This window comes from Streptomyces sp. NPDC037421, from assembly GCF_055602105.1.
The window spans coordinates 1-55849 of record NZ_JBVJWV010000013.1; the positions used below are offsets into that span (position 1 = coordinate 1).

The window sequence follows — 55849 nt, forward strand, 5'->3', positions numbered from 1 at the left end:
CCACCCCCTTTTTCCCCCCCCACCTCCCACACCCCTGGCGACGCGGAAACCCCAGCCCCGCCGGCGTTTGAGGCGCGGGCGCGGTAGCGCCGTGTCTGTAGCCGCGCCCGGCGATGGAGGGCGAGAACGGTTGAAGGGCGGGGAGGGGAACCTGCCCCGCGCAGCGGCACAGCACCCGCGGGCGACCCACCGCCCCGGCCAAGGGCACCGGCCCCGCACCGCGCGAGCGGCGCGACAAGAAAGGGCGGCGGCGCGACAAGAAAGGGCGCGGCGCGTCAAGAAGGCGTGGGCGCGTTCTCCGGGTGGTGGCAGGCCGCCTGGTGGCCCGGCTTGATGGTGAGCAGCGGCGGTTCCTGCTTCGCGCAGAGTTCCGTCGCCTTCCAGCACCGCGTGTGGAAGCGGCAGCCGGCCGGCGGGGAGATCGGCGAGGGGACGTCGCCCTTGAGCAGGATGCGGCCGCTCTTCACCCCGCGCCGCCTCGGGTCCGGGACGGGGACGGCGGACAGCAGGGCGTTCGTGTACGGGTGCATCGGGGACTCGTACAGCGACTTGCGGTCCGCCAGCTCCACGATCTTGCCGAGGTACATCACCGCGATGCGGTCCGAGACGTGCCGGATGACCGACAGGTCGTGCGCGATGATCACGTACGTCAGGCCGAGCTCCTGCTGGAGGTCGTCCAGGAGGTTCACCACCTGCGCCTGGATCGACACGTCCAGCGCCGACACCGGCTCGTCCGCGACGACCAGCTTCGGCTTCAGCGCCAGGGCGCGCGCGATGCCGATGCGCTGGCGCTGGCCGCCGGAGAACTCGTGCGGGTAGCGGTTGTAGTGCTCCGGGTTCAGGCCGACGAGCGAGAGGAGGCGCTGGACCTCCTTCTTGACGCCGCCCTCGGGCGTGACGCCCTGGAGCTTGAAGGGGGCCGAGACGATGGCGCCGACCGTGTGCCGCGGGTTCAGCGAGCCGTACGGGTCCTGGAAGATCATCTGCACGTCGCGGCGCAGCGGGCGCATGCCGGCCACGCCGAGGTGGGTGATGTCCTTGCCCTCGAACTCGATGCGCCCGCTGGTCGGCTCCAGCAGCCGCGTGATGAGGCGGCCCATCGTCGACTTGCCGCAGCCGGACTCGCCGACGACGCCGAGGGTCTCACCCCGCCGCACGTCGAAGTCGATCCCGTCGACCGCCTTGACGGCGGCGGTCTGGCGGCTCAGCAGCCCCTTGCTGATGGGGAAGTGCTTGACCAGGCCGGTGACCTTCAGCAGCGGTTCCGCCTCGGCGACGGCCGTCGCCGAGTCCTGGGCGGCGGTGTCCTTCTTCATGTCCGTCACAGCTTCGGCGCAATCTCTTCGGTCCAGATCCGGGTCCGCTCCTCCTGCGACATGTGGCAGGCGGACCAGTGCCGGCTGTCGTCCTGGGTCAGCTCGGGCCGCTGGGTGCGGGTGATGCCCCCCTTGGGCACGTCGGCGTAGGGGCACCGGGGGTTGAACGCGCAGCCGCTCGGGATGTTGATGAGGCTGGGCGGCGAGCCCTTGACCGGGATCAGCCGCTCGGTCTGGTCGCGGTCGATGCGCGGCATGGAGCCGAGCAGTCCCCAGGTGTAGGGGTGGCGGGGCTCGTAGAAGACCTTCTCGGCGGTGCCGCGCTCGACGCACCGGCCGCCGTACATCACGAGGATCTCGTCGGCCATCTCGGCGACCACGCCGAGGTCGTGCGTGATCATGATGACCGCGGAGCCGAACTCCTTCTGCAGGTCGCGGATCAGGTCGAGGATCTGCGCCTGGACGGTGACGTCCAGGGCGGTGGTCGGCTCGTCCGCGATGAGCAGTTCGGGGTTGTTGACCAGCGCCATCGCGATCATCGCGCGCTGGCGCATGCCGCCGGAGAACTCGTGCGGGTACGCGTCCACGCGCCGGTGGGGCTCCGGGATGCCGACGCGGTCGAGCATCTCGACGGCGCGGGCGCGGGCCTTCTTCTTGTCGACGTCGTGGTGGGTCCGGTACGCCTCGACGATCTGCTTGCCGACCGAGTAGTACGGGTGCATCGCGGACAGCGGGTCCTGGAAGACCATCGCCATCTTGCGGCCGCGCAGCCGGCGTACGTGGTCGGCGTCGGCGCTGACGAGGTCCTCGCCGTCGAGCACCACCTGGCCCGAGATGTCCGGGCGGCTGCGCGCGTTGCCGGTGCGGTGCAGGCCCATGATGGCCAGCGAGGTCACCGACTTCCCGGAGCCGGACTCGCCCACGATGCCGAGGGTCTTGCCGCGCTCCAGGTCGAAGGTGAGGCCGTCCACGGACTTGACCAGGCCGTCGTCGGTCGGGAAGTGGACCTTGAGGTCGCGCACGGAGAGGAAGGGGGCCGCGTCGGGCGCGCCGCCCTGCTCGGGCACGAAGGCCGGCTGGTCGGAATGGTTCTTGGTCACGTCAGCCTCACGCGCGGGTCGATGACGGCGTACAGCAGGTCCACGATCAGGTTCGCCAGCACCACGAAGAGCGCGGCGAGCAGGGTGACCCCCATGATCACGGGGAGGTCGCCGGCGCTGATGGCGGCCACGGCGGCCGTGCCCAGGCCCTGGAAGTTGAAGGTGGTCTCGGTGAGCACCGCGCCGCCGAGGAGGCCGCCGAGGTCCAGGCCGAACATGGTGACGACCGGGGTGAGCGTGGAGCGCAGGGCGTGCTTGCGGATGACCACGCTCTCCTTGAGGCCCTTGGCGCGGGCGGTGCGGATGTAGTCCTCGCCGAGGACCTCGAGCATGGTCGCCCGGGTGATGCGGGCGTAGGTCGCGGCGAAGAGGAAGGCCAGGGTGACCCAGGGCAGGATCATGCTGTTGAGCCAGGCCAGCGGATCCTCGGTCAGGGGCTGGTAGTTGGAGACGTCCAGCCAGCCGAGGCTGTACACGAAGAGCGCGGGAGCCACCATGCCGGTGAAGAAGATCGGCAGGGAGACGCCGGCGAGCGCGCCGACCATGACGGTGCGGTCGATGGCGGTGCGGCGTTTGAGTGCGGAGATCACGCCCGTGGCCACACCGGCGATCACCCAGATCACGGCCGCCCCGAGGGCGAGCGAGAGGGTGACCGGGATCCGGTCCATCATGGTCTCCCAGACGGGCGCCTCGGTCTTGAAGGAGTAGCCGAAGCAGGGGGCCGCACAGTGGGTGATCTCGGTGCCGCCGTCGTAGTCACGGCCGGCGAAAATGCCCTTGACGAAGAGCAGGTACTGCTCGGAGATGGGCTTGTCGAAGCCCATCTTCACGCGGATGCCCGCCAGGGCGGTCTCGTTGGTCTCCCGGCCTGCGTACATGAGCGCGGGATCGCTGCCGGTCAGCTTCGGGACCGCGAAGAAGATGCCGAAGGTGACCACGGAGACCACCAGCAGCGTGGCGGCGACGTTGAACAGCCGCCGTATGAGGTAGACGAGCACTGCAGTCGGCCGCCCGGGGCTGGTGGCCGCCGCCCCTCGTGGGGGCGGCGGCCAGCGCCTGCGGCCTTCACCTGCCCTTCGGACTAGCGCATGTGCGGTGAAGGCACTTACTTACGTGCTGAGTTGCGGTTGCGTGCCCGGCGCTCGGCCGGGCTGCCCGGCTGCCCGGCTCATCGCCGGGCAGCCTGCTGGTCCTGCTGGTTCTGGCGACTACTGCTTGATGCCCACGGTGGCGAGGTCGATCTTGCCGAAGGACTCGTTGAAGAAGACGTTCGTCAGGCGCGGGTTGTGGTAGACGAGCGCCTTGTCGAAGTTGATCGGCAGGTAGAGCGCCTTGTCCATGACCTTCTTGTTGATCTCCGTGTAGAACGGAGCAGCGGCCTCCGGGGTGGCGGCGGCAGCGGCCTTGTCGAACAGGCCGTTGATCTCGCTGTCGTTGACCTCGGTGTAGTTGTTGTTGCCGTTCGGCAGGATGAACGATCCGTCGACCAGCGGCTGCAGGAAGCCCGCGCCGGAGTTGTAGTCGGCGCCCCAGCCCATGACGATGATGCCGTAGCCCTTCTTCTTCACGTTCTCGGGCGAACCGATCGTGGAGGAGGAGAGCTTGCCGTCGAACTGGTCGATCGTGGCCTTGATGCCGACCTTGGCGAGCGAGGCCTGGAGGGACTCGGCCGTCTTCACCTCGGGGGCGCGGTTGTTGCGCACGGCGATGACGGTCTCGAAGCCGTCGGGCTTGCCACAGGCCTTGAGGGCCTCCTTGGCCTTGGCCTCCTGCGGCTTGCCCTTCGTCAGGCCGAAGGGGTCGAAGCCCTTGTCCGAGCCGGGGACGCCGGCCGGCAGCATGTTCGCGCCGAGGTCACCGCTGGTCGGGCCGCCGCGGGCGGTCTGGAGGGACTTCGGGTCGGCCGCGTAGATGACGGCCTTGCGGCACTCGATGTTGTCGAACGGCGCGACCGTCTGCGGGAAGGCGAAGTAGCGGATGTAGCCCGTGAACGGGTTGTCCGCGTTCTTCTTGAGGTTCTCGTCCTTGAGGATCTTGTTCTTCGCGGCCTGCTGGACACCGGTGCCGTCGACGGCCATGTCGATGTCGCCCGAGAGCAGGCGCTGGTCCATGTCGTCCGGGTTGGTGGTGACCGTGAAGGAGACCTTGTCCGGCAGACCCTTGCGGATCGGGTCCGTCTTCGGGTCCCAGTTCTCGTTGCGGACGAAGGTCGCGCCCTTGCCGGCGGTGAAGCTCTCGACCTTGTAGGGGCCCGTGGAGATCGGCTTGTTGGTGTAGGTGGCGCCCGTGTCCTTGCCCGCCGGGACCGGCGAGGAGGACGGCATGGCCAGCAGGTAGCTGAAGTCCGAGTTCGCGCTCGCCAGGTTGAAGACGATCGTCTTGTCGTCCGGCGTCTCGACGGTCTTCAGACCCATCTTGTTCGGGTCGGTGTCCTTGTACGGGCCGGGGTACTTCTGGCCCTGGTCCAGGAGGTCGATCAGGTAGGTCGGGCCGCCGGACAGCACGTCCTGCGCGAAGACGCGCTCGACGCCGTACTTGATGTCCTTCGAGGTGATCGGCGTACCGTCCTCGAACTTCACCCCGTCCTTGAGCTTCAGGGTGTAGGTCTTGCCGTCGTTGCTGATGACCGGCAGGGCCTCGGCGAGGTCGGGGACGACCTTGGTGCCGTCCTTGCCCGGCTTGGCGTCGTAGGCCAGCAGGCTGCGGACGTAGAGCCGCTGCATGTTCCAGACGAAGCCGTAGTAGGCGCGCGCCGGGTCGAGGTAGTCGACGTCCTGCGGGGACCAGAGCTTGAGCTCGCCGCCCTTGGCGTCCGAGGGGTTGATCACGGCGGTGGCGGCACCGCTGTAGCCCTTGCCGCTGTCGCCGTCGGCCTTGTCGTCCTTCTTGTTCTCGGTGCCACCGCACGCGGCGGTCATCGAGAGCGCGGCGATCACGGCGGTGATCGCGAGAGCCTGCTTTCTGCGGATCACGGTTGTCCAACCTCCATAGGTGGTGAATCGAAGAAGCGGTTCAGCTGCCCTTGGGGTCGAGTGCATCACGCAGCCCGTCCCCGAAGAGGTTGAACGCCAGGACGGTGATGAAGATCGTCATACCGGGAACCACCATGTACATGGGGTCGTCCTGGTAGATGGGGACGGCGTCGGAGAGCATCTTTCCCCAGGAAGCGGTGGGCGGCTTGACGCCGGCGCCCAGGAAGCTGAGGGCCGCTTCGGTCAGGATGTTGGTCGGGATGATCAGCGTGGCGTAGACGAGGATCGGCGCGACCAGGTTCGGCAGCAGCTCCTTGAGGAGGATGTAGCCGCGGCCGGCTCCGAGGCTGCGCGCGGCCTCGACGTACTCGCGCTCCCGCAGGGAGATCGTCTGGCCCCGGACGATGCGGCCGATGTACGGCCAGCCGAAGAAGCCGATGACGAGGATGAGCACGCCCATCCGGACGCCGGAACCCTCGAACCCCCACACGGAGTTGGGGACCACGGAGACCAGGGCGATGGTGAACAGCAGCTGGGGGAAGGCCAGCAGCAGGTCCATCAGGCGACTGATGATCCCGTCCACCCAGCCGCCGAGGAAGCCGGCGAGGGCGCCCAGGAGGCTGCCGAGGACGACCGAGACGAAGGCCGCCAGGAAGGCGACGACCAGCGAGATGCGGGCGCCGTAGACGATCCGGCTGAACACGTCGCGTCCGTTGGTCGGTTCGACGCCCAGCAGGAAGTCGGAGCTGATGCCGCCGAAGGAGCCGAGCGGCGTGCCCAGGTCCGGATCGATCATGTCCTCGTGGAACTCGTTGGGGTCGTGGCCCAGCAGGTTCACGATCAGCGGCGCGAAGACCGCCACCAGGATCAGGAGGATCACGATCACGCCGCCGGTCAGCGCGACCTTGTCGCGCTTGAGCCGCATCCAGGCGATGCGGCCGGGCGAGCGGCCTTCGATGGCCTTGGCAGGGACGTCGGCTACGGACACGGGTGCGGGTGATTCCGCGTCCGTGTCGTGCAGTGGTGCCGTCATCGTGGTGGGGACCCCTCTCGGCCGACGGGTGGGTCGGCCCATGCCCGCCGCTGTGGCGGCGTTGGTGCGGAGTGGCGTTCCAGTGCTCGGGGCACGTGAACGCGTACGAGGTGCGAGGTGCTGGCAGTGCTGGCAATGCGGCCGTGCTGTGGGTGGAGCAGGGTGCGGTGCGTGCGGTGCGGTGCAGCTGAAGTGCGGGAAGTGCGGAAGTGCCGCGTCGGGACGAGCGGCGAAGTCCACGTGCCGAACCGCGTCCTGGAGGACTGACCGGCTCTTGGGTGGGGAGTCTTCATCGGGCGCTCGACCAGCCGCCAGACCCGCAGATGAATGGATGCGCAACCGTGATCTGAGGCCGGGGTTCCCGTTATCCGGACTCCGCTCACGGCTCAGCGGAGCAAGACCGTCCGTTCGGTACGCAAACGGACATCACGGCCAACTCCGTGGAGGAGTGCGCCAATTGGACGCCCACCTGCGGCTATATCCGGACAAGGCGAAGGCCGCCGGGAACCGTGGTTCCCGGCGGCCTGGTGTCCGTCGGACGGGGCTGTCTCAGGGTGCGGGCGCACCCCGGAAATCCCTGTAGGAAGCTCGGGAAAGCGTCCCCGGAACCTCTGGAGGGGGTCAGTAGGCGGCGGCCTGCCCCTCGCGGTCGTAGAAGGGCCGGGTCTGCGCGCGCAGCCACATCGCCACCGGATCGTGCTCGTCCGCGAGCGCGACCGTGCACACCGGAACCCCCTCGGGCACGGCGCCGACCGACTGGCGCATCATCTCCCGTACGGATTCCAGCGCGGGCGCCGAGGCGTCGTACAGGTCGAGCCCCACCGCGAGGTACGCCGACCCGAGCGAGGGCTGCACCCAGGCGCGGCGCAGCGACCGCACGGCCGGCGTGCGGTGGGCGTGCTGGGTCAGCAGCCCGTAGAACTGCGGGAGCTCCAGGGCCGGCTCGGACAGCCGCAGCGGCCCCGCCGGCATCCGGTCCAGGCCGGTGGCGACCCGGCGCAGGTCGGCCCAGGGGATGCCGAGGCCGCCGCCCTGGGCGTGCGGGTTGACCCAGAGCCCCCAGCGGTCGGGGTAGAGGGCGCGGGCGATGTCCCGGCCCGTGACCACCTCGTAGCCGCGGTTCCAGCCGCTCGCGGCCAGCTCCTGCGGGGAGGTCACGCAGGGGGCGTAGCCCAGCCCCTCGACCTCCATGCCGCCGTACTGGGCGTCCGGTGAGCCCGGCTGCCCCTGCCACAGGAGCATCCACAGCCGGCCCTCGGCGAGGGCGTGCAGGAATGACTCATAGCTCTCATAGCGCCCGGGAGTCACCTGGCGCAGCATGTGCTCGACCTGCCCGGCCGCGGCCGTGCCTGACGCACTCACCCGGTACCCCTCTTCGTCTTCGTCCGCCCGTCGTCCACACGTCCCGACCAGCTTAAGCGGCGCTACGGGAGGTAGAAGGGGCGTACGCGCTCACGAATCCACTCCGTGACCGGGTCCTCGGCGGCGTCCAGCAGGATCAACTGCACCGGCCAGGGCGCCGGTACGCGGGCCAGGGCGCGGCCGAGCGCCTCCAGCGGGGCGTTCCGGGACTCGGGATCCCATCCCGTCAGGCGGACACCGATGTAGAGCTGGGGGTCGCCGCCCTCGACGCTGGCGAGGCAGCGGTGCGCGGCCGCGACCGCTGCGGTGGCCCGGAACTCCTCGGCGGCGGCGGCGAGGAAGTCGACCGGGTCGTCCTGCCAGTCGGGCTCGAAGAGCCGGACGCGGCCGCCGGTGGCCGGGCCGTCGAGTTCGGTGCGGCCGGTGCGGCACAGCTCCGCGACGGCGGCCGGGGGCAGCGGGACCCCGACGGCGCCCTCGGGGTTCAGGGCGATGCCGAGCTGCGGGGGCAGGCCGCGGGCGAACTCGACGGCGGGGGCGACCGCGCAGGCCATGGCGGGGCCGGCGGCGAAGCGGAACTGGGCCTCCGAGCTGTAGACGGGGACGTACGCCGCGCCGTCGATCAGCATCGTGGGGAGGTCGAGGGAGGCGCTGTCGGGCCCGCCGCCCTGGGGGAGCGGCACCCAGACCTGGCTGCGGCCGAGCGCCTCCATGATCCGCGGGCCGGCGTCCGCCCGGCCGAGCGCCGCCCCGAGCACCTGCTCCAACTCGTTCGCCGGCCAGCCGTTGCCTTGCGCCTGCATCTGCCCGTGCCTCCGTGTGGTTCCGCCCTGTGTGACCCCGAGGCTATCGGGGCCGGGGCACGCCGGGAGCGCCGGTCCGGCCACTGCCGGGTTGCCGCTGCGCGGGGCGGGGAGGGGACCGCTCCGCGCGGCGGCGGCCGTCAGCCCCCGAAGGCGATCCGGGTCAGCGCGGCGGCGGAGGGGCGGTCCAGGAGGGTGACCGAGGCGCACCCGCGCGGGGGCCGGCCGGCTTCCGCTCCGCGCAGGAGGCGGGACACCGCCCCCCGGTGGCGGGCGAAGGCGTACGCCGAGACCCGCCGGCCCCGGACCGCCTGCCCGGACAGGGCCTCCTCGGGGCTGGTGTCCAGCAGCAGCAGGTGCAGCGCCCGCCCCCGCCGCCGGGCGACGGCGGCCAGCAGGCCCCGCACCCACGGCTGGGTGCCGCAGTCGTGGACCACCACAGAGGCGCCGGAGCGCAGCTCGCGCCACAGCGCCCCGTAGTGCGCGGCGCGGACCAGCGGCCGGTACACCGCGTACGGCAGGCCGGACGGCATCCGGCGCTCCCAGCGCTCGCGGGTGTCCTGCGAGTCGATGCCGACGTCGGCGGCCCGCTTGATGAGGGTGCTCTTGCCGCCGCCGGGCAGCCCGGACACCACCACGATGTCCCCGGCGGCATAGCTCAGCCGGTGCGGCCGCGCGGACTGTCCGCGCAGGTCACGGACCGGGCCGCCGCCCGCCGCGGGCCGGGCGGCGCCCCGTTGCGCCGCGACCGCCCCGACGGCGCCTGTAGTCGTAGCCACTCCGAGTCTCCGCACAGTGATCGTCTCCCCCGAATCGGGCCGCGAGGGCCCCATGCCCACTGAATGTAAAGAGACGGTAATCCGACGGCCCCGGTTGCGGTCGGGCGTTCCACAGCGCGGACGGCCGGCCCCGTCCCGGACCGCACGTTCTTCCGGGCCCCACTGCCCTCTCCCGCCCGTCCCGTGCAATGATGTGCGCCATCTGGACACCAAACTGCATACCGGCCGCTTGAATCCGCGCGGGAGAGTCCCGGCAGGCCGCGAGGCCGTGCCCGGGCGCCGAAGGAGCAAGTACCTCCCTTGAATCTCTCAGGCCCCGTACCGCGTGGATGAGGCAGATCTGAAAAGCGAGCCCCGCCGCGTCCGTCCCCGGACGGCCCGGCGCGTGCTCCACCCAAGGTGCAAGTCGGCGTTCCCCCTCCGGGAACTCTCGGCGAACCTCTCAGGTTCCGATGACAGATGGGGAGGAACCTCCTCGTCATGTCATGCCCTGGGACCCGGGAGCCACACCCATGAGCACTGCCCCCCGTCTGACCGCGCTCGACGCGCTGCACCGCTCGCTCGGTGCGACCATGACCGACTTCGCGGGCTGGGACATGCCGCTGCGCTACGCCAGTGAGCGCGACGAGCACAACGCCGTGCGCACCAACGCCGGCCTGTTCGACCTGTCCCACATGGGCGAGATCACCCTGACCGGCCCGGAGGCCGTGAAGGCGCTGGACTACGCGCTCGTCGGGAACATCTCCACCGTCGGCGTCGGCCGCGCCCGCTACACGCACATCTGCCGCGAGGACGGCGGGATCCTCGACGACCTGATCGTCTACCGCCTCGGCGAGACCGAGTACATGGTCGTCGCCAACGCCTCCAACGCCCAGGTCGTGCTGGACGCGCTCACCGAGCGCGCCGCCGGCTTCGACACCGAGGTCCGCGACGACCGTGACGCGTACGCGCTGATCGCCGTCCAGGGCCCGGAGTCCCCCGGCATCCTGAAGTCGCTCACGGACGCCGACCTGGACGGCCTGAAGTACTACGCGGGCCTGCCGGGCACCGTCGCGGGCGTGCCCGCGCTGATCGCCCGTACCGGCTACACGGGCGAGGACGGCTTCGAGCTGTTCGTCTCCCCCGAGCACGCCGTGGAGCTGTGGCAGGCGCTGACCGAGGCCGGCAAGGACGCCGGTCTGGTGCCGGCCGGCCTGTCCTGCCGCGACACGCTGCGCCTGGAGGCGGGCATGCCGCTGTACGGGCACGAGCTGACCACCGCGCTCACCCCCTTCGACGCCGGGCTGGGCCGGGTCGTGAAGTTCGAGAAGGAGGGCGACTTCGTCGGCCGCGCCGCCCTGGAGGCAGCCGCCGAGGTCGCCGCCACCAAGCCGCCGCGCAAGCTGGTCGGCCTGGTCGCCGAGGGCCGCCGCGTCCCGCGCGCCGGCTTCCCGGTGGTCGCGGGCGGCGAGGTCATCGGCGAGGTGACCTCCGGCGCCCCGTCCCCGACGCTGGGCAAGCCGATCGCGATGGCGTACGTCGACGCGGCGCACGCCGCGCCCGGCACCTCCGGCGTCGGCGTCGACATTCGCGGTACGCATGAGCCGTACGAGGTCGTGGCCCTGCCCTTCTACAAGCGGCAGAAGTAACCCTCGTACCGGGCTCCACCGTCTCAGCACGCAAGACCACAGTTCGTATCCACCTCCCCGCATCCAGGAGAATCAGGTCATGAGCAACCCCCAGCAGCTGCGTTACACCAAGGAGCACGAGTGGCTGTCGGCCGTCGAGGACGGCGTCGCGACGGTCGGCATCACGGAGTTCGCGGCCAACGCGCTCGGTGACGTCGTCTACGCCCAGCTCCCCGCGGTCGGCGACACCGTCACCGAGGGCGAGACCTGTGGCGAGCTGGAGTCGACCAAGTCGGTCAGCGACCTGTACTCCCCCGTCTCCGGCGAGATCACCGAGTTCAACCAGGACGTCGTGGACGACCCCTCGCTGGTGAACTCCGCCCCGTTCGAGGGTGGCTGGCTGTTCAAGGTGCGCCTGTCGGAGGAGCCGAAGGACGCGCTCTCCGCCGACGAGTACGCCGCGCTCACCCACTCCGACAACTGACACCCCAGGGGCCCCTGAATGTCCGTTCTGAACACCCCCCTCCACGAGCTCGACCCTGACGTCGCCGCCGCCGTCGACGCCGAGCTCGCGCGCCAGCAGTCGACCCTGGAAATGATCGCGTCGGAGAACTTCGCTCCGGTCGCCGTCATGGAGGCCCAGGGCTCGGTCCTGACCAACAAGTACGCCGAGGGCTACCCGGGCCGCCGCTACTACGGCGGCTGCGAGCACGTCGACGTGGTCGAGCAGATCGCCATCGACCGCATCAAGGCGCTGTTCGGCGCCGAGGCCGCGAACGTCCAGCCGCACTCGGGTGCGCAGGCCAACGCCGCCGCGATGTTCGCGCTGCTGAAGCCGGGCGACACGATCATGGGCCTGAACCTGGCCCACGGCGGTCACCTGACCCACGGCATGAAGATCAACTTCTCCGGCAAGCTCTACAACGTGGTCCCGTACCACGTCGACGAGACCGGCGAGGTCGACATGGCCGAGGTCGAGCGCCTCGCCAAGGAGTCCAAGCCGCAGCTGATCGTCGCCGGCTGGTCCGCCTACCCGCGCCAGCTGGACTTCGCCGCGTTCCGCCGGATCGCGGACGAGGTCGGCGCGTACCTGATGGTCGACATGGCGCACTTCGCCGGCCTGGTCGCCGCGGGTCTGCACCCGAACCCGGTGCCGCACGCCCACGTCGTCACCACCACCACGCACAAGACCCTCGGCGGTCCGCGCGGCGGTGTCATCCTGTCGACGCAGGAGCTGGCCAAGAAGATCAACTCCGCGGTCTTCCCCGGTCAGCAGGGCGGTCCGCTGGAGCACGTGATCGCCGCCAAGGCGGTCTCCTTCCTGGTCGCGGCCTCGCCCGAGTTCAAGGAGCGCCAGGAGCGCACCCTGGAGGGCGCGAAGATCCTCGCCGCCCGTCTGGTCCAGGACGACGTCAAGGCCGTGGGCGTGGACGTCCTCACCGGCGGCACCGACGTGCACCTGGTCCTGGTCGACCTGCGCAACTCCGAGCTGGACGGCCAGCAGGCCGAGGACCGCCTCCACGAGGTCGGCATCACGGTCAACCGCAACGCCATCCCGAACGACCCGCGGCCCCCGATGGTCACCTCGGGTCTGCGGATCGGTACGCCGGCCCTCGCGACCCGCGGCTTCGACGCCGAGGCCTTCACCGAGGTCGCCGAGATCATCGCGCAGGCGCTGAAGCCGAGCTACGACGCCGCCGACCTCAAGGCGCGCGTCTCGGCCCTGGCCGCGAAGTTCCCGCTGTACCCGTCGCTCTAGGCACGGCTCTGGGGGCCCGGCCTTGTTCTCCACAAGGCCGGGCCCTTTTCATGACCGGAGCCCGGACGCCCGCCCCGGACGCCCGCCCCGGGCGCCGGACCGGTCCCGCACCCGGGCGGCCCGGCCACGCAGGGCGACTCCCCCGTCACGCCCTCCGGCCGTCCCGGCACCGGAACGCGATCCGGCTCACGCCCTGCGGCCCCGTCCGGGAGGCGAACCGTTCATCTCCACGCGTTACGCTCGTCTGCCGGACAAAATCCGCAGATCCCCCGTCTCGATCACCACACCCCTGCCCCCTCCCCACCCCACGAGCAGACAAGGGAGTCCGCCAGTGGCCATCTCCGTCTTCGACCTCTTCTCCATCGGCATCGGCCCGTCCTCCTCCCACACGGTCGGCCCCATGCGCGCGGCGCGCATGTTCGTGACGCGGCTGAAGAAGGACGGCGTCCTCGCCCAGACCGCCTCCGTGCGGGCGGAGCTCTTCGGCTCCCTCGGCGCGACCGGCCACGGGCACGGCACGCCCAAGGCGGTCCTGCTCGGCCTGGAAGGCCACTCCCCCCGCACCGTGGACGTCGAGACCGCCGACGACGAGGTGGAGCGCATCCGCAAGAGCGGCAAGCTGCGTCTGCTGGGCACGGAAATAGGCGGTGCCCACGAGATCGACTTCGACGAGCCCAGCCAGCTGATCCTGCACCGCCGCCGCTCGCTGCCCTACCACGCGAACGGCATGACGCTCTTCGCGTACGACGCCTCCGGCGCCCCGCTGCTGGAGAAGACCTACTACTCGGTGGGCGGCGGCTTCGTCGTGGACGAGGACGCGGTCGGCGAGGACCGGATCAAGCTCGACGACACCGTGCTGAAGTACCCCTTCCGCTCGGGTGACGAGATGCTGCGCCTGGCCAACGAGACCGGCCTGTCGATCTCCTCCCTGATGCTGGAGAACGAGAAGGCCTGGCGCACCGAGGAGGAGATCCGCGAGGGCCTCCTGGAGATCTGGCGCGTCATGCAGTCCTGCGTCTCGCGCGGCATGTCCCGCGAGGGCATCCTCCCGGGCGGCCTGCGCGTCAAGCGCCGCGCCGCGTCCACGGCGCGCCAGCTGCGCACCGAGGGCGACCCGATGATGCACCGCAGCGAGTGGACGACGATCTACGCGATGGCCGTCAACGAGGAGAACGCGGCGGGCGGGCGCGTGGTGACCGCCCCCACGAACGGCGCGGCGGGCGTCCTTCCGGCGGTCCTGCACTACTACGTGAACTTCGTGCCCGGCGCGGACGAGGAAGGCGTGGTCCGCTTCCTGCTGGCCGCGGGCGCGATCGGCATGCTCTTCAAGGAGAACGCCTCGATCTCCGGCGCCGAGGTCGGCTGCCAGGGCGAGGTGGGCTCCGCCTGCTCGATGGCCGCGGGCGCCCTCGCCGAGGTGCTGGGCGGCACCCCCGAGCAGGTGGAGAACGCCGCCGAGATCGGCATGGAGCACAACCTCGGCCTGACCTGCGACCCTGTCGGCGGCCTCGTCCAGATCCCCTGCATCGAGCGCAACGGCATGGCCGCCGTCAAGGCCGTCACCGCCGCGAAGATGGCGATGCGCGGGGACGGCAGCCACAAGGTCTCCCTCGACAAGGTCATCAAGACCATGAAGGAGACCGGCGCCGACATGAAGATCAAGTACAAGGAGACGGCGCGCGGCGGCCTCGCGGTCAACGTCATCGAGTGCTGATCCGCGAAATCAGGAAATGACCTCCGATTCGGGGTTTGGACCGAGTTGATCACGCTTGCGAGGGAAGTGGCCGGTCCGGGCTGGTTTCTCGATGATCACGTGCGCCAGTCTGGTCACGCGACGTCGCGTCACCCCCGGGCGGTAGGCCAACCGCCCTACCCCCTTGCTGTTTTGCGTACTGGAGGCTTCACCATGGCAGGCATCCGCAGCATCCGCGTGATGGCGGCGCTCGCATCGCTCCCCCTCGCCGCCGCGCTCTTCACCGGCACGGCCCAGGCGGACAACGGGGCCGGCGCCGCCGGCACCGCCTCGAACGCCTCCCTCGCCGGGATCCTCGGCAGCGGAGTGGGCGGCAGCAACCTCGGCAACTCCTCCACCGCGCAGCAGGTCGCGTCGGGCTTCGGGGCGTCGAACCAGAACAACGGCGCCCAGGCCAACGGCTCCGGCTTCACCGCGGTCGGCCAGTCCAACAACCACGACTCGCTGATCTACAACCCGCTGCCGTAGCGGCCGGCCGCGCGGCCCCGCCGCAGCGTGCCACCGGGCCCGCCCTCCCCCCGGAGGGCGGGCCCTTCGCGTACCCGTGGCCGAAAAGAGGCCCTGCGGCCCGGCGGCTCGGGACCTTCGGCCCCGGAGCGCGCCCCCGGGCCGGGGATAGCGTGCCGGGAGGGGTGCGGGAAGACCCCGCGCGCGACGAGAGGCAGCCGCCGATGGCCACCACCACCGAACAGAGACTCCTGCCGCTGCGGCTGGAAGCCGCCCCCCTGTCCGTCCCCCTGACCGGCCGGTTCGTCTACCGCACGGACCGCCCGTACGAGGTGGCCGTCGACTTCCGGGGCGCCGGGACGCACCTCGCCCGCTGGGTGTTCTCGCGGGATCTGCTGCTCGACGGGCAGAACAGCGCCACCGGCGAGGGTGACATACAGGTGTGGCCCCGCTGGAGCGGCTCGGAGCCGCGCGTCCTGCTCGGCTTCAGCAACGGCGGGCAGGGCTGCGTGTTCTCCGCCCGCGCCAAGGACGTGCGCGAGCTGTGCCGCCGGATGACGGAGCTGGTGCCGCGCGGGCAGGAGCGGCGCCACTACGACCTGGACGCGCAGCTGAGCGCGCTGCTGGCGCACTGAGGCGGCGCGCGTGGAACCGCGCGCGCCGCGGCGGTGTCCTATGAGATGACAGGCAGTCCCCGTCTCACGGAACCGGGGAGACATCATGCGTCACCCGCACCGCCGCCGGATCGTGGCCCTCGCCACGGGTGCCCTGCTCACCGCCGGGCTCGCGCTCTCCGCGTCGCCGGCTTCCGCCGCCACCACGACCACCCGCACCCAGACGCCGCTCGTCGTCAATGCCCGCTGGGGCGGGCACTGCACGTACGACCGGCTCGTGATCGACCTCCAGGGCTACGTGCCCCCGGTCACCGTCACCCCCGTGTCCGAGCTCGTCTACGACGGGTCGGGCCAGCCCGTGCCGCTGGCCGGGAAGTACTTCCTGGAGATCCGCCTGCACCCCGCGGCCGGGCACGACGACGCGGGGCAGAACGTCTACCAGGGGCCCAGGCTCCAGAAGATCTACCTCAGCAAGCTCAAGGGCATGGCCATGACCGGCGACTACGAGGGGTACGTGACCTTCGGCGCCGCTTTCGACACCCCGCCGTCCTACAGCACCTCCGTCCTGCACTCGCCCGAGCGGTTCGTGCTGGACATCGCGCACCCGAACACCTGCTGACCGGAAGGACGCCGGCCGGCGCGGAGCGGGCACACCCCCGTGGCGGGGTGGCCGTCCGCTCCGGGCCGACGGACGTCAGCCCACCGGGGGCCGGCGGTCCGACCGCAGCCGCTCGGCCCCGGCCGAGCCGGGATCCTGGAGCGTTTCGTCGGCGCCGATGACTTCCGGCACCGCGACCAGGAGTTCGTGGAGGAAGTCGTGGAAGCCCTCCGGCGTCGGCGCCGTGTGGTTCAGCGGGTAGACCCCGAACTGCAGGTAGTGCAGGGTCTTGCGGGTCATCTGGGCCGGCGAGCAGACCGAGACCAGGGTGCCGAAGCCCCCGTCCCTGAAGTACGAGGCGGCGACGAAGCACTCGTCCGCCGAGCCGTAGACTCCGGCGTCGCCCTTGTACCGCTCGTTGAGATCATCGCCGTGGACGGCCGAGGGCGGTACCCCGAGCGTCTCCAGGAAGTCCCCGCCGGCCCGGCTGAGGCTCTTCCCGTCCTCCACCCCGAGGTGGCGGTGGCGACTGCCCGGCACGTAGATCTCCACCGGGCGGCCGGCCCTCCGGTACCCCTGGAAGAGCTCGTGCCCGCGCCGCAGCCGGGCCTCGAACTCCTCGCCGGGGGTGGCACCGCCGGCCAGCGGGTGCTGAGCCGCCACCTCGATCAGCACACCGGGCAGGTGGCTCCTTTCCCGCATGAAGGCCCGGGCCACGCCATACCGGTCGCGCCACCGCTCCATCGCGGCGGAGGAGGCCGCCGTGTCGCGCAAGTCCATCGCAGATCGCCTCACGAAATCCTCTTCACTTCGCCGCGCTCCCCGACGATGGCCCAGGTCCGGTCGAAGTGCTTCCAGCAGGCGTCGATCAGACCGAACTCCCGAGTCCCGCGGAGTTCCAGGGACGGGGTCTCCGGCGCCCTCGCCGGCGGCAGGGTCAGCGTGATCCATCCCCAGGTCCGGTCGCACAGAATCATCGTGGACCGCAAGTGCGTGGTGAAGAACCCGATCTCGACCGATCCGGCGCTCGTGCTCCGTTCCCGGGCCTCACGGACGACCGCCCTCAGACGCGCCTCCACCTCGCGCACCTCGGCCGCGATCGGCGAGCGCTGGTCCCACAACGACTCGGACTCGTCGACGTCGGAGAGGAACTGCCCGTCGGGCGTCGGCACCAGGACCCGGATGCGGGCCCCGGCCGAGACCGCCTTCGTCAGGTAGGGCGTCTGGATCTCGATCAGCCGCTTTCCGCTGGTGGACATGATCCCGATCGACGAGGCCTTCCCCAGGTTGTCGCTCAGGGCGTTCCCGGCCTGCCCGTCCACGCTGATCCGGGCCACGCCGATCTGCGTTCCCGGGGCCACCAGGTTCTGCCACTCGGCGGAGAAGGTGTGCGCGGTCGAATTGCCCTTGACCCAGCCCGGCTGGGGGTTGTGCCGCACCGCCAGCCGCAGTGACCTGGTGACGTCATTGCGCAGGTCGGCCGTGGTGCGCCAGGACCTCCACAGCCGCTCGCCGCGCACCTTCTCGCGGAAGACGGCGAGCCGCTGCGCGTCTTCCGGCGCCGGCTCCCAGCTGTCCGTGTGCAGCTCGGCGGGATCGGCGTGGACGAACACCAGGATGGGCTTGCCCAGCGAGCGGGCGTAGTCGTACTCCCGTTCCGTGAAGCCGACGGTGCCCCCGTTGACGTCCCCGTACCGCGCTCCGAGGATGAGGACGAGGTAGTCGCAGTCGTTGATCACCCGCTCGACGACCTCCCAGGCGCCCTCCGATCGTGCGTCGAAGAGCTCCATGCCGGAGGGTATGTAGCCCTCCTTCACGAGCTCGTCGATCACAGCCTCGCGGTGCTGTTTGAGATCGAGGCTGGTCGAGCTCACGAACACCTGGTAGCGGCGCTCGTCCGGGGCGTCACCCACCGGCGGGACCGCATCCGGCCGCGCCGTAGCGTCCGCGCGGGGGCCGGGCTTGTCCGGGCCGTAGTAGTAGTTGTTCGTCACCGAGCTGCGCGGGCCTATGGCGTTGCCGGCGACATCGGCGCCGGCACCGACGCCGCCCCGCACCTCCACGTGCTCGGCCGGCTCCTCGGGTTCGGGCTGTTCCTGCCTCTCACGCCGCCGGAAGCGCGCCGGCATCAGCCGATCACCTCGCCACCCTCGCCCAGCGCGTTTCCGGCGACGTCGCCCCCGGCGGCCACCGCGCCCTCGCCTGTGGCGGACACGGCCCGCCCCGGACCGGACACGCCGTGCGGGGCCCGGGCCGCACCCGTGACCCTGCTGTCGGCGCCGATCGCGTTGCCGGTCACGCTCCCCCCGGCGGCGATCGCACCGCGTCCGCCGGCCCGGACGGTGCCGGGGCCCTCCTGCCCGGTCCGGCGCAGCGCGTACACCGAGGCGATGAGTCCGCCGAGTCCTACGACCGCCCCGACGACGGCGCTCGCACGCTCGGCCGCAGCAGCGTCCCCGAGCGCCGCCCATAGGGTCAACGCGACCGCAACACCAGAACAGAGCAAGGCAGTTGACCAAAACAAAGCCCGCATGCGCGATGTCCCCCATCACTGCGACAACCGGTAGAACGGTAGTACCCGGGCTCCGCTCGCACCACGCTTCGACGCTTCAGCCCGCGTCCGGCTCCGCCGCCCTCCCGGTGGTCAGCGGTGTTCGGGGTTGGGGAAGTCGAAACGGCAGCCGGCGTCCCACAGGGAGCGCTGGTTGCCGTGGGCCGGCATGCCGCCGGCGCGCTTGAGGAGCGCCGCCAGGTGCATCAGGTTCCACGACATGAACGTGGTGTTCCGGTTGGTGAAGTCGTTCTCGGGGCCGCCTGAGCCCGGGTCCAGGTAGGAGGGGCCGGGGCCGGCCTCGCCGATCCAGCCCGCGTCGGCCTGGGGCGGGACGGCGTAGCCGAGGTGCTGGAGGCTGTAGAGGATGTTCATGGCGCAGTGCTTGACGCCGTCCTCGTTCCCCGTGATCAGCGCCCCGCCGACGCGCCCGTAGTACGCGTACTGGCCCTGCTCGTTCAGCAGCGACGAGCAGGCGTAGAGCCGCTCGACGACCTGCTTCATGACGGAGCTGTTGTCCCCGAGCCAGATCGGGCCGCACAGCACCAGGATGTCGGCGTCCATGATCTGGCTGTAGAGGACCGGCCACTGGTCGCTCTCCCAGCCGTGGTCGGTCATGTCCGGCCAGACGCCGGTGGCGATGTCGTGGTCGACGGCGCGGATCAGCGAGGTCCGGGCGCCGGCCGATTCCATGACGGCCCGGCTCCGCGCGATCAGGCCCTCGGTGTTGCTGGTCTCGGGAGAGCGCTTGAGGGTGCAGTTGACGTAGACGGCGGAGAGGTCCGAGTAGTCGAAGGGGTCGGCAGCCACGCCCCCACCCTCCCCGCGGGCCGAGGGGGCCGCCAGCGGGCCGCGTCCGTCCGGGCCGCGGCGGCGCCTGCGGCCCCCGGAGCCGCTAGGCCCTGGCCGGGCGATCTTCGCGGGCCCGCGACGTCCGGCACGGCACCTCGCCGCGTTGTCGGAGCGCGCGAGTACGGCCGAGTACGAGCTGCGCTCCTCCGCCTTGCGATGCACCGCACCAGACCCCGCGGCCTGATCCACGAAGATCGCCCGGACAGGACCTAGAGGGTCTCGATCATGGCGTCCGCGCTGGCGGCGTTCAGCGCGAGCCGTACGTCGGCCAGGGTGACGAGGCGGATCAGGGCGCGGACGTCGTCGCCGTGCGGGTGGGAGGCGAGCGGGTCGTAGAAGAAGACCAGCATGTCGATCTCGCCCTGGGTGACGAGCGCGCCGATCTGCTGGTCGCCGCCGAGCGGGCCGCTGCGCAGCGGGGTGACGTCCAGCCCGATCATGCGGTTGATCAGCGTGCCGGTGGTTCCGGTGCCGTAGAGGCGGTACGGCTTGAGGTCGGCGGCCCGGCGCTCGGCCCAGGCGAGCAGGTCCGCCTTGCGGGCGTCGTGGGCGACCAGGGCGATGCCGCGGGTGCGGTCGGGGCGCTGGCCGGTGCCGGTCAGCCAGGCCGGGTCGGCGAGCGGGAAAAGGTACACGGCGGCGGCGTGCAGTTCCTCGCGGCTGACGGAGCCGTCCCCGTCCGCGTCGATCCGATCGAAGGCGAGGGCGTCCGTGCCCGAGGACAGGCCCGTCGCGCCGAAGAGGCGCTCGTACTCGGCGCGGTCGATGCGGCCGTCGCCGTCCCGGTCGAGGGCGTCGGCGAGGGCGTCGAGGGCGCGCAGGGTGGAGGCGCGGAAGGTGCGGTCGCCGTCGAAGGCGTCACGGGCGGCGGCCGCGACGAACTCCTGCTCGCTGACGCGGCCGCCGCGGTCGGTGTCGGCGGCGGTCTGGAGCTGGGTCCAGAGTTCGTTGTAGGCGTCGAAGAGCGCGGTACGGCGGCGGGTGTCGCCGGGTTCGGTGAGCTGTTCGCCGAGCCGGCCGGCGTAGGCGATGAGGTCTTCGCGGCCGATCTGGCCGTCTCCGTCGAGATCGTAGGCGCGGAACAGCGCGGCGATGCGGGGCAGCCAGTCTTCGGCGGTCACGGCCATGCGGAACTCCCTTTTCGGGCGGGGCGGTTGATGCAGATGGTAGCCGTGTGAACACTTTGAGTGACACTCGAGCGGAATCCGGACACCCGAACGGCCGGATCGGTCCGGGTTGTTAGCGGCCCGTCAGGGCGCATAGGGTCATCTGGCCTTGGTGTTCGGGAAACCGGTGGGAAACCGGTGCGGCCCTCGCCACTGTGATCGGGAAGTCCGGCTCCACTCCCCCGCGGGAAGCCACTGGGCCCGCGCGGGAGACCGCATGGGCCCGGGAAGGCGGAGCCAGGGCATCAGTACCCGTGAGCCAGGAGACCGGCCGGGGCGCGTCGTCCATCCACGAGGTGCTGGAGAGGTCTCCCAACCCATGCATATAGCCGAGGGGTTCCTGCCCCCTTTGCACGCGGTCGCCTGGGGCGCCGCGTCCGCCCCCTTCGTCGTCCACGGGGTCCGCGCGCTGACCCGCGAGGTGAAGTCGAACCCGGAGAGCACGCTGCTGCTCGGGGCGTCCGGAGCGTTCACGTTCGTCCTGTCCGCCCTGAAGATCCCTTCCGTGACGGGCAGTTGTTCGCACCCGACGGGGACGGGGCTCGGGGCCATCCTCTTCCGGCCGCCGATCATGGCGGTGCTCGGCACGATCACCCTCCTCTTCCAGGCGCTGCTGCTGGCCCACGGCGGGCTCACCACGCTGGGCGCCAACGTCTTCTCGATGGCCATCGCCGGCCCCTGGGCCGGCTACGGGGTCTACCGGCTGCTGCGGAAGTCCGGCCTGCCGCTGATGGCGACCGTCTTCTTCGGCGCCTTCTTCGCCGACCTGGTCACCTACTGCGTGACCTCCGTCCAGCTGGCGCTGGCCTTCCCCGACCCGGCGAGCGGTTTCCTCGGCTCCCTGGAGAAGTTCGCGGGCATCTTCGCCCTCACCCAGATCCCGCTCGCGATCAGCGAGGGCCTGCTGACGGTGCTCGTGATGCGGCTGCTGATGCAGTCCAGCAAGTCGGACCTGGTCCGGCTCGGGGTCGCGAAGCTGACCGGCGGCAAGCAGGCGAAGCAGGAGGCTGCGCTCTGATGACCAGGAACGCGAAGATCAACACCCTGCTGCTGCTCCTGGTGGCGGCGCTGGCCGTGATCCCGCTCGCGCTGGGGCTCGGCGACGGCAAGGAGGAGCCGTTCGCCGGCGCCGACGCGCAGGCCGAGGCCGCCATCACCGAGCTGAAGCCGGACTACGAGCCCTGGTTCTCCCCGCTGTACGAGCCCCCGTCCGGCGAGGTCGAGTCCGCGCTGTTCGCCCTCCAGGCGGCGCTCGGGGCGGGGGTGCTCGCCTACTACTTCGGCGTCCGCAAGGGCCGCCGCCAGGGCGCGGCACAGGCCCTCGCGCGGGCCGGGGCCGGGGCCGGGGCCGAGCGGACCCGCCCGACCCCGGAGTCGTAGGCGGTGCTGCCGATCGACGTGGCGGCCCACTCCAGCCGCTGGCGGGGCCGCCACCCGCTGGAGAAGGCCCTGCTGGGACTCGGGCTCACCGTCACCGCGGTGTGCCTGCCGCCCTGGCCCGGCGGGCCGCTGGTGGCCGCCGCGACCTTGGCCGTGCTGCTCGGGCCGGCCGGGGTGGCCCCGCGGCAGCTGTGGCGGGCCTTCCGGATCCCGCTGGGCTTCTGCGTGACCGGGGCGCTGCCGCTGCTGGTGTCGGTGGGCGGCCCTGACGGGTTCCTCGCCCTGGCCCCGGACGGGCCCCGGCAGGCGGCGGAGCTGCTGCTGCGCACCTCGGCGGCCTCGCTCGGGGTGCTGCTGTTCGCCTTCACGACCCCGGTCTCCGACGTGCTGCCCCGGCTGGTGCGGGCCGGGGTGCCGGCGCCCGTGGTGGACGTGGCGCTGGTGATGTACCGGATCGGATTCCTGCTGCTGGACTCGATGGCGCAGGTCCGGCGCGCCCAGGCGGCCCGGCTGGGGCAGACGAGCCGGGCGGCGGTGTGGCGTTCGCTGGCCGGGCTCGCGGCCACCTCGTTCGTCCGGGCCTTCGACCGCGCGGCCCGGCTCCAGGAGGGGCTGGCGGGGCGCGGTTACGACGGCGCGCTGCGGGTGCTCGTGCCCGACGCGGCGCTGTCCCGGCGGTTCCTGACGTGGTCCGCCGCCCTGCTGGCCGCCCTGGTCGTGGGGACCCTCGTACTGAAGGAGCTGTGTCTGTGACCCCGTTGGTGGAGCTGGTCGGCGCGGGGTACGCGTACGAGGACGGCCCGGCCGTGCTGTCCGGGGTGGACTTCGGCATCGCCGAGGGCCGCGCGCTGGTGCTGCTGGGCCGCAACGGCAGCGGCAAGACCACGCTGATGCGGCTGCTGAGCGGCGGGCTGCGGCCCGGCTCGGGGGCGCTGCGGCTCGGCGGCGCGGAGGTGGCGTACGACCGCAAGGGCCTGGTCCGGCTGCGTACCTCGGTGCAGCTGGTGGTGCAGGACCCCGACGACCAGCTCTTCGCCGCCTCCGTGGAGCAGGACGTGTCCTTCGGCCCGATGAACCTGGGGCTGCCGGCGGCGGAGGTCCGCGAGCGGGTGGACGCCGCGCTGGCCGCCCTGGACATCACGGCGCTGCGGGACCGCCCGACGCACCTGCTGTCGTACGGGCAGCGCAAGCGCGCGGCGATCGCGGGCGCGGTGGCGATGGCCCCGCGGGTGCTGATCCTGGACGAGCCCACGGCCGGGCTGGACCCGGACGGGCAGGAACGCCTCCTGGACGTCCTCGCGGGCCTGCGCGCGGCCGGCACCACGGTGGTCATGGCCACCCACGACGTGGACCTCGCGGTGCGCTGGGCCGACGACGCGGCCGTGCTGACCCCGTCGGGGATCCGTACGGGACCGGCCGGGGAACTGCTCCGCGACCCGGAGCTGCTCGCGTCGGCGGGGCTGCGGTCGGCGTGGGCACCGGTGGTCGGCGCGTTCCTGCGGGCCCGGGGGGTGCTGGCGGACGGGGCGCCGGGGCCGCGGACCCCGGAGGAGCTCGCGGCGCTGGGCTGAGGACGGGGCGGACCGCCGGTACCGGGGGCGACCTACGATGGCGGCATGTCGCTGCCGCACGCCATCCTCACCGCCCTGCTGGAGAAGCCCTCGTCGGGGCTGGAGCTGACCCGGCGGTTCGACAAGTCGATCGGCTACTTCTGGTCCTCGACGCACCAGCAGATCTACCGGGAGCTGGGGCGGCTGGAGGAGGCGGGGCTGATCCGGGCGCTGCCCAGCGAGGTGCCCGTGCGCGGGCAGAAGAAGGAGTACGAGGTGCTGCCCGACGGCCGCGTGGAGCTGGCGCGGTGGGTGGACGAGAGCCAGGACCCGAAGCCGGTGCGGGACGCGCTGCTGCTGCGGATCCGCGCGGCGGCGGTGGTCGGCCCGCAGCGGCTGGGGCCGGAGCTGAGGCGCCATCTGGAGCTGCACCGGGCGCAGTTGGCCACGTACGAGGCCATCGAGGCGAAGGACTTCCCGGCGGGGCGGGACGCGGCCGCGGACCGGCTGCGCCGGCTCGTGCTGCACGGCGGCATCGCCCTGGAGGGCTTCTGGCTGAGCTGGCTGGAGGAGGCCCTGTCCGAGGTGGAGGCCCTGTCGTCCGGGGCGGACGGCCCGGCGCGGGCCGGGGCGCCGGAGGGCGGGGCCTGACGCGCCCCCGCCCCGGCGGGCGGGGCGGAGGCGGACGCGCCGCGCTTACTTGTTCAGGGAGGCCCAGAACTCGTCGAAGCTCATCAGCTTGTCGCCGTCGCTGTCCTTGGCGGCGATCACGGAGTCCGCGACCGCAGCGGTGACGTAGTGGTCACCCATCGCCTTCATGGCCGCGCTGTACTCGTCGGCCGTGACGAAGCCGTCACCGTTCACGTCGAACTTGTCGAACGTCGCCCGTGCGCTCTCGATGTCAGCCACTGGGTCCACCCCTTCTCGGTGCTTGTTGACCGGCTCAGGGTAGCGGCCCCGGGCCCGCCAGGCTCCCGCGGGTCCCGTTCGGGCGGCAGAAAGATATTCAATTACCCGTACGCAAGCTGCGGGAACAGCTCGCCGGATAGGCGGAAGCAAGAATTCCAGCCAACAAGTCCGTCTACCACTTGTCACGCTCCGGGATCACGGCATAACGTACCGGCATTGCCGCCACACCAGGAGCGCCGGGCTCCCAGGGACATGCGGCAACAAGGGCGATCACAGGTGACGATCACAGCTGACGCATCATTCGAAGTTCTGCCCTTCACCCGTACCTGCCGCCATATCCGGGAAGACGGCGACCATGTGCTCATAGGCGTGAGCCCCGGAAACAGCTACTTCAGCGCCGAGCGCGTGACCAGCCTCGCCCGATGGGCCGTGAGCCGGTTCGCGCAGGTCGACTTCGTCTACGCGGACCTCCACGTGGACCGGATGTTCGCCGCCTTCGGCTACACCCCGGAGCACGCGGGCCGACGCGCCTTGAAGGAGATCAAGGCGGTTCGCAGGAGGATCATCAAAGGCGTCGAGGATTCGGGCCCCCAGCACGCCGAGATCCGAGTGAGAGCGCTTTCCGAGTTCCAGGCCAACCCGGTCCACCAACTACTGCACCGGCGCGTACTGCATTTCCTGGAGACCGATGACGCATTCCGCAAGGGCTGCGAGGAAATGGCTCTGCGTTTCGTCGGGTCGAAGTTGCCCGAGGGTGAATCAATGGCGGATTCCCAGTTGCGGGTGTGTTTCGACTACCTGGCGGCCGGGCTGCCCTTCTTCATCGAAACTCCCAGCATTCTCGACGTGCCGTCCTCCGTGGCGGCCTACCACGTCAGGACGCCGATGACCGACGTCCTCTTCGCCCGTGGCGGGGGCCTGCGCGCGACCCGCGACCAGGCGTACGCCGTCGTGCGCCCCGGGGCCGGCGCCGCGGACGGCACCACCACCGCAGCGGTCTCCGCCGAAGGGAGCGCCGATGAGCGTCGAGCAGCTTGAGGGCGGCGGCGCCCCGGAGCAGCCGCTCCTCGACTTCCCGCTCTCGCGGCGCGGTGACGTCCTGCCGCAGGAGTGCTCCTGGCTGCGCGAGAAGGCGCCCGTCGCCCCGGCCTCGGCGCCGGCCCGGGCCCACGCCGAGATCGCGCTGGAGGTGCTGGTCGAGCGGCTGCCGGGGCTGCGCCTCGCGGTGCCGGCGGAGAACCCGGTGTGGCGTACGGGCTTCGTCAAGCGGCTGCCCGAGCGGCTGCCGGTCGCCTGGTAGCGGCCTCAAGGACACGGTGTCCCGGGTGCTGTGCGAGCTCCCGGGGCACCGTCGCGTTCCCTACCGGAAGATGCCGGTGTGGCCGAGGGAGTAGCGGCCGGGCTGCGGGTACACGGCGAGGCCGTGGGGGCCGCCGCCGACCGGGATGCGGGCCAGCTGCTTGCCGGTGACGGTGTCGATCGCGTAGACCTCGGAGTTGTAGCGGCCGGAGAGCCACAGCACCTGCCCGTCGGCCGAGACCCCGCCCATGTCGGGGCTGCCGCCGTCGGGCAGCTGCCACTTCTTGGTGAGGCGGTTCTCCTTGAAGTCGAAGACCGAGATGCTGCCCTCGCCCCGGTTGGACACGTACATCTCCCTGGAGTCGCGGCTGACGTACAGGCCGTGGCAGCCCTTGCCGGTGGGCAGCAGCTTGGGGACGTCGAACTTGTCCCCGCTGAGCACCCACATGCCGTGCGCCATCATGTCCGCGACGTAGAAGGTCTTCCCGTCCGGGGAGATCTTCACGTCCTGCGGCATGGCGCCCTCGAAGGGCAGCTTCTGCTGGCCGATCACCTCCATCTTCTCGGTGTCGACCTTGAGCAGTTCGCCGGAGAACTCGCAGCTGACGATGAAGTAGCGGCCGTCCGCCGAGAAGTCGGCGTGGTTGACGCCGAAGCAGGTGACGGGGACGGTCTTCACCCGGTCCATGGTGTGCGGATCGCGGAAGACCAGCTCGCGGTCCATGGAGGCCATCACGACGGCGTACTTGCCGTTGGGCGTGAAGTACAGGTTGTACGGGTCGTGCACCTCGACGGGCTTGCCGGCCTCGCCGGTGGCCGGGTTGATCGGGGTGAGCGTGTGGCCGCGGTTGTTGTTGACCCAGAGGGTCTTCATGTCCCAGGAGGGCACCACGTGCTGCGGCTGGACGCCGACCGGGATGGTGTCGATGACCTTGTACGTGGCCGGGTCGATGACGGACACCGTATTGGAGTTGGTGTTCGGGACGTAGACCCGGGACGGGAAGTCCTTGACCACCGGGGACAGCTTGTTCGGCCGGTCGGCGGCGTACACGTCGTGGGGATCGAGCAGCGGGGGCATCCCGGCCAGTCCCGGCGGCACGGCCGGGACGGCCTTGACGGGCTTGGCGGGCCCCTTGGAGCCGAGCGCCTCGGCAGGGGCCTTGTCTGCCGATCCGCAGCCGGCCAGGGCGGCGAGGACCAGACCGGCCAGCAGCACGGTGGCCTTCCGGGGAAGGCGGGTGGTCTTCATGAGGTCAGCAGCTCCGTGGTGGTCACCGCGCGCAGTTCGCGGCGCGCGAGTTCTTCGAGGAGGGGCGGCATCGCGTCGGCCGTGTCCGCGTAGCCGAAGTGCAGGCTCACCACCGATCCGGGCCGGATCGTCCCGGTGACGTTGCGGATGACGGCCGCCGCGCCGGGCGAGGTGAAGTCGAGGGAGTCCACGTCGTACGAGAGGACGTGCGGGTAGCCCGCCCGCTGGGCGAGGGCCCGGACGAGGGGGGTGGCGTACTGGGTCTGCGAGGGGCGGAACCAGGTGCCGATGGAGCCGGTGAGCCGCTTGAGGCGCTGGGCGCAGCCGGTGATCTCGGCGTAGGCCCCGGCCTCGGACATGCCGTTGATGGCGAGGTGGCGCTGGGTGTGGTTGCCCAGTTCGTGGCCGCCGTCCAGGACCCTCCGGGCCATGTCGGGATGCTCGTCGAGCCAGCTGCCGATGGCCAGTACGGTGACCCGCGCGCCGGCCTTCTCCGCCGCGGCGAGTACGGCGCGGGCGATGGCGGGGTCCCCGTTGCCGTGGAAGGTGAGCGCGACCCGGGGCCGGTCGCGGGGGCCGTGCGCGATCTCCACGGGCTGCCCGGGGAAGCGGCGGGGGGCCGCAGCCGCGGGCACCGGGCCGGCCGGGCGGGCGGGCTTGGCGGGAGCGGCCCGGACGGGTCCCGGCGCTGCCGGGCCGCCGCCCGTGCCGCACGCCGCGGTGAGGGCGCCGGCAGCGGCCGCCGCCGTGGCGCGCAGGGCCGTACGGCGGTCTGGATAACAGAGCACCCGCCCATTTAAGAGCCGGATGACCCTCAAGGTAATGATTGACCCAATTTGGGACTTTCGTCGGGCGGGCATTCAAGGCCGGCCGTCCGCTATGTGATCAACGATTTACACAGAGCGGTCGATACTTATTCGTTGATTACGAGGTGAGTGGCCCATCTCACCTAGGATTTAGGTGGAAACTCTTGGGATATGCACACTTATGTCCGAGTCGGGACTTTTGGCGTTCGAGCCCTCGTCTGCCATAGTCGGAACCACGACTTCCCTTTGACCCGAGCGAAGTCCCCCGCCGAGGATCACACACCCCACCGATCCTCGGCGCACCCATGAAACCCCCGCAGCGCCGCACCTCGGCGACAGGGGGTTTCTGGCGTTCCGGGGCCGCTCAGCGGTCGGCGACCCGCATCTCGAACCAGGTGATCTTGCCCCGCGGCAGCAGGTCGGCACCCCAGCGGTCGGAGAGCTTGTCGACGAGGAACAGCCCCCGGCCCGTGGTGTCCAGCTCGTGGACCGGCATCAGGCAGGGCAGTCCGCGCGAGGGGTCGCGCACCTCCACCCGGATCCAGCCGCGCCGGCGCAGCATCCGTAAGCCGAAGGAGCGGGCCCCGGTGTGGCGCACGGCGTTGCCGACGAGCTCCGAGACCAGCAGGACGGCGTGTTCGGAGATCTGCGGCGACAGCCCCCAGAAGCGGATGACCACGCTCTGGGTGAGCCGCCGGGCCGTGCTCGCGGACTCCGGCATGGACGGCAGCGTCACCTCCGCCTCGGCCGGGTTGCCGTACAACTCCAACGCCCTGAGGCCCTGTTCGTCCTCGACCGCCGCCGTGAGCCGTACGGCCGAAGCGCTGCTGCGCTGCCGCGGCTGTTCCACACCCTCCAGGCCCGCCATGCACCCATCATGGACGGCCCGCGCGCCCGTCCGGGCCGTTCCGCAGGAATACACCCCCCGGAACCAGGGGTTCCGAGGGGATGCTCCGGCATATGCGAAAGGCAACCGAGGGCTGCATGAACCACCCTGACCTGGGGTGACGTTCCGCTGCGCGGCGATCACCGTCAGTGGATCACCAGGTCCCCTTAAGGCTGCCTTAAGGCCTGGCTAATCCACCCGCAGGGGTTTCATGCGGCCGCGCTCATGCGTCCCTCGAGGCCCCGCTCATACGGCTGCGTCGTACGGCTGCGCCCATACGGCTGTGCTCATACGGCTGCGCTCATACGGCTGTGCTCATACGAACTTGGCCTTGCCCGGGCCCTCTTCGACGAAGCTGCGCATCCCGCGCTCGCGGTCCTCGGTGGCGAACAGGCCCGCGAACCAGTTGCGTTCGATGGTCAGGCCGGTGTCGATGTCCGCCTCCAGACCGGCGTCCACGCACTCCTTCGCGGCGCGCAGGGCGATCGCCGGGCCCTGGGCGAGCTTGGCGGCCCAGGCGTGCGCCTGCTCGTACACCTCGGCGGCGGGCACGACCCGGTCCACCAGGCCGAGGGCGAGGGCCTCTTCGGCCTTGACCATGCGGCCGGTGAAGATCAGGTCCTTGGCCTTGGACGGGCCGACCAGCCGGGAGAGCCGCTGGGTGCCGCCCGCGCCCGGGATCAGGCCGAGCAGGATCTCGGGCTGGCCGAGCTTCGCGTTGTCGGCGGCGATCCGGTAGTCGGCGCACAGGGCGAGCTCGCAGCCGCCGCCGAGGGCGTAGCCGGTGATGGCGGCGACGACGGGCTTGGGGATGCGGGCCACGGCCGTGAAGGCGTCCTGGAGCGCACGGGACCGGGCGACCATGGCCGCGTGGTCCATGTTCTGCATCTCCTTGATGTCCGCGCCGGCCGCGAACACCTTCTCCCCGCCGTAGAGGACGACCGTGCGCACGTCGGCGCGGTCGGTGGCCTCCACGGCGAGCTCGCGCAGCCGGTCCTGGGTGGCGATGTCCAGGGCGTTCATGGGCGGGCGGTCCAGCAGGATGGTGCCGACGCCTTCGGAGACTTCGAGAGAGATGGTCATACGGGGAAGGTTAGCCGCGGTTAACGCGGAGTGGCCCGGTGCTGTGGGTCACAGCACCGGGCCACCGGGTCACGTACGCGGATCGGTTACTTGATCCACTCCGCCCAGTCCATGTTCCAGCCGTTGAGGCCGTTGTCCGGGGCGATCTGCTTGTCCTTGGAGTTCTTCACGATGACCACGTCGCCGATCAGCGACTCGTTGTAGAACCACGCCGCGGGGGTGTTGGGGTCACCGGCGCCGCGCTCGTCCTCCAGGCCGACGCAGCCGTGGCTGACGTTCTCCGAGCCGAACGTGCTGGAGGAGGCCCAGTAGTTGCCGTGGACGAAGGTGCCGGAGGTCGACAGCCGCATCGCGTGCGGGACGTCCGAGATGTCGTACTCGCCGCCGAAGCCGACGGTGGCGCCGTTCATCCGGGTCACCTTGTACTTCTCGCTGATGACCATCTGACCGTTGTAGGTGGTCGTCGCCGGGGCGCCCGCGGTGATCGGGATGGTCTTGAGCACCTGGCCGTCGCGGACGACCTCCATCTTCTTGGAGGTGGCGTCGACGGTGGTGACCTGGGAGCGGCCGACGGTGAAGGTGACCGTGCGGGTCTGCTTGCCGTAGACGCCGGGACGGCCCTCGACGCCGTCGAGCGCGAGCTTCACGGTGACCTTGGTGCCCGCGGCCCAGTACTTCTCGGGGCGGAAGTCGAGGCGGTCGTTGCCGAACCAGTGGCCCTCGATCGGTACGGACGGCTCGGCCGTGACCGTGATGGCCTTCTCGACGGCCTCGGTGTTGGTGATGCCGCGGGTGAAGTTGACGGACACGGGCATGCCCACGCCGACGGTCGAGCCGTCCTCGGGCGTGTAGTGGCCCACGAAGGTGTTCTGCGGGGTCAGGGTGGTGAAGGTGGTGTCCTTGGCGGACTCGCGGCCGGCCTCGTCCTTGGCCACCGCGTGCACCTTGTACTCGGTGGCGGCGGCCAGGTTACGGGCGGGCTCCCAGGTCGCGCCGTCGGCGGCCAGCTTGCCCTCCACCGCGTTGCCCTTGGTGTCGGCCACCGTCACGGCGGTCAGCTTGCCCCCGCTGCTGGTGATCTTCAGGACGCCGCTGGTGGCGACTTCCTTCGACCCGTCGTCCGGCTTGACGTTGACCACGGCCTTGGACGCCTCGGTGCCGGTCTTCGCCGTGCCACCACCGGCCTTGCCGTTGTCCCCGCCGCTGCCCCCGCTGTTGCCGCCACCGCTGCACGCGCTGGTCAGCAGCAGGGCCGCCCCCAGCAGAACGGCCGGCAGGCCGGTGCGAACGCGGCCGCGTATCGGCTGCAGGTTCACTCGTGTTCTCCCCATGTCCCCCGCGCACGGACAGTCGCGCGCTTGTCGACAGGAAATCACATGGGGAGATTACGAATAGGCACAGTCGTGTCACCGTTCCGTCCCAAGTGCCGGGGCGGACGGGCTGTCAGGCCTTGCGGTCACCGCCCAGGGGCCACTCACCGGGGTTCCAGCCGGGGCCCTCGGGACGCCCGTGGTCGGGACCGTCGTGGCCGGGGCCCTCGTGGTCGGGACGGCCGTGGTCGGGCTTGCCGTGGTCGGGCCTGCCGTGGTCCGGCTCGTCCTTGCAGTGGCAGGTCTGGCCGTCTTGCGCGCGCTTGTTGAGGAGGGTGACGGCGATCCGGTGGCCCGGGGTGCGTCCGTCCAGGGTCAGCGGGCCCGTCACCGGGTCGCGCGGCAGCACGTAGCCGTCGGGGACGTCCACCTCGACCACGTAGTACGCGCCGTCCGGGAGTCCGTCGAAGGCGCAGACGCCGTCTCGGCCGGTGGTGCACTCGTCCCCGACCCGCTCGTCGGCGTCGTTGCCGCTCCGCTGGAGGCCCACGGCCCTGCCGGTCTCCCGCCACAGTTCGAACTCCGCGCCGCGCAGCGGCCGCTTCGTCTTGGCGTCCTTCTTCAGCACCTTGACGGTGCCGGCCGGGTCCTCCTCCGCCTTCCTGTTCGGGACGGTGACGACGACGTACTCCTCGGTCTCACCGCGCTCCAGCTCGAAGGCGGTGACCGGGTCGCGGGGACGCTCGTAGCCCGCCGGGAGGCCCACCTCCCGCCAGTAGTAGCGCTCGCCGACCGGCAGCTCGACCGTGCAGGTGCCCCGCGCGTCGGTCACGCAGGCGCCGTCCCCGAGCGGGGTGTCGGGGTTCTCGCGGGTCTGGAGGCCGGCGGTGCCGTTGCTCTCGCGCCACAGCTCGAAGCGGGCGCCGGGCAGCGGTTCGCCGGTGTCCTTGTCGACCTTCCGCAGCACGACCCGGGCGCTGCCGTCCGGCGGCTCGGGGGTCCTGCGGTTCACGGCCGTCCACCGCACCCCCCGCGAGGCGTTCTCGGCCGTCAGGACCAGCGTGTGGACTGGGTTCGCGGGGAGGTCGTAGCCGGTGGGCGGGGTGGTCTCGCGCCAGTAGTAGGTGCCGAGCTCCTCCTCGCGCGCGCAGAGGCCGTCCGTGCCGGTGGTGCAGTCGGTGACCTTGGTGTCGAGCTCGCCCGTGCCCTCGTACTGGAGGCCGTCCCGGCCGTTGGTCTCCTTCCACAGCTCGAACTTCGCCCCGGAGAGGGCCCGGCCGTTCTCGTCGTGCTTGACGACGGACACCGAACCCCTCGTCGGCGGGACGGGTGCGCAGTCGGGCAGGTCGCCGTCGAAGGGGTACGCGTGGAACTCCGCGCCCAGGCCCGTGGTCTCCGTCGGGCTGGTGTGGGTGACGCTGCCGGCGGTGAAGAAGCGGCCGTTCATGCCGATCACCGAGACGTTGGCGACCGATGCCTGCGGCCCGATCAGGACGCTGCCGCCGAGCTGCGCCGAGCCCGCGATGGTGGCCGCGTCGGCGTTGGGGAAGTTCCACAGCAGCCGCTCGCGCAGCCCGGCGGGGAGCAGGGTGTTGTTGACGCGCAGCGCGGGGTTCTCCCCCGTGACGTTGACCAGGACCGTGGCGTTCTCCGGGATGCCGGTGAAACGCAGCGTCTGCTGCCCTTCACCGGAATGGGCGGAGAGGTCGAAGTCCACGTTGAATACCTGGAGCGGCGAGCGGCCGTCGCCGGTGAAGACGGTCTCCTGGGCGCTCCACACCGCCCGGCCGGTCGGCGTGCGGGGGACGCCCCCGGGCAGGGCGTAGCAGGTGCTGGCGGCGGTGAGGGCGCCGCGCAGGCGGGTGTAGGGGTCGGCGGCGTTCGGGTCGGGGTCGAGGGTGCCGGTCACGTTGCCGGTGAGGCCGCCCGCGTAGTGGACGCGGCCGCCGTCGGCGAGGAGGGTCTGGCGCGGGGCGACGGTGATGTCGCCGCCGGTGACCAGGAAGTCCGAGCCGGCCGGCGGGGGGACGCGGGAGCCGACTCCGGCGATGCCCACGTTGTAGACCAGGCCGCCGGCGGACTTGTTCATGTCGAAGTCGCCGAGGACGACGACCTTGCCCTCCGCCTCGGCGGCGCCCCGGCGCACCAGCATGTCCCCGCCGACGAAGACGTTGATGTTCCGGTCCCGGCCCGCGAAGCCGTGGTTGCCGGGCTCCGGGTAGGGGTTCGGGCAGCCCTCGCCGGGAGCGGTACCCCCGGGGATGCAGGGCCCGAGGCCGCCGGGCAGCGGGGCCCTCAGGGTGCCCGCCGTCGCCGGCGGTTCGCTGCCGGGGCCCGCCGCGAGGGCCGTGGGGGCCCCGGCGGCGAGTACTACCCCCACGGCCAGCCCGAGGGTCCATTTCCTTGCTGACATGACGCTCCGTCCGCTGTCTCGGCCACCCGCCCGCGCCGATGGCCCTGACAGGCTGCGGGCGGGCTTCGGCGCGGCGGACGGAAGACACTCGGCGCGTACGGCATTCCGGTCCGACAATCACTCGATTGCACCGCTCCCCCGGGGTGCGGGGAGGTCCGGAATGTGTCAGCCGGGATGCCGGGGGCGGTCAGCCGATCGCGGAGCCCGCCACCCAGTCGGCCCAGGACATGTTCCAGCCGCCCAGTCCGTTGTTGGGGGCGACGGTCTTGTCCTGCGAGTTCACGACCTCCACCACGTCGCCGACCAGCGTCCGGTCGAAGAACCAGCCCGCCGGGGTGTCAGAGCCGCCGCCCTTGTCGTCGCGCAGGCCCACGCAGCCGTGGCTGGTGTTGGTGGAGCCGAAGGTGTCGGGGCTGGCCCAGTAGTTGCCGTGCAGGAAGGTGCCGGAGGCGGTGAGCCGCATGGCGTGCGGGACGTCCGGGATGTCGTACTCGCCCTTGCCGTCCTCGCTGGTGAAGCCGACGGTGGCGCCGTTCATCCGGGTGACGTCGAACAGCTCCATCACCACCATCTTGCCGTTGTAGGTGGTGTTCTTGGGTGCCCCGGCGCTGATGGGGATGGTGGACAGCAGCTGCCCGTCCCGGCGGACCTCCATGGTGTGCGCCTCCGCGTCGACGGTGGAGACCTGGGAGCGGCCGACGGTGAAGCGGATGGTCTTGTCCTGGATGCCGTACGAGCCGGGCGCGCCCTCGATGTCGCGCAGCTTCATCTTCACGGTGACCTCGGTGCCGGCCTTCCAGTAGGTCTTGGGCCGGAAGTCGAGGCGCTCGGAGCCGAACCAGTGGCCGACGACCTCCACGGCCGGGTCGGAGGTGACGGTGATGGCCCGCTCCACGTCGGCGCGCTGCTTGATCGGCCGGTTGAAGTTGAAGGAGACGATCATGCCGGTGCCCACGGTGGAGCGGTTCTCGGGCTTGAAGTAGCCGATGAACCGCTCCTCGGGTACGTAGGTGGTGAAGGTGGTGTGCCGGGCCTGGCGGCGGTTGTGCCCGTCGAGGGCGACCGCGTCGACGGTGTACTTGGCGGCGAGCGCCAGCCGTCCGGCGTCGGGGTCGGGGCTCCAGCTGAGGCCGTCGGCGGCGATCTCGCCGGGGACCTCCTCCTCCTGGGCGTCCTCGACCTTGGTGACCCTGACCCGTTCGAGACGGCCCTCGGGGACGTTCACCCGCAGCGGGCCCTCGGCCGGTACGCCCTTGGCGTTGTCGTCGGGGGTGATCCGGATGGCCTCGTCCGGGGAGCGGGGTTTGCCCGGCAGTGAGATCTCGACGGGGGATCCGCCGTCCTCGGTGCAGCCGGTCAGCCCGCCCAGCAGGCCCGCCCACGCCGCCACGGCGGCCAAGCCCGCCCCTGCCCGCCTCGTCAGAAGAGTCACGTTCCGTCCAACGACCGGGGCCCTCCGGGGGAAACGTGAGGGCCGGGCACGTTCCGGGCAGAACAGTCCGGGCAGAACAGTGGGAAGGACCAGACGGGGCGGGCCCTGGCCGGGACGCCGGGGCCGCACTCCCCCCGCCGGTACCCAGGAGCCGTGGAGGCGGGCAGTGTCGAGCGCAGCCGAGCAAGAGGCGGTGGATGCCGCCGGCAGTGATGCCGGCAGGGCCGTCGAGGGGATGGACGCCGTACGGGAGCGCGTCCAGGCGAAGGTGTTACGGGCGGCCGCGCACCCGCCGCCACCGGTGTGGCCGGGCTCCTCGCACCCGCTGGGGGCCCGCTACCACGCGGGGCCGGCCGGGGTGGAGGGCACCAACTTCGCGCTCTGGGCGCAGGGCGCGGAGGCGGTGGAGCTGTGCCTGTTCGACGCGCTCGGGGCGGAGACCCGCTGCACCCTGAGCGAGCTGACGCACGAGATCTGGCACGGCTTCGTGCCGGGCGTGCGGCCCGGGCAGCGGTACGGCTTCCGGGTGCACGGGCGCTGGGACCCCTGGACGGGCGCCCGGTACAACCCGGCGAAGCTGCTGCTGGACCCGTACGCGCGGGCGGTCGACGGCGATTTCTCGCTGCCGCCCGAGGTGTACGGGCACGTCCGGGACTGGCCGCAGCAGTACATCGCGGACACGGTGCGCGACGACCGGGACTCGGCCCCGTACGTCCCGAAGGGGGTGGTCGTCCACGATGACGACGACTGGTCGGACGACGTCCGGCCGAAGACCCCCTGGGCCGATACGGTGATCTACGAGCTGCACGTGCGCGGGTTCACGATGCGCCATCCGGGTGTTCCCGAGGAGCTGCGCGGCACGTACGCGGGGCTGGCCCATCCGGCGTCCGTGGAGCACCTGAAGGCGCTGGGCGTGACGGCGGTGGAGCTGCTGCCGGTGCACCAGTTCGCGCACGAGGACCACCTGCTGCGGCGGGGCCTGCGCAACTACTGGGGGTACAACTCGGTGGGGTACTTCGCCCCGCACGCCGGGTACAGCGCCAGCGGGACGGCCGGGCAGCAGGTGGGCGAGTTCAAGCGGATGGTGAAGGCCCTGCACGCGGCGGGGATCGAGGTCATCCTCGACGTGGTCTACAACCACACGGCGGAGGCCGGGGAGCTGGGGCCGACCCTCTCGCTGCGCGGGATCGACAACCGGGGCTACTACCGGCTCCAGTCCGACCAGCGCCGCTACGCCGACTACACGGGCTGCGGGAACACCCTGCACGCCGGGCGCCCGCACGTGCTGCGGCTGATCACGGACTCGCTGCGGTACTGGGTGACCGAGATGGGGGTGGACGGCTTCCGCTTCGACCTGGCGGCGGCGCTCGCCCGCTCGATGCACGACGTGGACATGCTGTCGCCGTTCCTCGCGGTGATCGCCCAGGACCCGGTGCTGCGGCGGGTCAAGCTGATCGCGGAGCCGTGGGACGTGGGCTCGGGCGGCTACCAGGTGGGGGCCTTCCCGCCGCTGTGGACGGAGTGGAACGACCGGTACCGGGACGCCGTGCGGGATTTCTGGCGGGGTGCGCTGCCCGACGTACGGGACCTGGGGTACCGGCTGTCGGGATCGAGCGACCTGTACGCGTGGGGCGGGCGGCGGCCGTACGCCTCGGTGAACTTCGTGACCGCGCACGACGGTTTCACCCTGCGCGACCTGGTGTCGTACGAGCGCAAGCACAACGAGGCCAACGGAGAGGCCAACCGGGACGGCACCAACGACAACCGGTCCTGGAACTGCGGGGCCGAGGGCGAGAGCGGGGACCCGCGGATCGGGGCGCTGCGGCAGCGGCAGCTGCGCAACCTGATGACGACGCTGCTGCTGTCGACGGGGGTCCCGATGCTGGTGGCGGGCGACGAGTTCGGGCGCACGCAGGGCGGCAACAACAACGCGTACTGCCAGGACAACGAGACGGGGTGGGTGGACTGGTCGCTGCTGTCCGACCCGCGGTGGAGCGGCCTGTTCGCGCTGACCCGGCGGCTGATCTCGCTGCGCCAGGCCCATCCGGTGCTGCGCCGGCGGGCGTTCTTCTCGGGGCGGGCGCAGGGTGCGGACGGGCTGCGGGACCTGGCCTGGTTCACCCCGGCGGGCACGGAGATGACGGAGCGGGACTGGTACGCCCCGGCCGCCGCGGTGGGCCTGTACCTGTCCGGGCGGGACATCCCGGGCCGGGACGAGCGGGGCCGGCAGGTGACGGACGACAGCTTCCTCGCGCTGCTGCACGCCGGGGACCGGCCGGTGGAGTGGGTGCTGCCGGGCGCGCCGTGGGCGGATGCGTACGAGCTGGTGCTGGACACCGCGCGGGAGTCTCAGGAGGCTCCGCCGGGGACGCGGCACCGGGGCGGGGAGCCGCTGACGGTCCCGGCCCGGTCGGTGCTGCTGCTGCGGGTGGTGGGCTGAGGCGGCGCCGGTGAGCTGACCGATCCGGAGCGGAACCTTTCACTCCCCCTGCGATGATGTGCCCTTCCTGTGAACACACGAACACATGACCACATGGACAGGGGCAGGCATGGGGAGAGTCGGGACCGCGCTCCGGGAACTGCGGGGGGCGCAGAAGTCGGCCAAGGGGGTGTCGCTCTACTCCCGCTTCGTCAACCGGCCCGCCGGCCGTTACCTGGCCGCCGGTTCGTACGCGCTGGGCCTGACGCCCAACCAGGTCACGCTGGTCAGCGCCGCGTTCAGCTTCGCCGCCGTCGCCGCGGTCGCGCTGGCCGGGCCCTCGTGGGGGCTGGGCGCCGCCGTCTGGGCGGCGCTCGCGGTCGGCTTCGCCTTCGACTCGGCGGACGGCCAGCTGGCCCGGCTCCGCGGCGGCGGGAGCGCGGCGGGCGAGTGGCTCGACCACGTGGTGGACGCGGCCAAGCTGACCGCACTGCACGCCTGCGTGCTCATCGCCTTCTACCGCTTCCCCGAGGAGTACGGAACCGGGTCGGAAGTGTGGCTGCTGGTGCCGCTGGGCTTCCAGTTCGCCTCCGTCGTCACCTTCTTCGGCGGGCTGCTGACCGAGAAGCTCAAGCCGAAGGCCGCCCCGGGCAGCCCGGCCGCCGCGCCGTCGACCCTGCGTGCGGTGGCGCTGCTCCCCGTGGACTACGGGGTGTTCTGCCTGGTGTTCCTGCTGCTGGGCGGCGGGACTCTGTTCCGCTGGGCGTACGCGGGCCTGGGCGTGGTCGCCGCCCTGTTCCTGCTGGCGTTCCTGACGAAGTGGTTCCGCGAGCTCAGCGCCGTTCGGCGGTGAGCTGCTCCGGCAGCGGCGGGTGCACCGGCTGGGCGAGGGCGTCCAGCGCCCGGCGCAGCTGGGTGCTGGAGGTGTGCACGGTGTAGGGGAAGTAGACGACGTCGACCCCGTGGGCGGCGAAGTCCCGTTCCAGCTTGGCCCCCTTGGGGGTGCCGCGCCAGTCGTCGCCCTTGAAGATGACGTCGAAGCGGACCTGCTTCCAGGTCTCCACCTTGTCCGGGACCGTCTCCACGAAGGCGGCGTCGACGTACTTGACGCTGCGGACGATCTCCAGGCGCTCGACGAGCGGGATCATCGGGCGCTGTCCCTTGGCCAGTTCGGCCATCTCGTCCGAGACCACGCCGGCCACCAGGTAGTCGCACCGGCTCCGGGCGTGCCGGAGGATGTTGAGGTGTCCTATGTGGAACAGGTCGTAGGCACCGGGCGCGTAGCCCACCCGGTACGGCCTGCGCGCGGGCGGCACAGGGTCGGTCATGTCGCGCTCCGTCATCGGTTACCCCCCAGCGGCCGCACCCCCCGGTGCGGCGGATCAGCCGACAATAGCGTGCGCGTTCCACGCTCCGCCGGGTGAACGAATAGGGTGACGTGCGCATCATCCAGGGGAGAAGGGGACGTTCAGTGTCCACATCCGGTCACCGGCGACTGCTGCTGGTTTCCACCAACTACGCCCCGGAGCACGCGGGCATCGGCCCGTACGCCACCCAGATCGCGGAGCACTGGGCGAGTACCGGCCACGACGCGCACGTTCTGGCGGGCATGCCGCACTACCCGGCCTGGTCGGTCGAGCCGGAGTACAAGGGGGCGCTGCGACGCACCGAGAAGCGCGCGGGGGTGACCGTGCACCGGCGCGCGCACACGGTGCCGCCCCGTCAGACCGCCGTCAGGCGGGCCCTGTTCGAAGGATCGATTCTGCTGCACGGCGCCGTGGCCCCGCCCCGGATGCCGAAGCCCGACCTCGTCATGGCGCAGATGCCGAGCCTCGCCGGCGGGGTGACGGCCGCACGGCTCGCGGCCCGCTGGAAGGTGCCGTTCGTACCCGTCGTCCAGGACCTGATGGGCGCCGCGGCCGCGCAGAGCGGCATCAGCGGCGGGGACAAGGCCGCCGCGATCGCCGGGCGCGCGGAGGCGTACGCCCTCAAGCGGGCCACCCTGGTCGGCGTCATCCACGAGACGTTCGTGGACCGGGTCGTGGCGATGGGCGTGGACCCGGAGAAGATCCGCCTCGTCCCCAACTGGTCGCACGTGGCCAAGCCCACCAAGCCGCGCGGGGAGACCCGCCACCACCTGGGGTGGGCGCCCGGCCAGACCGTCGTCCTGCACTCGGGGAACATGGGACTCAAGCAGGGCCTCGAAGTCCTCGTCGGCGCAGCCCGGCTGGACCCGGACGTCCGCTTCGTCCTCATGGGCGACGGCAGCCAGCGCGCGGCCCTCGCGAGCCTCGCCGCCGACGTGCCGAACCTGGACATCATCCCGCCTGCCGCCGACGGCGGGTTCCCGGACGTCCTCGCCGCGGCGGACGTCCTCGCGGTCACACAGCACGCCGCCGTGCTGGACATGAGCGTGCCGTCCAAGCTCACCTCCTACTTCCAGGCCGGACGGCCCGTCGTCGCCTCCGTCGCGGCGCAGGGCGGGACCGCGCAGGAGGTACGGCGTTCGGGCGCCGGGGTGCTGGTACCGCCGGAGGACCCCGAGGCGCTGCTGAAGGCCGTCCGGTCCCTGGCCGAGGACCCCGAAGGCGCGGACGCGCTCGGTGCGGCCGGGCCCGTCCACGTGGCGGCCCACCTGAGCCGCGAAGCGGGCCTGGCCCGCATCGACGCACTGATCGACGAAGCACTCGGGGGTCCCCGGTCGTGACCGAGACGAACCGCCCGGCGACGGCCCCCGCCGAGGACGAACCCGACCTCCTCCGGGACCAGTTCAAGCAGCTCCTGCGCTACCGCCGGCTCCTCGGCGCCGGCGTGGCCGTCGGCCTGCTGGGCGGCGTCTACCTCGGCGTCTCCACGGCGGACACCTACGTGTCCGTCGCGGACGTGGTGCTGCGCGCGCCCACCGACGACCCGTTCAACCCGAGCCTGGCCCCCGACAAGGCCATCAACATCGGCTCGGAGCGGCAGGTCGCGCTCTCCAGCTCCACGGCCCAACAGGCCGCGAAGACGCTCGGCGTGGCCGACAAGGACTTCCCGGCCCTCCGCGGCGGCCTCCAGGTGACCAACCCGCCGCAGACGATGGTGCTGCGCTTCACCTACACCGCCGCCTCCCCCGAGGAGGCCGCCAAGCGCGCCAACGGCATGGCCGCCGCCTACCTGCTCAAGCGGCAGGAGACCCTCGACGTCACCCGCGACAAGATGGTCAAGGGGTACGAGGCCCAGCGCGACCCGGTCGCCAGGCAGCTCGACGAGGTGGCCCGGCAGATCAACAGCATGCCGGCGGGCACCGCCCGCGACGCCTCGCTCTCCTCGCGGACCGACCTCCAGAACAAGGTCAACACCCTCAACAGCAACATAGCCAAGCTCCAGGCCCTGGACATGTCCCCGGGCCGGGTCACCAGCGCCGCCGCCCCGCCCGCCGCTCCCGACGGGCCCGGTGTCCCCATGTCGCTCGCGCTCGGCGCGGCCGTCGGCCTGGCGCTCGGCCTGCTCGCCGCGTGGGTCCGGCTGGTCTTCGACCCGGCGCCGCGCTCCGAGGGCGACGTGGCCCGGTCCCTGCGCGCGCCCGTACTGGGCTGCCTGCCCCGGGACCGGACCGGCGGCGGCCCGCTCCTCGCGGCCGGGGAGGCCGATCCGCGGCTCGCCGAGGAGTACCGCTCGGTGGCCTTCCGCCTCGCCTACGACTCCCGGTTCGCCGACCGGCGCCGGCTGCTGGTGGTCGCCCCGCGCGGCAGCAGCGAGACGGCCGCCGCGGTGGCCGTGAACCTGGCCGCCTCCTTCGCCGAGACCGGCAAGGACGTCCTGCTCATCGAGGCCGACCTGCGCACCCCGGTACTGGCCAGCCAGCTGCCGACCGACACCGGCGACCGGCCGCGCTGGACCTCGGGGGCGGGCGGCGGCACGGCCGGCGACTCCGACTGGCCCGCCGGGCGCCGGCTCGTCGTGGACGCCGCCGAGTCCGGCGACTTCGACCTGATCCCCGGCGACCGGGTGCGCAACGTGCCCCGCGCACTGACCTCCCCGCGCACCAGCCGGCTGATCTCCGAGGCCGACTCCCCCAACTCCACCGTCGTGGTGCTCGCACCGCCGGTGCTCTCGTACGCCGACGCGCTCGCCCTGGTCGACCGCGTCGACGGCGTCCTCGTGGTCTGCGACCCGCGCGCCGTGCACCGCAGCGACCTGTCCCGGATCCGCGAGCTGATCAGCGGCGCCGGCGGGACCGTGCTGGGCGCGGTGCTGCACGCCCCGCTGCCCTCGGACAAGCGCGGTGGCAGGTCCAGGGGATGGACCGCGGCCGGCTCCGCCCCGGACGCACCGCGGCCGCCGGCCGGCGGGGGCGCCGGACCCGAGGAGCCCGCCCCGGGCGACGGGAGCGACACCGTGGCGCTGCGTACCGTCCGCACGGGCCAGAGGTGAGCCGGCGGGGGCTCGCCGCGGTCTCCTCGGTCCTGGACCAGGCCGCCTCCAGTGCCACGAACATCCTGGTGCTGGTGCTGGCCGCCCGGCTGTCGTCGGCGTCGGGGTTCGCCGCCTTCTCGATGGTGTACGTGGCCTTCAGCGTGCTGCTCGGGCTCAGCATGGCCTACGTCGGCCAGACCGTGGTGCTGGAGAAGGGCGAGGGGCTGGGGAGGGTGTGCCGCTCCTCCGTGCTGTTCACGGCCGCCGCGTCCGCCGCGGCCGGGCTCGTACTGGCCCTGGCGGGCCTCGCGGTGCCCGGGGACGCCGGGTGGGCGCTGCTCGCGCTGGGCCTCGTACTGCCGCCGGTCCTCGTGCAGGACGGGCTGCGCTACTGCTTCTCCGCCCTGCGGGTGCCCGAGCGGGCGCTGGCCGCGGACTCGCTGCGGCTGGTGTGCGTGGTCGCCGCGCTGGCCGTACAGCCGCAGGGGCTCTCCGCGGGCCGGCTGGTCCTGGTGTGGGGGCTGTCCGCGCTGCCCGCGCTGGGGCTGGGGCTGTGGCTGCTGCGGCCGTTCGTCCGCGGGGTGCGCGGTGACCTGCGGCCCTATCTGCGGCGCGGGCACCTGGGGCGGCGCTTCGTGGTCGAGTTCGCCGTGGGCAACGGCTCCAGCCAGCTGGCGGTGCTCGGGCTCGGTGCGTTCGCGACGCCGCTCGCCGTCGGCGCGCTGCGCGGCGCCAGCACCCTCTTCGGCCCGCTGAACGTGCTGTTCAACTCGGCGAACGCCTTCGGGCCGCCCGTGGTGGGCCGGGCCGGCGGCAAGCGGGGCGTGGTCCGGCTCACCCTGCTGATGGGGGCCGTCCTCGCGGTGCTGGGCGCGGGCTGGGCGGCGGTGCTGTACGCGCTGCCGGACCGGCTGGGCCGGCAGCTGCTCGGCGACACCTGGCCGGCGGCCGCCGCACTGCTGCCCGCCACGGGCGCGCAGTACGCGGTCATGGGCCTGGGCACCTGCGCCCTGCTCACGCTGCGCGTGCTCGAACCGAAGGCCACGCTCTCGCTCCAGGTGGTGTTCTCGCTGCTGTCGGTGGCCCTGCTGCTGGGCGGGTACGCCGGGTGGGGTGTCGCGGGCGCCGCCTGGGGCCTGGCCCTGGGCTCCGCCGCGAAGGCCGCCGCCGGGTGGCTGCGGGTGGCCCGGCTGAAGGTTCCGGCGGAGCTCGCGGCCGCCGCCTGAGGTGCACGGGAGCGGGCCCGGGACGGTGGTCGTCCCGGGCCCGCGGTGTGTCCGGATCAGGAGTACCGGATCAGTTGTAGGTGCCGGTGATGGAGACGCCGGTGCGGGTGCCGGGCACGCCCGTCAGGTCGACCGGGGCGGCCGGGCTCCAGGTGCCGTTGACGGTGCGGATCGTGTGCAGGACCCGCCCGTCGGTGGTCACGAAGGCCGCCTGGAGCTCGTTGTTCACCTGCGCCGCCGCCAGGTCCGTGACCGTCACGCCGGCCGGGACGACGGCGGACAGGTCGTTCAGGACCCACTGGCCGCTCGCGAAGCGGGCGCCGTGGTAGCGCTTCGCGCCGCCCTCCGTGGTCACCACCAGCTGGAGGTCACCGCCGGTGCCCGCCACGGCGACGTCGTCGACGCCGGAGACCCCGGTCTCGGCCGAGGCGTCGCCCCAGTTGCTCCACGTACCGTCGGCGTGCCGGACCGTGTGGAACAGGGAGCCGTTCGAGACCGCGACGACCTGCGTGTCGGTGCCCGTCTGGGACAGCGCCACCTTCGTCACCGGCGCACCGCCCGGGTTGCCGACCGCGCCGAACGGCGCCCACGTCCCGTTGGCACGGCGGACCGTGTGGTGGACCTTCCCGTCCGCCACCACCACGACCTGCACCTCGGAGCCCGAGGAAACCGCCGCCACCTGCGTGATGTTGGCGAGCGGACCGGCCTCGCCGTGGACGTCCCCGAAGTCCGACCAGGAGCGGTCGGCGAAGCGGATCGAGTGGTACAGCTTGCCCTCGTTGGTCACGGCGAGGACGTGCGTGTCGCCGTTGACGCCCGCCTCGGCGGTGGTCCGCACCCCGCCCGGGACCGCGCCGGTGACGCCCTGGACGTCGCCGAAGCCGGTCCAGGTCCGGTCGGCGTTGCGGACCGCGTGGTAGATCCCGCCGCCCGACTCGACCGCGACCTGCGCCCGCCACTGGCCCGTCGGGGCCGGCGGGTTCGTCGTGTCGGAGCAGTTGCGGCTGGTCAGCGTCGAACCCATCTGGAAGGGCTCGCCGTCGAAGACGGACTGCTTGACGGTGCCGTTGTACCTCTGCTCGTAGTGCAGGTGGGCGCCGGAGGAGTTGCCGGTGTTGCCCACTATGCCGATCTTCTGGCCGCGTACGACGCGGGCTCCCGCGCTGACGTCGTAGCCGTTGAGGTGGGCGTACAGGGACGTCGAGCCGTTGCCGTGGTCGATGACCACGTACTTGCCGTAACTGCGGTACGAGCCGTCGGGGTTGGTGAGGGTGGTGGCGGTGCTGACGACGCCGTCGGCGCTGGCGAGCACGGGCTGGTTGGCGGTGGTGCCGCCGTGCGTCCAGTCGATCGACTGCATCGACGGGCTGTGACCGCTGTACGTCTTGCCCAGCCAGGCCTGGTTGCAGCTGAAGGGCATCTGGTAGCCGGGCCCCGCGGCGTAGGACGGGGACGCGGCGAAGGCGACCAGGCCGGAGGCGGCGAGGGCGAGACCGGTGGCGGAGGTCAGCGCACGACGGGTGAAGGTGGTGGACATGGTGGCTCCTCGGATGTGTCGCGGGTGTCGTGGGTGTCGTGCGCTGGTCAGTTGAAGGTGGCGGTGATGGACACGCCGGTGTGGTCGCCGCCGACGCCCGTCAGGTCCATGGGGGCGGCGCCCGTCCAGGTCCCGTTGGTGTGGCGGAGGGTGTGCAGGACGCGGCCGTCGGTGGTGACGAAGGCGGCCTGGAGTTCGTTGTCGACGGCCGCGGCCGCGACGTCCATGACGGTCACGCCGGCCGGGACGACGGCGGACAGGTCGTTCAGGACCCACTGGCCGCTCGCGAAGCGGGCGCCGTGGTAGCGCTTCGCGCCGCCCTCCGTGGTCACCACCAGCTGGAGGTCACCCCCGGTGCCCGCCACGGCGACGTCGTCGACGCCGGAGACCCCGGTCTCGGCCGAGGCGTCGCCCCAGTTGCTCCACGTACCGTCGGCGTGCCGGACCGTGTGGAACAGGGAGCCGTTCGAGACCGCGACCACCTGCGTGTCGGTGCCCGTCTGGGACAGCGCCACCTTCGTCACCGGCGCACCGCCGGGGTTGCCGACCGCGCCGAACGGCGCCCACGTCCCGTTGGCACGGCGGACCGTGTGGTGGACCTTCCCGTCCGCCACCACCACGACCTGGAGCTCCGTGCCCGACGAGACCGCCGCCACCTGCGTCACGTTGGGCAGTGCGCCCGCGACCGCGTGGACGTCCCCGAAGGTTCCCCAGGTGCGGTCCGCGTTGCGGATGGTGTGGTGGAGCCTGCCCTCGTTGCTCACGGCCAGGACGTGCGTGTCGCCGTTGACGCCCGCCTCGGCGGTCGTGCGCACGCCGCCCGGGACGGCCGCCGCCTGACTGTCGACGTTGCCGAAGCGGGTCCAGGTGCCGTTGTCGAAGCGGGTGGCGTGGTAGATCCCGTTGCCGGATCCGATCAGCACCTGCGCCTTCCACGACTGCGCCGGGGCCGGCGGGGCCGGCGCGTCCGGGTAGGGGTCGGCGTGGTCGCTGCCGAGTCCGGCGAGGCGGCCGCAGGTCGGCCACGCGCCCGGGCCCTGTCCGGCGAGGACCTTCTCGCCTATCAGGATCTGCTGCTTCTTGGTCGCCTGGTGGGCGTAGGCCGCGTACGCCGTACCCCCGTAGGCCCGCCAGGTCGACGCCGAGAACTGCAGCCCGCCGTAGTAGCCGTTGCCGGTGTTGATGCTCCAGTTGCCGGAGCTCTCGCACTGGGCGACCTTGTCCCAGGTCGCCACGCTGGCGGCCGAGGCCGGGACCGCGCCCAGGGACAGGAGCACGGACGAGCCGACGGCCACGGTGGCGGTGAGCGACGCGAGCGTGGTCAGTCGACGGCGAGCAGACATGACAATCCCCCAGATTTCGGACGCATATGGGCCACGTGTGCGCAGTTGCGCGGACCCTTGATGACGTGGCGCTCCAGGTGTGCGCCCATCGGCGTCGGCCCGGTTCCCCCCGGCGCCCCACTGCTGCGCCGTTGAGAGGATCATGTCTTCCGGGCCCGGGTGTGTTCCAGGGGCTGCGGGTGGCACGGAGGTGCCTGGCGCCATGCGGCCAGGCCGGCCGGGGGTGGGCCGCGTCAGCGCAGCGTGGTGGCCTTGTCCTGGCGGTACGTGGCCACGAGCCCGAGGCACATCGCGGCGATCGCGACCCGGCCGGAGGCCTGGAGCAGGGGGCCGCGCAGCAGGATGAAGGAGTACCCGGCGACCAGCGGGACCACCACGGAGACCAGGCTGCCCGGCGCGGAGCGGCGCGTGGCCCGCTTCGCGTAGCGCCGGTCGACGCGCGCGGCGGCGTACCCGATGCCCAGCAGGCCGGCGCCCATGCCCAGCGGGCCGAAGTCCAGCCAGAGTTCGGCCCAGATCGGGGAGGAGAGGTTGGTGTTGACCGTGCCCATCCACTGGCCGACCATCACGCCCGTGTCGCGCGGCTTGCCCGGCCACACCGAGCGGGGCACCGCGAAGAAGACGGATCCGGCGAGCTGGCGCCCGTAGAAGTGGCCCGGGCCGGAGTCGGAGAAGGTGATGGTGTTGGCGAACATGCCGATCTGGTCGTAGTCCTTGAGTGCCATCGGCTCCAGGAACGAGGTCGTCTCGACGGGCTTGTAGTTCTTCTCGTCGTAGCGGAAGCGGTCCGCGAAGGGGAAGACGAGCAGGGCGACCACGACGGCCATCGACAGAGCCACCCGGTACATGGCGGCGCTCACCGGGAAGACGGTGAACAGCAGCGCGAACAGGACGGTCAGGAACCAGTAGCGGGGGTTCGAGACCGGGTTGTTGACGATCACGTTGAGCACCGTCAGCGCCGCCCAGGTGACGATGACCGACACCTTGCGGCGGGCGAACTTCGAGGTGATCAGCCACCGCGTGTACAGGAGCAGCGCGAGCAGCGCGGGCACGGTGCCGAAGCCGCGCAGCAGGGCCTGCCCGGCCTGGCCGTCGCCGTTGGAGACGCCCGCCTCCTGGATGCCGGCGATGATCTCCTGCCGGCTGGAGAAGAAGACGGCCGGGCCGCCGAGTTTGACGATGAAGGCCGCGCTGCCCAGGAAGGCGAGGGCGGTCAGCAGCTGGAGCCGCCGCCGGTGGGCCATGAGCGGCCGCGGTTCCTTCGGGGAGCCGCCCGCGCGGCCCGCGGGCCGGTGGCGGGCGAGCAGGACGCCGACGTCGAAGGCGGTGCAGCCGAGCAGGACCAGCCCGATGGCGAGGGTGAGGTCGGAGCGGGGTCCGACGACCGGGGTGGGGACCCGGCCGAGGACGGCCTGGGCGAGCGGGGCCACGCCCATGGCCATGTAGACGAAGAGCCAGAAGGAGCCCTGGAGCAGCTTGCGGCGGCTCGTCAGGACCATCGCGGAGAGGCGGGCGCCCGCGTACATGGTGAGCAGGAGCTGGAGCCAGAAGGCGGCGTCGCGCTGGCCGTCGCCGGACTGGACGGCGACGAGGAGGGGGAGGAAGACGGTGAAGCCGAGGGCGAGCGGCACGGACAGCGCCCGCGAGAGGAGGGTGCGCGGGGTGGTGACCTTCCCCCACTGGGACTCGTCCTCGGCGGGCGGCGGCCCCGGCTCCACGGCGGGCCTGCGTATGTCCGTGGCCACTGTTGCCCCCACCCCTGTGCGTGATCAGCGCGCAGTCTAGTCTGAGCGTCCGGCGCCCGGGGAGGCGCGCCCGGGGTGGACGACGAGGGGCTTCTGTTGCGCGATCTTCCTGCCTTCACGCTGGCCGGATACGACAAGGGGCGCGGGTTTCTGACGCAGGCTCTGTGGTTCGCCGTGATGAACACCCTCTTCATGTCGTGGCTTTGCCCGGCCCGGCTGCGCGTGGCGTTGCTGCGGGCCTTCGGGGCGAAGATCGGCGAGGGGGTGCTGATCCGGCACAAGGTGCGCGTGCTGTGGCCGTGGAAGCTGGAGGTCGGTGACCACACGTGGATCGGCGAGGGCGCCTGGCTGCTCAACCTGGAGCCGGTGGTGATCGGTTCGCACGTGTGCCTGTCGCAGGAGTCGATGCTGTGCACCGGCTCCCACGACCACCGGGCCGCCGACTTCCGCTACCGCAACGCCCCGATCACCGTCGAGGACGGCGCGTGGGTGGCCGTACGGGCGACCGTGCTGGCGGGCGTGACCGTGGGCCGCTGCGCGGTGGCGGGCGCCGGCTCGGTGGTGCACGAGGACCTCCCGGCCCTGACCCTGCAGACCCGGGACGGGCGGCGCCGCCCGGTGGAGGAGCCGAAGTGAAGGTCCTGCACGCCGTGACGCTGCACTCCCCCTCGCACGCCTTCGGCGGCCCGGTGCGGGTGGCCCTGAACCTGGCCAAGGGCCTGCGGGCGCGCGGACACGAGGCGCGGCTGCTCGCCCTGGGCGAGGGCTTCGACCCGTGGCCGGCCTCGGTGGAGGGCGTTCCGGCGAAGCTGTTCCCGGCCCGCCGCCTCCTCCCCCTCGGCTTCAGCGGGATGACCTCGCCGGCCCTGCTGGCCTCGGCGTCCCGCCTGGTGCGGGACGCGGACGTGGTCCACGTGCACCTGGCCCGGGACCTGGTCACCCTGCCCGTGGCCCTGGCGGCCCTCCGTGCCCGCAAGCCGCTGGTGCTCCAGACCCACGGCATGGTGGACCCGAGCGACAAGCTCCTCGCGAAGCTCCTGGACGCGGTGGCGGTACGCCGCCTGCTGCGCGGCGCGGACTCCGTGCTGTACCTGACCCCGCACGAGCGCACGGGCCTGGACGCGGTGGTCGGCGCCCCGCCGCTGCCCCGGACGGCCCGCCTGGTCAACGGCACCCCGGCCCAGGAGGAGCGCCCGCCGCTGACCGGCCCCCCGCGCGTCCTGTACTCGGCCCGGCTCCAGGCCCGCAAGCGCCCGGTGGACTTCGTGGACGCGGCCCCGGCGGTCCTGGCGGCCCACCCGGACGCGGAGTTCGTGGTGGCCGGCCCGGACGAGGGCGAGCTGGCGGCGGTCCGCGCCCGGATCACCGCCCTGGGCCTCACCGACCGCTTCACGGTCCCCGGCGCCCTGTCCACCCCGGAGGTCCTCACGGAGCTGCGCCGCACCCACGTCTACGTACTGCCCTCGGTGGACGAGCCGTTCCCCATGTCGGTCCTGGAGGCCCTCGCGGTGGGCGTCCCGTCGGTGGTCACCCACTCCAACGGCCTGGCCCGCGACATCGCCGCGGCGGGCGCGGGCCGCGCGGTGGACCCGGGCCCGGAGGGTGTGGCGCAGGCGGTCCTGGACCTCCTGGATCCCAGCGCGAACGCCAAGGCCTCCGGCGCCGCCCGAGAGCTGGCCGCCGCCTCCTTCTCCATGGACGCCGTCCTGGACACCCTGCTGGGCGTGTACGGGTCGGCCCTCGGCGGCTGAGGGGCTCAGATCCCGTCCCGGTGGTGTTCCTCCACCACCGGGAGGGCGGCCGTGCGGCGGCGCTTGAGGACGCTGGCGTAGACGCCGAGGCCGATGCCGCCCGCCACCATCATGATCAGGCCGACGAGGTCGAGGTCGACGCTCTCCAGCTCCCAGTCGCTCGCGAAGGTGAGGACGGCCCCCACCACGATCAGGGTGATGCAACCGCCTATGCCGCGCATGGGAATCGCCTCCGCTGTGTCGTGTGACCGCGCGGGTACCCGGGAGGCGGGAACGGAAACGCCGCGGGGGCTACGCCGGGAGCCAGGCGTAGCAGCCCGTCGAGGTGAACTGGTCGGCGCCCGCGGGGATCGCGGCCGTGATCCTGTCGCCCGGCTTGGGCGGGGCTTCCGGGCCCGAGGCGAGGACGGCGCCGTCCTTGGTCCTGGCCTCCCAGGTGCAGGTGGTGCTCTGGATGGCGGCCCGGTAGGTGCCGGGGGCCGGGGTGGGGCGGGGGCCGTCGGCGAAGCCCTTCTGGGCCGCGTCCAGGACCGGCTTCTGCTCCGGGCAGAGGAAGGTGATCGCGTCCTTCGCGCCGGTGACCTCGCCGGCGACGATGGACGCGGCCGCCGCGTCCTTGTCCCGCTTGGCGGTGCGCTCCACCCTCTGGCAGGTCTCCTGTCCGGTCTGGAGGACGGCAGCCGGGTCCGTCTTCTCGGGGACGCGCCCGCTCAGGTACTTCTTCTCGTTCTCCTTGAAGCTGCCCGTCTTCGGGGTGAGCCTCGCGTCCGGCAGGACCGGGCCCGTCGGCTTCGCGTCGGGCGAAGCCGCCGCGGTGGGCGCCGTCGTGGCGTCGGCCGGGTCGGGGGCCGAGGACGGGGCCGGCGGCTTCGGCGTGGCGGCGGCCCGGGCGGTGTCGGCCTTGCCGCCGTGCTGGGAACTGCAGCCGGTCAGCGTCAGGGCGGCCGCGAGCAGGACGGCGGCCGCCGCGGGGCGTCGGTACATCAGGTGGCTCCCGTACGTACTGGATGGGTAGGGGTACGGGGCCCGGCGCTTGGCGTGCCGGGCCCCGTACTCCGTCAGGCGGTTACTTCTGGCCGAAGGTGAGGACCAGCTGCGGAGAGGCGTCCGCGGCGGTCGACTCCGAGGACCAGATCCACAGCGGGTCGGTACCGGTGCCGGTCAGGCCGAGGCCGTAGCTGCTGCCCAGCACCGCGGAGACCGCGGCGGTGTCCAGTTCGACGTTCTGGACGGCCGAGCCGTCCGGCACGCCCGCGATGCTGCCGAGCGGGGTGGTGCCGAGGGCGGGCTTGGTGTTGAACGTCGTGCCGTCGCCGCTCCAGGTGCCCGTGACCGGGACCACGGAGACGGTGTCGGCGGTGCCGGCGCCGGCCTGCGTGGAGGTCTTGAACTGGAGGGAGGCGGCCTTCAGGACCTGCCCGGCCGGGGCGGCCGGGAGGGTGAAGCGCAGGTACGTCTCGTACGCCGAGGTGCCGCGGACCGCGAGCGAGGCCGAGGTGCCGTAGGCGGTGCCCGGGGCGCCCTGGTTGACGTAGGTGTCCTCGGACGGGGTGACCTTGGAGACCGTGTCGGCCGGGGCCTTGGCCAGGTCGAAGTGGGCCTTGACCTGGGCCTGGGTGAGCGCCGACGGGTAGACGGCGGTCTCGTCGATCTGGCCGGCGAAGAAGTTGCTCGTCGGGCGGTTCGGCCAGGCGCTGAGGTTGTCGCCGCCCACGTGCCAGTAGCCGGCGTACGGGGTGGAGTTCGTGGCGCTGTTGGTGCCCTTGTTCTGGCCGTCCACGTAGAGGGTCATGCCGCCGGGGCCCTGGGTGCCGACGACGTGGTGCCACTTGTTGTCGTTGTACGTCTCGAAGAGGCCGGTGGTGATGGTCCGGGCCGAGCCGTTGTGGACGCCGAAGGCGAGGCGGCCGGTGTTGGTCATGTACAGCTGCTTGTCGTACGAGCCGCTGCTGTTGACCGTGTTGTTGCCGAAGCCGATCAGCTTGCCGCCGCGCGTGGTGTTCGTCTTGAACCACGTCTCGATGGTGAAGGACGCGCCGACGCTCTGCCGGTGGTCGCTGTAGACCTGCTGGCTGGTGCCGTTGAAGCCCATGGCCGTGCTGGTGCCGCTGACGGCGCCGGGGCTCTGGCGCAGGGCCGGGGCGTTGACCTGGATGCCGCCGGTGTTGCCGCCGTTGGAGGAGTCCGCGACGTACGGGCTGACGGTGTCGTCGTAGCGCCAGTACAGGTTGGCGCCGTCGGCGCGGACCTTGTCCGGGTAGGCCTGCACGGAAGCCGGGACGGTCACGGAGGCGTTCGCCGACAGGGCGCTGGTGTTGCCGGCGCCGTCGGTGGCGGTCACCCGGTAGGTGTAGGACTGGCCGGCCTTGACGGTGGTGTCGTTCCAGGAGGCCTGCGGCCGCTCGAACTCCAGGGAGTCGGCGGTCACGGTGGCGATCGGGGTGGCCGAGCCGTTGCGGTAGATCCGGTACGTCAGCCGGCTGTCGTCCTGGTCGTAGCTGGTGCGCCAGCGGACCTGGGCCTCACCGGGCTTGACGCTGGCGGCGCTGGCGACGGGGGTGGTCGGCGCGCCGACGTCGCCGGTGTTGGCGAAGCGGGTCAGGCCCTGCTGGGGCTGGCCGTTGATGAGGGTGAACTCACCGCCCGCCCAGAGGTACTTGACGCCGTTCTTCTCCGCGACGGACATGACGCGCGGGCCGATGCCCTCGCCGATGCCGTCGTTGGCGGTGGGGTGCCAGCCGAGCTTGCGCGGGCCCCGCACGAAGCCGTCCACGGGCGCGGGGGCGGTGCCGGTGTGGTCGGTGGGCTGGGCGAGGAAGAAGTTCCGCTTGCCGTCGGGGAATTCCAGCTCGCTGGAGCAGTCGTGGGCGTGCGAGGAGCTGTAGAGGACCCCGTCGTACGGCAGCACGTACTGGGTCGCGCCGAGGCAGCGGTCGCGCCACTTCTCGCTGAAGTCGGGGTTCAGGCCGAGGCGGCCGTCGAAGACGCCGCCGCCGGATCCCTCGTTGGCGGTGTAGTAGCCCGTCGCGTCGGCCGAGATGTGCTTGACGACCGAGTTGGAGGGGATGTTGGAGTACGTCTTGACGACCGCGCCCGTGGCGGCGTTGACCACCGCCAGGGCGTGGGTGTTGGTGCCGTTGACGGAGAAGAAGTCGCCGCCGAGCAGGACGTTCTTGCCGTCGGCGCTGACCTTGACGGCCCGGCCGGGCTCGTCCGCGTTGGCGGTCCAGGGCTTGAGGGCACCGGAGGCGGCGTCGACCGCGGCGAACCGCTCGCGGGTCTGTCCCTCGACGGCGGCGAAGTCGCCGGCGACGTACAGGGTGTCGTCGGTGACGTCGAGCGCGCGCACGGTGGCGGGTACGCCCGGGTGGAAGGCGGCCTTGGGGGTGCAGGTCTCGATGTCGATCGCGGCGAGGCTGGAGACCGGGGTGCCGTTGACGGCGCCGAAGTAGCCGCCCGCGTACAGGGTCTTCTTGTCCTTGGAGACGGCCAGCGCCCGGACGGTCGCGCTGCCCTCACCGACGGTGAAGGCCAGTTTGCAGGAGGTGGGGTTGCCCGTCGCGGCGTCCAGCGCCACGAAGTTGACCGCTTCCTGCTCGGCGCCGCCGGCCGCGTCGGGCGGGCGGACCGCCGAGAAGGTGCCGCCGGCGAAGACGGTGCCGTTCGCCTGCTCCATGGCGAAGACGACGCCGTTCGGCTGCCAGGTGGGCAGCTCGTCGGCGGTGAACGCCACCGGTGGTGTGATGGCGGACGCCTCGGGCATCAGCACCAGGCCGAGGCCCGTTCCGGTGCCGGCCAGTGACAGTGCGAGGGCAGCAGTCAGCCCTCTGGATCTACGCATGAGCCCCCCAGGGCTGTTGCCCGGTTTGATGGCTGGAAATATCCGAACAGCCGTATGTACTGGCGCAGACTAGGGCTCATGCGAGGACCCGGTCACCTCACTTGACCCGTTGCATACCAACTTGGAATCAACGGAGTTCAGGCTGGAGGGCGCACTGTTGGCATACGGCGGGTACACACCCGGCCACACCCGCACGGAGCCCTGAGCTCGCGAGGATGACCGGGACACGGCAAATCGTAGGCGAAAGCCGGAGCCTCAGCGGTCGATCCGGACGGTGGCGCCCGCCAGTTGGTCCTCGACCTGACGGACATCGGCGTCCACCATGATCTGCGCCAGCTCGGGCACCAGGACCGTCGGCTTCCAGCCAAGGATCTCCCGCGCCTTGGAGGCGTCGCCGATGAGGGCGTCCACCTCACTGGGGCGCTCGTACTTGGGGTCGTAGCGGACGTGGTCGGCCCAGTCGAGGCCGGCGTGGGCGAAGGAGGACTGTACGAAGTCCCGTACCGTGGCGGCGACTCCGGTGGCGACCACGTAGTCCGTCGGCTCGTCCTGCTGGAGCATGCGCCACATCGCGTCGACGTACTCGGGGGCGTAGCCCCAGTCGCGGACGGCGTCGAGGTTGCCGAGGTAGAGGTGGTCCTGGAGGCCGGCCTTGATGCGGGCGACCGCGCGGGTGATCTTCCGGGTCACGAAGGTCTCGCCGCGGCGGGGGGACTCGTGGTTGAAGAGGATCCCGTTGACGGCGAACATGCCATAGGCCTCGCGGTAGTTGACCGTGGTCCAGTACGCGAAGACCTTGGCCCCGCCGTACGGGCTGCGCGGGTGGAAGGGGGTGTCCTCGTTCTGCGGGGGCGGGGTGGAGCCGTACATCTCGGAGGACGAGGCCTGGTAGATCCGGGTGTCGACCCCGCTGGCCCGGATGGCCTCCAGCAGCCGCAGCGCACCGAGTCCGGTCACGTCGCCCGTGTAGAGGGGGGCGTCGAAGGAGACGCGGACGTGGGACTGGGCGCCGAGGTTGTAGACCTCGTCGGGGCGTATGTCGCGCAGCAGGTTCACCAGGGCGACGCCGTCCGAGAGGTCGGCGTGGTGCAGGACGAAGGAACGATTCGCCGTCTGCGGGTCCTGGTAAATGTGGTCGATCCGCTCCGTGTTGAAGCTGGAGGAACGCCGCACGAGCCCGTGCACCGTGTAGCCCTTGGAGAGCAGGAGCTCTGCGAGGTACGAGCCGTCCTGTCCGGTGACGCCGGTGATCAGTGCGGTCTTGCCCATGTGGTGTCCCCCTGGGGTCCGTTGCTGTTCTGATGTGCTCCGGCCTCTGGCACGGCCGGTCTCTTGGTCTCTGCCTTCGGCCCGGTACGCAGGGCCCCCCGACGGCCCTGCGGCATTCCGGCAGGCGGCGGGCCAGGCCCGCCCGTCCCTGGTCCGGGACTGGATGCGTACCGTACACGCCCGCTCCGCACGCCCCGGCCCCGCCGGCGTCCGAGGTGCGGGGCCGGGAGGCGGAGCCCCCGGCAGCGGCCCGCACGTACAACCGGCCCTGGACGGCGGCCCGAGGCCCCGGGACGCGGCGTCCGGGCTCCCCCGAAACCCGCGGCCGGCGGACTGGCATCATCGGCGGTATGACAAGCACCCCGACCCTCCTGCCCCCGCACGCCCGCGTCTTCGTCGCCGGACACCGCGGCCTCGTGGGGTCCGCGGTCGCGCGCCGCCTCACCGCCGACGGCCACGAGGTGCTCACCCGCGGCCGCGCCGACCTCGACCTGCGCGACGCCGCCGCGACGGAGGCGTACCTGCGCGACGTGCGCCCGGACGCGGTCGTGCTGGCCGCCGCCAAGGTCGGCGGGATCATGGCCAACAGCACCTACCCGGTGCAGTTCCTGGAGGACAACCTCAAGATCCAGCTCAGCGTCATCGCCGGCGCGCACTCCGCCGGCGTGGGCCGCCTGCTGTTCCTCGGCTCCTCCTGCATCTACCCGAAGCTGGCCCCGCAGCCCATCAGCGAGGACGCCCTGCTGACGGGTCCGCTGGAGCCCACCAACGAGGCCTACGCCCTCGCGAAGATCGCCGGCATCGTGCAGGTCCAGTCGTACCGCAAGCAGTACGGGGCCTCGTACGTCTCGGCCATGCCCACGAACCTCTACGGCCCGGGCGACAACTTCGACCTCCAGTCCTCGCACGTGCTGCCGGCGCTGATCCGCCGCTTCCACGAGGCGGCGGCGGAGGGCCGCGACGAGGTCGCCCTGTGGGGCAGCGGCACCCCGCGCCGGGAGTTCCTGCACGTGGACGACCTGGCGGCCGCCTGCGCGGTGCTGCTGGAGCACTACGACGGCGACGAACCCGTCAACATCGGCTGCGGCGAGGACCTCACCATCAAGGAGCTGGCCGAGACGGTCGCCGAGGTCACCGGCTTCCGGGGCCGGCTGGCCTGGGACACGTCCAAGCCGGACGGGACCCCGCGCAAGCTGCTCGACGTCTCCCGTCTGACCTCGCTGGGCTGGAAGCCGGGCATCGCGCTGCGGGACGGAATCGACGCCACCTACCGCTGGTGGCTCGACCAGAG

General features: G+C 71.9%; 51 protein-coding genes and 2 riboswitches (1 of these 53 cut by a window edge). Of the genes, 22 read left to right on the plus strand and 29 right to left on the minus strand.

What is annotated here, in order from left to right; all coding sequences use genetic code 11:
• Nucleotides 1-275 precede the first annotated feature (275 nt).
• The 8 genes from ACZ7IF_RS20140 to ACZ7IF_RS20175 form a co-directional block, all read right to left on the minus strand.
• Nucleotides 276-1316 (minus strand): ABC transporter ATP-binding protein, encoded by a 1041-nt coding sequence (locus ACZ7IF_RS20140; protein WP_470972957.1) that lies wholly within the window; start codon nt 1314-1316, stop codon nt 276-278.
• A 5-nt stretch (nt 1317-1321) separates the two neighbouring features.
• Nucleotides 1322-2383, minus strand: a complete 1062-nt coding sequence (locus tag ACZ7IF_RS20145; protein ID WP_470973270.1) for an ABC transporter ATP-binding protein — start codon at nt 2381-2383, stop codon at nt 1322-1324.
• A 29-nt stretch (nt 2384-2412) separates the two neighbouring features.
• Nucleotides 2413-3414 carry an ABC transporter permease gene (locus ACZ7IF_RS20150; protein WP_470972959.1) on the minus strand — a complete coding sequence of 334 codons (1002 nt, stop codon included), beginning with the start codon at nt 3412-3414 and terminating at the stop codon, nt 2413-2415.
• A gap of 210 nt (nt 3415-3624) precedes the next feature.
• Nucleotides 3625-5334 carry an ABC transporter substrate-binding protein gene (locus ACZ7IF_RS20155; protein ID WP_470973273.1) on the minus strand — a complete coding sequence of 570 codons (1710 nt, stop codon included), beginning with the start codon at nt 5332-5334 and terminating at the stop codon, nt 3625-3627.
• A 94-nt stretch (nt 5335-5428) separates the two neighbouring features.
• Nucleotides 5429-6421, minus strand: a complete 993-nt coding sequence (locus ACZ7IF_RS20160) for an ABC transporter permease (RefSeq protein ID WP_470972960.1) — start codon at nt 6419-6421, stop codon at nt 5429-5431.
• A 621-nt stretch (nt 6422-7042) separates the two neighbouring features.
• Nucleotides 7043-7783 carry an enhanced serine sensitivity protein SseB C-terminal domain-containing protein gene (locus ACZ7IF_RS20165; RefSeq protein WP_470972962.1) on the minus strand — a complete coding sequence of 247 codons (741 nt, stop codon included), beginning with the start codon at nt 7781-7783 and terminating at the stop codon, nt 7043-7045.
• A 62-nt stretch (nt 7784-7845) separates the two neighbouring features.
• Entirely contained in the window at nt 7846-8586 is a 741-nt protein-coding gene (locus tag ACZ7IF_RS20170; protein ID WP_470972964.1) for an enhanced serine sensitivity protein SseB, read from the minus strand.
• A gap of 140 nt (nt 8587-8726) precedes the next feature.
• Entirely contained in the window at nt 8727-9419 is a 693-nt protein-coding gene (locus ACZ7IF_RS20175) for an AAA family ATPase (protein ID WP_470972966.1), read from the minus strand.
• A gap of 176 nt (nt 9420-9595) precedes the next feature.
• A riboswitch (glycine riboswitch) is annotated at nt 9596-9699 on the plus strand.
• Nucleotides 9700-9877: 178 nt separating this feature from the next.
• Between ACZ7IF_RS20175 and gcvT the strand changes: the two genes are divergently transcribed.
• The 7 genes from gcvT to ACZ7IF_RS20210 all read left to right on the plus strand — a co-directional run bounded on the left by gcvT (nt 9878) and on the right by ACZ7IF_RS20210 (nt 16164).
• A complete protein-coding gene (gene gcvT / locus ACZ7IF_RS20180) occupies nt 9878-10993 on the plus strand; it encodes a glycine cleavage system aminomethyltransferase GcvT (RefSeq protein WP_470972969.1) in 1116 nt (371 codons plus the stop codon).
• A gap of 79 nt (nt 10994-11072) precedes the next feature.
• On the plus strand, nt 11073-11456 hold the full coding sequence (gcvH, locus tag ACZ7IF_RS20185) for a glycine cleavage system protein GcvH (protein ID WP_470972971.1): 384 nt from the start codon (nt 11073-11075) through the stop codon (nt 11454-11456).
• A gap of 18 nt (nt 11457-11474) precedes the next feature.
• Nucleotides 11475-12731, plus strand: a complete 1257-nt coding sequence (gene glyA, locus ACZ7IF_RS20190; protein ID WP_470972973.1) for a serine hydroxymethyltransferase — start codon at nt 11475-11477, stop codon at nt 12729-12731.
• 331 nt (nt 12732-13062) lie between these two features.
• Entirely contained in the window at nt 13063-14445 is a 1383-nt protein-coding gene (locus ACZ7IF_RS20195) for an L-serine ammonia-lyase (RefSeq protein ID WP_470972975.1), read from the plus strand.
• A gap of 192 nt (nt 14446-14637) precedes the next feature.
• The gene (locus ACZ7IF_RS20200; protein WP_470972977.1) at nt 14638-14952 is read left to right on the plus strand and encodes a hypothetical protein; all 315 of its coding nucleotides are present in this window, start codon (nt 14638-14640) and stop codon (nt 14950-14952) included.
• A gap of 203 nt (nt 14953-15155) precedes the next feature.
• Nucleotides 15156-15566 carry an SsgA family sporulation/cell division regulator gene (locus tag ACZ7IF_RS20205; protein ID WP_470972979.1) on the plus strand — a complete coding sequence of 137 codons (411 nt, stop codon included), beginning with the start codon at nt 15156-15158 and terminating at the stop codon, nt 15564-15566.
• Nucleotides 15567-15651: 85 nt separating this feature from the next.
• Nucleotides 15652-16164, plus strand: coding sequence for an AMIN-like domain-containing (lipo)protein (locus tag ACZ7IF_RS20210; RefSeq protein WP_470972981.1), 513 nt, complete (start codon nt 15652-15654; stop codon nt 16162-16164).
• Nucleotides 16165-16239: 75 nt separating this feature from the next.
• Here ACZ7IF_RS20210 and ACZ7IF_RS20215 read toward each other — a convergent pair whose 3' ends face one another.
• From ACZ7IF_RS20215 to ACZ7IF_RS20235, 5 genes are all read right to left on the minus strand, one after another.
• On the minus strand, nt 16240-16923 hold the full coding sequence (locus tag ACZ7IF_RS20215; protein ID WP_470972983.1) for a hypothetical protein: 684 nt from the start codon (nt 16921-16923) through the stop codon (nt 16240-16242).
• Nucleotides 16924-16934: 11 nt separating this feature from the next.
• Nucleotides 16935-18272 carry a DUF4062 domain-containing protein gene (locus tag ACZ7IF_RS20220; protein WP_470972985.1) on the minus strand — a complete coding sequence of 446 codons (1338 nt, stop codon included), beginning with the start codon at nt 18270-18272 and terminating at the stop codon, nt 16935-16937.
• Nucleotides 18272-18622 (minus strand): hypothetical protein, encoded by a 351-nt coding sequence (locus tag ACZ7IF_RS20225; RefSeq protein WP_470972987.1) that lies wholly within the window; start codon nt 18620-18622, stop codon nt 18272-18274. Before ACZ7IF_RS20225 ends, ACZ7IF_RS20220 begins: the two co-directional genes overlap by 1 nt.
• 165 nt (nt 18623-18787) lie before the next feature.
• Nucleotides 18788-19504 carry a flavodoxin family protein gene (locus ACZ7IF_RS20230; protein WP_470972989.1) on the minus strand — a complete coding sequence of 239 codons (717 nt, stop codon included), beginning with the start codon at nt 19502-19504 and terminating at the stop codon, nt 18788-18790.
• A gap of 251 nt (nt 19505-19755) precedes the next feature.
• A complete protein-coding gene (locus ACZ7IF_RS20235; RefSeq protein ID WP_470972991.1) occupies nt 19756-20673 on the minus strand; it encodes a methylglyoxal synthase in 918 nt (305 codons plus the stop codon).
• A gap of 132 nt (nt 20674-20805) precedes the next feature.
• Nucleotides 20806-21002, plus strand: a riboswitch (cobalamin riboswitch).
• Nucleotides 21003-21031: 29 nt separating this feature from the next.
• Between ACZ7IF_RS20235 and ACZ7IF_RS20240 the strand changes: the two genes are divergently transcribed.
• Genes ACZ7IF_RS20240 through ACZ7IF_RS20260 form a run of 5 tightly spaced genes read left to right on the plus strand, consistent with a single transcriptional unit; the run spans nt 21032 to nt 24293 of the window.
• The gene (locus tag ACZ7IF_RS20240; RefSeq protein ID WP_470972993.1) at nt 21032-21730 is read left to right on the plus strand and encodes an energy-coupling factor ABC transporter permease; all 699 of its coding nucleotides are present in this window, start codon (nt 21032-21034) and stop codon (nt 21728-21730) included.
• On the plus strand, nt 21730-22092 hold the full coding sequence (locus ACZ7IF_RS20245) for an energy-coupling factor ABC transporter substrate-binding protein (protein WP_470972995.1): 363 nt from the start codon (nt 21730-21732) through the stop codon (nt 22090-22092). Before ACZ7IF_RS20240 ends, ACZ7IF_RS20245 begins: the two co-directional genes overlap by 1 nt.
• 3 nt (nt 22093-22095) lie before the next feature.
• Nucleotides 22096-22845, plus strand: a complete 750-nt coding sequence (cbiQ, locus tag ACZ7IF_RS20250) for a cobalt ECF transporter T component CbiQ (protein ID WP_470972997.1) — start codon at nt 22096-22098, stop codon at nt 22843-22845.
• Nucleotides 22836-23663, plus strand: coding sequence for an energy-coupling factor ABC transporter ATP-binding protein (locus tag ACZ7IF_RS20255; RefSeq protein ID WP_470972999.1), 828 nt, complete (start codon nt 22836-22838; stop codon nt 23661-23663). Before cbiQ ends, ACZ7IF_RS20255 begins: the two co-directional genes overlap by 10 nt.
• 45 nt (nt 23664-23708) lie before the next feature.
• Nucleotides 23709-24293: a PadR family transcriptional regulator gene (locus ACZ7IF_RS20260; protein ID WP_470973001.1), complete on the plus strand. Its 585-nt coding sequence runs from the start codon at nt 23709-23711 to the stop codon at nt 24291-24293.
• 45 nt (nt 24294-24338) lie between these two features.
• On the opposite strand, the gene ACZ7IF_RS20265 is transcribed toward ACZ7IF_RS20260, so the two are convergent.
• On the minus strand, nt 24339-24551 hold the full coding sequence (locus ACZ7IF_RS20265; RefSeq protein ID WP_007266682.1) for an EF-hand domain-containing protein: 213 nt from the start codon (nt 24549-24551) through the stop codon (nt 24339-24341).
• A 276-nt stretch (nt 24552-24827) separates the two neighbouring features.
• Here ACZ7IF_RS20265 and ACZ7IF_RS20270 point away from each other — a divergent pair, with 276 nt between their 5' ends.
• Nucleotides 24828-25589, plus strand: coding sequence for a tRNA-dependent cyclodipeptide synthase (locus ACZ7IF_RS20270; RefSeq protein WP_470973003.1), 762 nt, complete (start codon nt 24828-24830; stop codon nt 25587-25589).
• Nucleotides 25570-25851, plus strand: a complete 282-nt coding sequence (locus tag ACZ7IF_RS20275; RefSeq protein ID WP_470973005.1) for a hypothetical protein — start codon at nt 25570-25572, stop codon at nt 25849-25851. Before ACZ7IF_RS20270 ends, ACZ7IF_RS20275 begins: the two co-directional genes overlap by 20 nt.
• A 60-nt stretch (nt 25852-25911) precedes the next feature.
• Here the strand turns inward: ACZ7IF_RS20275 and ACZ7IF_RS20280 are convergent, their stop codons facing one another.
• From ACZ7IF_RS20280 to ACZ7IF_RS20310, 7 genes are all read right to left on the minus strand, one after another.
• The gene (locus tag ACZ7IF_RS20280; RefSeq protein ID WP_470973007.1) at nt 25912-27099 is read right to left on the minus strand and encodes a YncE family protein; all 1188 of its coding nucleotides are present in this window, start codon (nt 27097-27099) and stop codon (nt 25912-25914) included.
• The gene (locus ACZ7IF_RS20285; RefSeq protein WP_470973009.1) at nt 27096-27917 is read right to left on the minus strand and encodes a polysaccharide deacetylase family protein; all 822 of its coding nucleotides are present in this window, start codon (nt 27915-27917) and stop codon (nt 27096-27098) included. The genes ACZ7IF_RS20280 and ACZ7IF_RS20285 overlap by 4 nt, the downstream gene beginning before the upstream one ends.
• Before the next feature lie 352 nt (nt 27918-28269).
• Nucleotides 28270-28878 (minus strand): ATP-binding protein, encoded by a 609-nt coding sequence (locus tag ACZ7IF_RS20290; protein ID WP_470973011.1) that lies wholly within the window; start codon nt 28876-28878, stop codon nt 28270-28272.
• A 228-nt stretch (nt 28879-29106) separates the two neighbouring features.
• Nucleotides 29107-29874, minus strand: coding sequence for an enoyl-CoA hydratase/isomerase family protein (locus ACZ7IF_RS20295; RefSeq protein WP_470973013.1), 768 nt, complete (start codon nt 29872-29874; stop codon nt 29107-29109).
• Nucleotides 29875-29960: 86 nt separating this feature from the next.
• Complete coding sequence (locus ACZ7IF_RS20300; protein WP_470973015.1) at nt 29961-31205, minus strand: L,D-transpeptidase; 1245 nt, start codon at nt 31203-31205, stop codon at nt 29961-29963.
• 112 nt (nt 31206-31317) lie between these two features.
• A complete protein-coding gene (locus ACZ7IF_RS20305; RefSeq protein WP_470973017.1) occupies nt 31318-33597 on the minus strand; it encodes a choice-of-anchor A family protein in 2280 nt (759 codons plus the stop codon).
• Nucleotides 33598-33784: 187 nt separating this feature from the next.
• The gene (locus tag ACZ7IF_RS20310; protein ID WP_470973019.1) at nt 33785-34996 is read right to left on the minus strand and encodes a L,D-transpeptidase; all 1212 of its coding nucleotides are present in this window, start codon (nt 34994-34996) and stop codon (nt 33785-33787) included.
• 268 nt (nt 34997-35264) lie between these two features.
• On the opposite strand from ACZ7IF_RS20310, the gene glgX reads away from it, so the two are divergent.
• Together glgX and ACZ7IF_RS20320 are read left to right on the plus strand one after the other, a co-directional pair.
• A complete protein-coding gene (gene glgX, locus ACZ7IF_RS20315) occupies nt 35265-37469 on the plus strand; it encodes a glycogen debranching protein GlgX (protein WP_470973276.1) in 2205 nt (734 codons plus the stop codon).
• A 109-nt stretch (nt 37470-37578) separates the two neighbouring features.
• Complete coding sequence (locus ACZ7IF_RS20320; protein ID WP_470973021.1) at nt 37579-38301, plus strand: CDP-alcohol phosphatidyltransferase family protein; 723 nt, start codon at nt 37579-37581, stop codon at nt 38299-38301.
• On the opposite strand, the gene ACZ7IF_RS20325 is transcribed toward ACZ7IF_RS20320, so the two are convergent.
• On the minus strand, nt 38282-38776 hold the full coding sequence (locus ACZ7IF_RS20325; protein ID WP_470973023.1) for an FAD synthase family protein: 495 nt from the start codon (nt 38774-38776) through the stop codon (nt 38282-38284). The two genes, ACZ7IF_RS20320 and ACZ7IF_RS20325, sit on opposite strands and share 20 nt — an antisense overlap.
• A 173-nt stretch (nt 38777-38949) precedes the next feature.
• On the opposite strand from ACZ7IF_RS20325, the gene ACZ7IF_RS20330 reads away from it, so the two are divergent.
• Genes ACZ7IF_RS20330 through ACZ7IF_RS20340 form a run of 3 tightly spaced genes read left to right on the plus strand, consistent with a single transcriptional unit; the run spans nt 38950 to nt 43072 of the window.
• Nucleotides 38950-40155, plus strand: a complete 1206-nt coding sequence (locus tag ACZ7IF_RS20330; RefSeq protein WP_470973279.1) for a glycosyltransferase — start codon at nt 38950-38952, stop codon at nt 40153-40155.
• A complete protein-coding gene (locus ACZ7IF_RS20335; RefSeq protein ID WP_470973025.1) occupies nt 40152-41864 on the plus strand; it encodes a lipopolysaccharide biosynthesis protein in 1713 nt (570 codons plus the stop codon). The genes ACZ7IF_RS20330 and ACZ7IF_RS20335 overlap by 4 nt, the downstream gene beginning before the upstream one ends.
• Entirely contained in the window at nt 41861-43072 is a 1212-nt protein-coding gene (locus tag ACZ7IF_RS20340; RefSeq protein WP_470973027.1) for an MATE family efflux transporter, read from the plus strand. The genes ACZ7IF_RS20335 and ACZ7IF_RS20340 overlap by 4 nt, the downstream gene beginning before the upstream one ends.
• 70 nt (nt 43073-43142) lie before the next feature.
• Here the strand turns inward: ACZ7IF_RS20340 and ACZ7IF_RS20345 are convergent, their stop codons facing one another.
• The 3 genes from ACZ7IF_RS20345 to ACZ7IF_RS20355 all read right to left on the minus strand — a co-directional run bounded on the left by ACZ7IF_RS20345 (nt 43143) and on the right by ACZ7IF_RS20355 (nt 47697).
• On the minus strand, nt 43143-44609 hold the full coding sequence (locus ACZ7IF_RS20345; RefSeq protein WP_470973029.1) for a M23 family metallopeptidase: 1467 nt from the start codon (nt 44607-44609) through the stop codon (nt 43143-43145).
• Between the two features lie 47 nt (nt 44610-44656).
• Nucleotides 44657-45952: a transglycosylase family protein gene (locus tag ACZ7IF_RS20350; RefSeq protein WP_470973031.1), complete on the minus strand. Its 1296-nt coding sequence runs from the start codon at nt 45950-45952 to the stop codon at nt 44657-44659.
• 233 nt (nt 45953-46185) lie between these two features.
• Nucleotides 46186-47697 (minus strand): hypothetical protein, encoded by a 1512-nt coding sequence (locus ACZ7IF_RS20355; RefSeq protein ID WP_470973033.1) that lies wholly within the window; start codon nt 47695-47697, stop codon nt 46186-46188.
• A gap of 96 nt (nt 47698-47793) precedes the next feature.
• On the opposite strand from ACZ7IF_RS20355, the gene ACZ7IF_RS20360 reads away from it, so the two are divergent.
• Nucleotides 47794-48333 (plus strand): WcaF family extracellular polysaccharide biosynthesis acetyltransferase, encoded by a 540-nt coding sequence (locus tag ACZ7IF_RS20360; RefSeq protein ID WP_470973035.1) that lies wholly within the window; start codon nt 47794-47796, stop codon nt 48331-48333.
• Entirely contained in the window at nt 48330-49448 is a 1119-nt protein-coding gene (locus ACZ7IF_RS20365; RefSeq protein WP_470973037.1) for a glycosyltransferase, read from the plus strand. Before ACZ7IF_RS20360 ends, ACZ7IF_RS20365 begins: the two co-directional genes overlap by 4 nt.
• A gap of 5 nt (nt 49449-49453) precedes the next feature.
• On the opposite strand, the gene ACZ7IF_RS20370 is transcribed toward ACZ7IF_RS20365, so the two are convergent.
• The 4 genes from ACZ7IF_RS20370 to gmd all read right to left on the minus strand — a co-directional run bounded on the left by ACZ7IF_RS20370 (nt 49454) and on the right by gmd (nt 54558).
• Nucleotides 49454-49669 (minus strand): DUF6458 family protein, encoded by a 216-nt coding sequence (locus ACZ7IF_RS20370; RefSeq protein WP_470973039.1) that lies wholly within the window; start codon nt 49667-49669, stop codon nt 49454-49456.
• Between the two features lie 70 nt (nt 49670-49739).
• Complete coding sequence (locus ACZ7IF_RS20375; RefSeq protein WP_470973041.1) at nt 49740-50432, minus strand: hypothetical protein; 693 nt, start codon at nt 50430-50432, stop codon at nt 49740-49742.
• An 82-nt stretch (nt 50433-50514) separates the two neighbouring features.
• Nucleotides 50515-53289 (minus strand): CBM96 family carbohydrate-binding protein, encoded by a 2775-nt coding sequence (locus ACZ7IF_RS20380; RefSeq protein ID WP_470973043.1) that lies wholly within the window; start codon nt 53287-53289, stop codon nt 50515-50517.
• Nucleotides 53290-53544: 255 nt separating this feature from the next.
• Nucleotides 53545-54558: a GDP-mannose 4,6-dehydratase gene (gene gmd, locus ACZ7IF_RS20385; protein ID WP_470973045.1), complete on the minus strand. Its 1014-nt coding sequence runs from the start codon at nt 54556-54558 to the stop codon at nt 53545-53547.
• A gap of 350 nt (nt 54559-54908) precedes the next feature.
• Between gmd and ACZ7IF_RS20390 the strand changes: the two genes are divergently transcribed.
• Nucleotides 54909-55849 carry the 5' portion of a GDP-L-fucose synthase family protein gene (locus tag ACZ7IF_RS20390; RefSeq protein WP_470973047.1) on the plus strand. It continues 4 nt past the right edge of the window, so only the first 941 of its 945 coding nucleotides appear in the window; its start codon is at nt 54909-54911; the stop codon falls past the right edge of the window.

Bases quoted from the DNA above. Each gene is read 5' to 3' on its own strand.
- ACZ7IF_RS20240 (WP_470972993.1), top strand. From the start codon at position 21,032: ATGCATATAGCCGAGGGGTTCCTGCCCCCTTTGCACGCGGTCGCCTGG.
- ACZ7IF_RS20370 (WP_470973039.1), bottom strand. From the start codon at position 49,669: ATGCGCGGCATAGGCGGTTGCATCACCCTGATCGTGGTGGGGGCCGTC.
- ACZ7IF_RS20140 (WP_470972957.1), bottom strand. From the start codon at position 1,316: ATGAAGAAGGACACCGCCGCCCAGGACTCGGCGACGGCCGTCGCCGAG.
- ACZ7IF_RS20160 (WP_470972960.1), bottom strand. From the start codon at position 6,421: ATGACGGCACCACTGCACGACACGGACGCGGAATCACCCGCACCCGTG.
- ACZ7IF_RS20260 (WP_470973001.1), top strand. From the start codon at position 23,709: ATGTCGCTGCCGCACGCCATCCTCACCGCCCTGCTGGAGAAGCCCTCG.
- ACZ7IF_RS20275 (WP_470973005.1), top strand. From the start codon at position 25,570: ATGAGCGTCGAGCAGCTTGAGGGCGGCGGCGCCCCGGAGCAGCCGCTC.
- ACZ7IF_RS20200 (WP_470972977.1), top strand. From the start codon at position 14,638: ATGGCAGGCATCCGCAGCATCCGCGTGATGGCGGCGCTCGCATCGCTC.
- ACZ7IF_RS20325 (WP_470973023.1), bottom strand. From the start codon at position 38,776: ATGACCGACCCTGTGCCGCCCGCGCGCAGGCCGTACCGGGTGGGCTAC.
- ACZ7IF_RS20175 (WP_470972966.1), bottom strand. From the start codon at position 9,419: ATGGGGCCCTCGCGGCCCGATTCGGGGGAGACGATCACTGTGCGGAGA.
- ACZ7IF_RS20210 (WP_470972981.1), top strand. From the start codon at position 15,652: ATGCGTCACCCGCACCGCCGCCGGATCGTGGCCCTCGCCACGGGTGCC.
- ACZ7IF_RS20170 (WP_470972964.1), bottom strand. From the start codon at position 8,586: ATGCAGGCGCAAGGCAACGGCTGGCCGGCGAACGAGTTGGAGCAGGTG.
- gcvT (WP_470972969.1), top strand. From the start codon at position 9,878: ATGAGCACTGCCCCCCGTCTGACCGCGCTCGACGCGCTGCACCGCTCG.
- ACZ7IF_RS20205 (WP_470972979.1), top strand. From the start codon at position 15,156: ATGGCCACCACCACCGAACAGAGACTCCTGCCGCTGCGGCTGGAAGCC.
- ACZ7IF_RS20375 (WP_470973041.1), bottom strand. From the start codon at position 50,432: ATGTACCGACGCCCCGCGGCGGCCGCCGTCCTGCTCGCGGCCGCCCTG.
- ACZ7IF_RS20295 (WP_470973013.1), bottom strand. From the start codon at position 29,874: ATGACCATCTCTCTCGAAGTCTCCGAAGGCGTCGGCACCATCCTGCTG.
- ACZ7IF_RS20280 (WP_470973007.1), bottom strand. From the start codon at position 27,099: ATGAAGACCACCCGCCTTCCCCGGAAGGCCACCGTGCTGCTGGCCGGT.
- ACZ7IF_RS20235 (WP_470972991.1), bottom strand. From the start codon at position 20,673: ATGGCCGTGACCGCCGAAGACTGGCTGCCCCGCATCGCCGCGCTGTTC.
- ACZ7IF_RS20220 (WP_470972985.1), bottom strand. From the start codon at position 18,272: ATGCCGGCGCGCTTCCGGCGGCGTGAGAGGCAGGAACAGCCCGAACCC.
- glyA (WP_470972973.1), top strand. From the start codon at position 11,475: ATGTCCGTTCTGAACACCCCCCTCCACGAGCTCGACCCTGACGTCGCC.
- ACZ7IF_RS20155 (WP_470973273.1), bottom strand. From the start codon at position 5,334: ATGACCGCCGCGTGCGGTGGCACCGAGAACAAGAAGGACGACAAGGCC.
- ACZ7IF_RS20350 (WP_470973031.1), bottom strand. From the start codon at position 45,952: ATGTCTGCTCGCCGTCGACTGACCACGCTCGCGTCGCTCACCGCCACC.
- ACZ7IF_RS20215 (WP_470972983.1), bottom strand. From the start codon at position 16,923: ATGGACTTGCGCGACACGGCGGCCTCCTCCGCCGCGATGGAGCGGTGG.
- ACZ7IF_RS20245 (WP_470972995.1), top strand. From the start codon at position 21,730: ATGACCAGGAACGCGAAGATCAACACCCTGCTGCTGCTCCTGGTGGCG.
- ACZ7IF_RS20345 (WP_470973029.1), bottom strand. From the start codon at position 44,609: ATGTCCACCACCTTCACCCGTCGTGCGCTGACCTCCGCCACCGGTCTC.
- glgX (WP_470973276.1), top strand. From the start codon at position 35,265: ATGGACGCCGTACGGGAGCGCGTCCAGGCGAAGGTGTTACGGGCGGCC.
- ACZ7IF_RS20305 (WP_470973017.1), bottom strand. From the start codon at position 33,597: ATGTCAGCAAGGAAATGGACCCTCGGGCTGGCCGTGGGGGTAGTACTC.
- ACZ7IF_RS20320 (WP_470973021.1), top strand. From the start codon at position 37,579: ATGGGGAGAGTCGGGACCGCGCTCCGGGAACTGCGGGGGGCGCAGAAG.
- ACZ7IF_RS20300 (WP_470973015.1), bottom strand. From the start codon at position 31,205: ATGGGGAGAACACGAGTGAACCTGCAGCCGATACGCGGCCGCGTTCGC.
- gcvH (WP_470972971.1), top strand. From the start codon at position 11,073: ATGAGCAACCCCCAGCAGCTGCGTTACACCAAGGAGCACGAGTGGCTG.
- ACZ7IF_RS20380 (WP_470973043.1), bottom strand. From the start codon at position 53,289: ATGCGTAGATCCAGAGGGCTGACTGCTGCCCTCGCACTGTCACTGGCC.
- gmd (WP_470973045.1), bottom strand. From the start codon at position 54,558: ATGGGCAAGACCGCACTGATCACCGGCGTCACCGGACAGGACGGCTCG.